The organism is Pseudoalteromonas rubra, from assembly GCF_005887115.1.
Classification (GTDB): Bacteria; Pseudomonadota; Gammaproteobacteria; order Enterobacterales; family Alteromonadaceae; genus Pseudoalteromonas; species Pseudoalteromonas rubra_F.
Genome location: NZ_PNCJ01000005.1, coordinates 346030 through 403700, shown reverse-complemented (window position 1 = coordinate 403700; position 57671 = coordinate 346030). Strand labels below are relative to the sequence as shown.

The following is a 57671-nucleotide window of genomic DNA, read 5'->3' as shown; positions in this document are numbered from 1 at the left end:
TGCGATGCTGGGGATAACGGAAATATCCGGACCCTGAGCACCATCGTTAATGCCTCCGCCTAAAAACGCAATGACAGATGAACGATGGCGGCGTTTGCCGTTAAGTAGAATTAAAGTTGAATCTGCGGGCAGACCGCGTAAGTTAGCAGGGCGCACCAGGCTTGCAGCGTCACTTATTGGGTTGGCGTGAACGTTTAGAGAGGGCACCGAACCTTTAAGCAATTCCAGCATGTCATCGCCACCAGCCTTGCTTAAATCATCGCCACCTATGATGTCGATTGGTACGGGTGAATCACCCACTGAACGCGGTGCTGCGCGGGAGCCTACGACCGCAATTTTCTCAATTTTTTTATCAGCGCCAGCATCAGCCTCTTCAGCCTGAACGCTGGTTACAGCCAATCCCATTGTTGCAGTAGACGCCAAAGCAAATTTAATCGCACGACTTAGCGCGTTTGTTTGTAGTTTCATCCTGTTTCCCCAGATATTATATGTTGTCATAATTCACAATATACATAACTTGCACCTTATTTTTTAACCAAGTGTGTACTCGTCATTAAAGATAATTGCAAATATGTTCACTGCACAATTAAAGGTAGCAGTGAATTTTACAAGGTCAAATTTTCAAGTAACTTTTTGTTTGTGGTGCAAAAAATGAGCGTTTACGTGGGTGTTATAGGTACTGAGTAAGTTGAAATAAACTCACTAAATTCGCATTATTGCGTATTTTGATGTATTTCTTGCGTGGGATACTCAAAATATACCTTGTTAAAAACTTCATCTTGTCACCTGCACTGAGTAGCGACGTTTTACATTGGTAGCAAAATAATGAGGCTCTTCTTAGTGTCTGAGCGCGCTAACGCCCCGTTTTTATTTCTGCTACTATTGGAGGTACTATGGTTCCCCAAAGTATGTGAATGCGATTAATTAAAGTAGTACACAAAGCCCCAATTCGGGTCGTAAGGATCAGTAAAAAACGTCAACAATTAAGGCTTCGGCGTGCGCTAGTAGGTTTAAAACTTGCTTTGGCCCAGGAAAAACAAGAAACACGCGAAATGCTGGATATTTACAAACGTTATCCGCAAGGTGGGGTATCTAAACAAGAGCTGTCCGCGGCAAACCAGCAGTTTGTCGATATATTAAAAGGATTGGGTCTTGGTGTATTCGCCTTGTTACCATTTGCGCCAATCACCATCCCTTTGATTGTCAAGCTTGGGCAGTGGCTGGGTGTCGATGTACTTCCCAGTTCTTTCTCATTGAATAAAAAGCCAAAAAGCAAAGAAAAGTAACCTGGTAGAAGCTTGTAATCCGCTTGCGTGTACATAATTAGCTTTTTATATCGCTTTATGCATCCAGTGAGTGAAATATTTTTCCCACCTTGGTATTCTCTTGTCAGGTTTATGTAATTCAAGAGGCACGTATGAGTCATTTACTTGTTCACTCATCACAAGGAATACCGGTACATTTTATTAAGGAAAGTCAGCTAGGCGAATGGTTAGAGGAAAACGCGCCACAAGCCAAAAACATCACGCTGGCCACCAGGCAAAAAGCGCAGAAAACACTACTGATCCCAGATGTCCAAAGCGGCGAAATCAGCGCCGTTTTGTGTGTGGTGGAGTCGCTGGATGATATGTGGCTGGCGGGTGACCTGTCCGCCCAACTGCCGCAAGGTACCTATCGTATACAAGGGGATGAGGCGTTTGTTGAACAGGCCGCGCTTGGTTACCTGCTAGGTGCATATACATTCGACGCATACAAAAAGGCCTCCGCACCCAGCGCCAAACTGGCCATCGAGTCAGAGGTCATGTTGAAAAAGTTGCAGGATCAGGCCGATGCTATTTATTTGGTCAGAGATTTGGTCAACACCCCGGCTGCTGACATGATGCCTCAGCATATGGCAGAGATCTGCATTGAGATGGCCGCGCAATTTGGCGCGCAGTTTTCTCAAATTGTGGGTGATGAATTGCTGGAAAACAACTACCCAACAATACATATGGTTGGCAGAGCCAGTGAAAACAAACCACGCCTGCTGGATTTGAGTTGGGGTAATGAAGACGCGCCTAAACTGACTTTGGTTGGTAAAGGCGTCTGTTTTGACTCCGGAGGCTTGGATCTTAAGCCGGCATCTGGCATGCGAAACATGAAAAAAGACATGGGCGGGGCAGCTCATGTACTGGGGCTTGCTCATATGGTTATGGCGGCCGGTTTACCTGTGCGTCTGCGAGTGTTGATACCTGCGGTTGAGAATGCTGTGTCGCGTAACGCATTTCGCCCCGGCGATGTCATCCAGACGCGTAAAGGTCTGACGGTTGAAATTGACAACACAGACGCAGAAGGTCGCTTGGTATTGTGTGATGCTCTGGCGGAAGCACAATCAGAACAGCCTGATCTGTTAATCGACTTCGCGACCTTGACTGGTGCATGTCGAATTGCATTGGGTACAGAATTACCAGGTTTCTACAGTACGGATCAGGACGTGGCCAATGCGATGATTGCACAGGGCAACACGCTTCAGGACCCGATATGGCAGCTGCCGTTGTTTGACCAGTATAAAGCACTGTTTAAGAGCGATGTGGCCGACATGGCGAACTGTGGTTCAACCCCGTTTGGTGGTTCTATCACCGCAGCTCTGTATCTAAAAGAGTTTGTTGAACCAGAGCAGACTCCCTGGGTACATTTTGATGTGATGGCTTGGAACTTGCGCTCGCTTCCGGGCAGACCTGTTGGCGGTGAGGGACTTGGCTTAAGAGCCACATTTGCCTACCTTGAACAGCGCTATGCATCATAAGCTGTTAAATTGATAAAAGGGCCGTGATGGCCCTTTTTTAATGTCTCTAAACGGGGAAAATCGTACAGGCTAGCTTGCTAAATTTTTAAAAAGTTTTAGAGTGTCGCAGGATAGAGCCTTATTCTGAGTACTGTTTTGTCTGTATCTACGTCCCATCAATCTGAACTGGCACCGCTTGAGCCAGAGTCTTCCGCACTTCCGCATTTGTCTAAGCAATTCTGGAGCTTACAAATTGCCGGTTGGCTTGGTTATGCGGCTGTGGTGTTTCTGGCAATCATTCAGCCTCAGTTTGATTCACCTGGTTTTAATCTCACCGGACAGGTGGTCAATCTGGGCGTCGAAAGCCTCAGCGGCTTTGCATTGTCGCTCATACAGTGGTTGTTTATCCGCAGGATCATTCATCAGCCATTGCAGCGCACGCTCTTTATCAGCTTTTTGTCTGCGGCTTTACTGGGCCTGATTTATAACATCATTAAGCTTGCCAGCTATAAAGTCATAGTACATGACCAGCACTGGAACCAGGCCTGGAATATGCTGGAATTTGGCGGCTGGTTGTTGTTTTCATTGACCACTATGTTTGTCTGGACATCGATATTTTTTATCATGTTATATAATAGCAGATTGCAAAAAGAGCACGAACGTTTGCTTAGAGCGCAAACCCAGGCAAAAGATGCTCAGCTACAAATGCTGCGTTATCAGCTCAATCCGCATTTTATGTTTAATACCATGAATGCCATTTCAACTTTGATCCTCAAAGAGGATAACGACACGGCATCAGAAATGCTCGATAAGCTCTGTGATTTCTTCCGTCATTCACTTGAGGCTACACAGCGCAGTCGGATCTCTTTGCAGGAAGAAGTTCAGCTGATCGAGTTGTATCTGGCAATAGAAAAAGTCCGTTTTGGACAACGCTTGTCAGTTCGCTATGCGATTGAGCCTGAAGTGCTGAAGGCACTGGTGCCGAACATGTTATGCCAGCCTGTGGTTGAAAATGCTATCAAGTATGCCATTGAGCCAAGTAAGCTCGGAGGGGAAGTGAGCATATCGGCTAAAAGACAGGCGGAGCAACTTGTTATCGAAATTTCAGACAGTGGCACAGGTGGCAATGCCATGACTGAAAAAGGGTTCGGGATCGGGCTTAACAACGCTAAATCGAGACTGGATGTAATGTATAGCGGTAATTTCACCGTCTCTTTAAATAAGAATGCAGCAGGAGGCAATACTGTGACCTTAGTGCTGCCGTATGAGGTTGACTGATCATGATAAAACCACTCACTGCCCTTATCGTAGACGATGAGCCCCTTGCTTTGGAAGGGCTGAGCCTCAGGTTGGCGAAGATCCCCGAAATTGAGGTGATAGGCCAGGCTGAAAACGGGGATGATGCAATCCGTTTGTGCCATGAGTTGTGTCCTGATGTGTTGTTTTTGGACTTGCAGTTGCCTGGTCTCAATGGGATCGAAGTGGTACAGGCAATACAGACGGATGTCTTACCTATGGTGGTTTTTGTCAGTGCATATAGTGATTATGCACTGGAAGCTTTTGAGCTCAACGCGATTGATTATGTGCTGAAACCAGCTAATCTGGGGCGTTTACAAAAAACGGTTAACCGGATCCTGGAACGTCGACAGCCACGTCATGCCGAGCAAGAGAAATATCGCCTGCTACAGGCCCTCACTGAAACCTCGGGGCTGGCGGTCGCCGAGTTAGAGTCCTGGCTGGAAACGGATAATCCGTTGCCTGCTGCTCAGAACAAAGACTTAGTCATTAAAAACAGTGACAATGAGCAAGTATTTGTGCCCGTGGATACGATCCGCTGGATTGACGCAGCCGGAGATTACATGTGCGTACATACGGATTCAGACACTCACGTCCTGCGTATTACCATGAAAAAGCTGCAAACTTTGCTGGATGAAACCCAGTTCGCCCGGATCCATAAATCCACCATAGTCAATTTAAACCATGTCACTGCCATTAGGCCTATGCGAAATAACGAGAGCCTGATCACACTCCAGGAGCAGGTAGAGTTAAAAGTCAGTCGCAATTATAGTAAGGCATTACAACAGTTTGTTGCTAAAAAGAAAACGTTAAGCTAGTTAACGAGTGGTGGTGTGGTGGGTGAATATTCATCACGAGCGGTGTGGTTCACCTCTCATGGTGCAACAATAGTACGCTTTGGTGCAGCCTGCTTTCACCCCTCATGGCTTAAAGTCTAATCAAAACAAACAACTAACCTTTCATCTTATTTTTGTATCGCTTTGTCGTGCACTACTGTGGCCCATGAACATGTGTCGCACCAGTTGCCCGTGATGGCGCGTTTCTATTGTAACATTCTGGTTAATTGAACAGGATAGCCTCAGGAGCAGACCGAATTTGCAATCTGATTCGCTGCTTATTCTTTGTAGTACGACCAGTGCAAAAGGCCAGCATATACCTGGCCTGTTGCAAATAACAACGACAGCGGGCCTGTGCCAGACTGTGAAAAGAACATGTTCGTACTGCACAACAATCGGTTCGATTAGTTGGAACACACATTATGATAAAAGTTGCAAAATCCCTCTCCAGTTTTGGCGTCTTGCTTGCGTTAGCGGGTGTGACCGGCTGTGGTGGCGACGCTAAAACACACACTGATCTAAGTAAAACTGACCCACAGGTACCGGCTTCTGACTGGCAGCTGGTCTGGCAAGACGAGTTTGATGACAGCCAAATCAATGCTCAGAACTGGACGCACGAAGTGGACTGCCTCGGCGGTGGAAACGAAGAACGTCAATGCTATACCGATGATAAGGCCAACTCGTATGTCAGCGATGGGACATTAAAGATTGTCGCGCGTCGTGCAGCAGATGGTGCTGAAAAACCCTATACATCCGCACGCCTTATCACAAAACACAAAGCGGATTTTAAATATGGTCGATTCGAAATGCGCGCAAAGTTACCCAGCGGGCAGGGCAGCTGGCCGGCATTTTGGATGCTGCCTACGGATGAAGTTTATGGCGGCTGGCCCAACTCTGGCGAGATTGACATAGTTGAAGCAGTTAACCTCAAAGCACAAGGAGCTGAAGGTAAACCTGAGGCCCAGATATACGGCACCTTGCACTATGGTAAGGATTGGCCAGACAACGTACATTCGGGTAAAGCACATACTTTGGCAGACGGTGCTAATCCCGCCGATGACTTTCATACCTATGCTGTGGAATGGCAAGAGGGAGAGATACGCTGGTATGTTGATGATTACCTTTATGCCACCCAGCGACAGTCAGAGCCCTTGTATGACAGTAACGGTGATGTATTCAGTTTGAAACACAGGGGGTGGTTCGCCGAGTACCATGATCAGGGCAGTGGTGAGCTGGTAACACACTGGGATAGTGCACCGTTTGACCAAAACTTCTACCTAATCTTAAACCTGGCTGTTGGTGGCAGCTGGCCGGAAGCTGTCAATGAAACGGGTGTGAATGCCGACGCGTTTGTAAATGGACAAACCTTTGAAGTGGATTATGTTCGAGTCTATCAGTGTCAGCAAAACCCGACAACGGGTAAAGGATGTGAAACGATTCGTGCTGGATGGGACTCGCCGGAGGATGCATTGGTTGAAGGCAAGGCGCCTACTCCCCCTCCACCTGCAACAGCAGGCGACAGCCTGCAAATTTTTGACGGCGAGCTTAACAAAGACTGGCCTGCCTGGGATTGCTGTGGTGGCAGTGTGCCTGCGTTGTTGGACGACGACACTGCGGGAACGGTCATCGAGTTTAGCGTGGGTAGCGAACCGACGGTGAATGGTTTTATTTCTCGCGACCCGATGGCGTCTGATGCGGGCGGCACACCGAGTCCATTCGATGCGTCCTCCCTGATAGACTCTGGCATGGTGCGTTTTGATTTGAAAGTCATCTCAGCGCCTGTGGATGCCCAAACGCCCTGGATGCTAAAAGTAGAAAGTGCGAACGGAGAAAAAGTGATTGAAATTCCTTTGTCTGACAGCACAGAGGGCCTGCAACCAGTGGCCGGGCAGTGGCAAACCTTTACTTTTCCTTTACAGATGCTCGCTGAGCGAGGCCTGGATATCAGCAGCATTGACGCAGTCCTGATATTCCCGGCATGGGGCAGTGGCGAAGGCGCTGTTTATCGTGTCGCTGACGTGGCCATTGCCGCGTCGCAAAATGCTTCAGCGCTGGTGGTGTTTGAAGACAGTGAAAACCCTGCCTGGCCTATGTGGGATTGCTGTGGCGGATCAGTACCTACGGTTGAGCTGGATGACGATGCACACGGCAATGTCGCGGAATTTAAAATCGGCGATACAGCGACGGTGATGGGCTTTATTTCTCGCCAAGAGTTTATCACAGCTGAAGGGGTCAGCGCGGCGCCGTTTGACGCTTCTTCTATTCTGTCTAATGGTGTGGTTGAGTTTGATATGAAAGTGGTGAGCGCACCACAAGATTCGACTGCGACCTGGTCTTTTAAGGCTGAATCGGTCAATGCTGAAAGTGTCGCTGAAGTCGCTTTAGATAGTAGTGTGCAGCAAGCAGCGCCTGAAGTTGGCCTGTGGCAAACCTATACATTCAAATTAACTGATCTGGTTGCTAAAGGTTTAGACATCAGCGCGATTGACGTCTTAATGGTTTTCCCTACCTGGGGCCAGGGGGCAGGTGCGGTATATCGCATCGACAACGTCAAGATTTACGACCCGAATCAGGCCGATGACTTTGTGGGTGAAATTCTGTTTGCTGACGATGTTAAAGACCAATGGTCGCTGTGGGACTGCTGCGGCGGTTCCACCCCCACGCTTGAAAATGATGATATGACTCAGGGTATGGTTGCTGAATTTAAAGTTGGTGCTGAGCCAACTGTGATGGGATTGTTTGCAGAAGATGGCCATTACCTTGATGCGTCAGCTTATATGCAGTCCGGGTCAGTTCAGTTTGATCTCAAAGTAGTGACTGCGCCGAACGATAGCGCTGCTCTGTGGAAGTTTAAGATTGAGGCGCTGGATGCCGATTCCGCCTTAGAGCTAAACCTAACGGAGAGTCTGGAGGCTACGGCCCCTCAGGTTGGCCAGTGGCAAACCTATACTTTCCCTCTTCAGGTACTGAGTGATGGTGGGGTCAATATCAGTGGTATTGACATTATCATGGTCTATCCGGCCTGGGGCCAGGGAGAAGGAGCCGTATACCGGCTCGATAATGTGATGATCACAGCCAAGTAAACCTAAACCGATGGCGTGGTATAACCACGCCCAGACAGCGAAAATTATTCAAGCAGGTCTTTATGAATACAGTAAATTATAAACTCTCACATGTCGCGATTCTGATCGGTGCGGTACTTGGCACTTCTATGGCACAGGCAGAGCAAGTCGCAGCGCAGGCTGAAGAAGAAACCCCGGAAGTGATTGAAGTGCGCGGTATTAAGGGCAGTTTGATCCGCTCCATGAACGTTAAGCGAGACATGTCGGGCGTGGTGGACGCGATTTCAGCAGAAGAAATGGGCAAGTTTCCTGATACCAATCTGGCGGAGTCTTTGCAACGAATTACCGGCGTGGCTGTGAGCCGCAGCAACGGAGAAGGGAGCCAGATCACAGTGCGAGGCTTTGGTCCCGACTTTAACCTGGTAACGCTCAATGGCAGACAAATGCCGGGAACTGGTAATAGCCGCTCCTATAACTTTGAAAATCTCTCGTCTGACGGCGTGTCCGCGCTGGAAGTGTATAAGACAGCCCGTGCTGATAATCCAACCGGTGGATTAGGCGCGACGGTGAATATTGTCACTGCACGACCGCTCGACAGCGGTGCGGAAAAAATGTCTTTTTCAGCTAAAGCGATTCATGATTCATCCAATGTGGCAGGCGACAACATCACGCCAGAGGTCTCAGCCCTTTACTCAAATGCGTTCTTTGACGAAACGGTCGGGTTTGGCTTTACCGTCAATCACCATCGTCGCGACTTTCAGCAGCAAAGCGCCAATATTCAAGGCTGGCAGGCGAATGTAGACTTGCCTGCCAATCTGGACGTTGACAGTGTCGTTGATAATCGCCCGTTGAATAAAGACGGGGTGCCAGCAGGAGACTACTTCTTCCCCCGCGACATGAACTATCAGATAAGCGACTTGCAGCGTGAACGTACCAATGGTCAGCTTGTTTTTCAGTATGCACCCAATGACGATATTGTGATGACTCTCGATTACACAGGCACTCAATCCATAACCGGTAAGAACGCGATTTCATGGGGCATGTGGAATGACTATGGTGGCAACATCAACGGTTACGAGCTGGATGAAAATGGCACGGTCGTCTATGCCGACATCAGCGGCAACGACGGCTCTTTTAGTGCTTCGCGCTCAACGACCGAAGTAAATGAGCGCTCAGTCGGTTTTAATGTCCAATGGCAGGCGAGTGATGCATTGAGCCTCACTCTGGATTATCACGATTCACACAGCGAAACCGACAATGGCGCAGACTCAGGCCTTGGCAGTGAAGGCACATTGGTACTGGGTTCAGATCAGCTAACGACCAAGCGCTATGATTTTCGTAGCGGTGAGATCCCACATGCAGAAATCCTCTGGCGAAATGGTACCAATGAGCTGGCAGCCAGCGAAATCGACTCTCACTTTAGCCAGTTTGTGCATTCCCCAGGCAAAGCGACGGTTGAGCAGTTACAGCTCGATGGCGTTTGGGAAAACCTCAGCGATCGCTGGGGATTAGTGAATGTCAAATTTGGTGTGGCGCTTACAGAGCAGGAGATGAGTGGCTCGAATGCCTGGAGTGGTTTAATTGGTGGCTTCTTATTTAATCCTGCCTGGCCGGAATTATTCCCAGATGGCATGTTCACTCAGCATGACACGAGTGACTTCTTAAATGCATTTGACGGTGGCGGTAGTGCGTTACAGCCTCACTATTACTACACCTTTGATTTCGATGAGGTAGCTGCTCGCTCTGAAGCCTTTTTGACCAATGACTTACTCGGAGGCAATGACTACTTCGCGACGACGGCATATCACGACATGGGGACTGTATCGCGTGAAAGTGTGACGGAAGAAACCAGCAGCATCTACTTGTCTGGCTTCTGGGAGTTTGAAGTTGCCAGCTATCCGGTACAGATAAACGCGGGTGTACGCTATGAGCAAACCGATGTAACCAGCAGCACTTTCCAGCCAACGCCAACGGCCGTATGGTGGAAGGGTGGCAGTGAATGGCATACCCAGTTTTTACCTGATGGAGATGCCTTCTTTACCGTTGAAGGCGAGCATGATGTGGTTCTGCCTATGGTGGACTTGCGAGTGGATGTGACGGATGAACTGGTTGCCCGTATGTCCTGGGGCAAAACCATTTCACGGGCACCGCTGGGCGATCTGGTTGGCGGGCGGAGTCTGTCAAACAGCCCTAAAATTGGCTCTCGTAATGCCAGCGAAGGCAATACCAACTTACAACCATTTGAGTCGACTAACTTTGACCTCAGTCTCGAATATTATTACGCCGAAGGCAGTTACGCAGCCATTGGTTACTTTGATAAGTCGGTGAAAAACTTCATCGGCAGCCAGGTAAACTCGACAACTGTCGAGGGCTTTCTGGATATTTATCAGGGGCCGAGATGGTTGCAAGCTGTAGCAGACATCGAAAGTCGTGGCGAGCAGGCCACCAATGACGCTATTTTTGCCCAAATGCAGGCCAATGGCGCAACGCTTAATGAGCAGGGCTACATTACCCCGAATGCAGATGACCCGTTGATCGTGTGGGATTTTACACGACCATTTAATGCACCCGATACCAAGTCAGTTGACGGCTTTGAAGTGGCAGTACAGCACCTGTTCGGCGAAACCGGTTTTGGCGTCGGGGTCAATGCGACATTTGTTAATGGCGATGTGGAGTTCGATGTGGCCAGTCTTAAACAGCAAACCCCACTCACAGGGCTTAGTGACTCAGCCAACTTTCAGGTTTTCTACGAGCTAGATGGACTATCGGTGAAGCTCACATATGCGTGGCGTGACGAGTATCTGCTGGGGGTAGGTCAGGATCAGGGGTCTTCAGACAATCCGCCACAATTTGCTAAGGCTTTTGGTCAATGGGATATGAGCGTTAACTACGACATGACGGAGCAGCTGACCGTATTCTTCGAGGGTGTGAACCTCAATGATGAAACTGAGCAAGGTTTTGGCCGATATGAGCGTCAATTCCTGTTCGCCCGCCAATACGGTCCCAGATATGCACTGGGCTTCCGATATAAGTTCAATTAATTCCGAGTACGCTCTGGCGGTTGCCTAAAGCGGTGCCAGAGCACGCCTTCTTTATTTTTTTGTTGGAAATTCATTATGGCTAGTTCATCCGCGATGCTGGAAACCAAGCATGACTCGCAATCGGAACAGGGGCACAGATTTGCGCTGTTCACGCTGACGACTCTGTTCTTTATGTGGGGGTTTATTACCTGCTTAAATGACATATTGATCCCCTATCTGAAAGGGGCATTTTCTTTAACTTATACCCAGGCCATGCTGGTGCAGTTTTGCTTCTTCGGCGCCTATTTTATTGTCTCTGTTCCTGCGGGCATGCTGGTTGGCAGAATTGGCTTCAAAAAAGGCATCATCACAGGGTTGAGTGTTGCGAGCATTGGGTGTTTATTATTCTACCCCGCAGCTGAGCTGGGGGTTTATGGGGTGTTTCTGGGGGCACTGTTTGTATTGGCTTCAGGTATTACTGTATTGCAGGTCTCTGCAAACCCTTTTGTAAGCGCCCTGGGACCTGCTAAAACGGCTTCGTCACGTCTGACGATGACCCAGGCATTTAACTCATTGGGTACAACGGTTGCGCCATTTTTTGGAGCCTGGCTTATTTTTTCTGGCAGCAGCGAGCCGGCACATGCAGACGCTTCTGCGGTGCAATTTCCTTACCTGATGATCGCTGTCACGCTTGCTGTGCTGGCTATTGTCTTTGCATTTATCAAGTTGCCGTCGCTTGGTGCTCAATCGCAAGGCGCGCCCTCTTTAAAAAAAGCACTACAATACCGACACCTCAAACTGGGCGCAGTGGCGATTTTCTTGTACGTAGGTGCAGAAGTCGCTATAGGCAGCTTCCTGGTGAACTTTTTACACGACCCCCGTATTGCCGGGCTGAACGAAGCACAAGCGGCTCAGCTAATCGCTTATTACTGGGGCGGTGCCATGATTGGGCGCTTCATCGGTGCGCTGGTGATGCAAAAAATTGCGGCGGGTAAAGTCCTGGCATTTAACGCGCTCATGGTCATTGCACTGTTGTGCGTTGCTGTCATGACCGAAGGCCGTGTGGCGATGTGGTCTGTGCTGGCGGTCGGTCTGTTCAATTCCATTATGTTTCCAACCATTTTTAGTCTCGCAATCGACAAGCTGGGCGAAAGCGCCAGTCATGGTGCCGGCGTATTATGCCTAGCGATTGTCGGCGGGGCTATTGTGCCTTTGCTGCAGGGGATGTTGGCTGATGCATCAGGTGTACAACTGTCATTCCTGTTGCCGGCACTGTGTTATGTATTTATCGGTTATTTTGGGCTCAAAGGACACCGACCTGTTTTGCTATCCACGGAGAAGTAAAGTGAAGAAAACAACCACCAAGATTTCACTCAGCGTGCTGGCTGCTGGTATTCTAACGGCGTGCGGCTCAGCTCAGCCATCGGCAGAAGTTAACAAAGGGCTTGATATCTGGCCCAAAATACACTCAGAGGTGGGCAAAGATCCCAAAATAGAGCGCCAGGTTGCGGCACTACTGAGCAAGATGACGTTAGAGCAGAAAGTGGCTCAGATGATCCAGCCTGAGATCCGTGACATCACAGTCGAAGACATGCGGCGCTACGGTTTTGGTTCTTACCTCAACGGCGGCGGCGCATTTCCCGGCAACAACAAACATGCCAGTGTCAAAGACTGGGTCGACCTCGCCGAAGCCATGTATCAGGCGTCTGTGGATGACTCGCTGGATGGCATTAATATTCCCACCATGTGGGGAACTGATGCGGTGCATGGCCACAACAATGTGATTGGCGCAACGTTATTTCCCCATAACATCGGCCTGGGGGCTGCAAATAACCCCGAGCTGATTGAAAAAATTGCTCAGGCAACAGCGAAAGAAGTGATGGCAACGGGCATTGACTGGGTGTTTGCACCCACAGTTGCAACTGTGCGTGATGACCGCTGGGGTCGCACCTATGAAGGTTATTCTGAAGACCCCGAGATAGTTAAAGCCTATGCGGCAGCCATAGTACATGGCTTGCAAGGCCATGCGGATGGAGACTTTTTGGGTGATGACCGGGTGATCAGTACCGTGAAGCACTTTCTGGGCGATGGCGGCACGGTAAAAGGAGACGATCAGGGCAATAATATCGACTCTGAACAAGCGCTGTTTGATATTCATGCTCAGGGGTACGTAGGTGGTCTGACTGCGGGCGCACAATCTGTGATGGCGTCATTCAATAGCTGGCAGGGCGAGAAAATCCATGGTCATCACTATCTGCTGACCGAGGTACTGAAGAACAAGATGGGGTTCGATGGCTTTGTAGTGGGTGACTGGAATGGTCATGGTCAGATCCCTGGCTGTCGCAATGACGATTGTCCACAGGCTGTCAATGCCGGTCTGGATGTGTATATGGTGCCGACTGATGCCTGGAAGCCTTTGCTTGAAAATACCATTGCACAAGTCAAAGCGGGCTTTATTCCACAGTCTCGTATCGATGATGCCGTTACGCGTATCTTGCGGGTAAAATTCCGCGCGGGATTGTTTGATAAACCCAGCCCGGCGAAGCGCCCGCATGCAAACAATACGCAATTGATAGGCCACGAAGCGCACCGCGAAATCGCACGCCAGGCTGTTCGAGAATCTCTGGTGTTGCTCAAAAATAATCATCAGTTGTTGCCGCTGGCACCCAATCAACGCATTCTGGTAGCCGGTGATGCGGCTGATAACATAGGTAAGCAATCGGGTGGCTGGACTATTACCTGGCAGGGCACCAATAATCAGAATAGCGATTTCCCGGGCGGCCAGTCTATTTATGATGGCATCGCTCAACAGGTTAAGCTGGCGGGTGGTGAGGTTGAACTAAGCGAAAATGGCCAGTTTAAAACTAAACCGGACGTTGCCATTGTGGTATTTGGCGAAGAGCCCTATGCCGAAGGGCACGGAGATCGGGAAACGCTGATTTATCAGCATGGCAATAAACGCGATCTGGCATTACTTAAATCGCTCAAGGCACAGGGCATTCCTGTGGTCTCTGTATTTATCAGTGGCAGAGCGATGTGGGTCAACCCGGAGCTCAATGCCAGTGATGCCTTTGTGGCGGCCTGGTTGCCTGGTTCTCAGGGCGAAGCTGTTGCAGATGTTTTGCTGAGAAACTTCAGGGGTGAGATACAACATGACTTCAGTGGTCGCCTGTCATTCTCCTGGCCTGCACACCCCAGCAAACCGGTCAATCGTCATGACAAGGACTATGCTCCTTTATTGCCTTACGGGTTCGGCCTGAGTTATGGAGAACCCTCAGTGCTGAGTAACACTTTGCCAGAACAGGTAGATACCATACTGAGTTCGTCAGGTGTGTATGAGATATTCAATGGTAAAACACAGCAGCCATGGCAGATGAGACTGTTCTCTGGTGAACAAAACCTGGCGGTTGCTGCAAGCAGTATGGCTCTGGAGGGGCTGAATTACAGAACGATAGATAAGGACATTCAGGAAGATGCGTTCAGGGTCGACTGGCAAGGCCCCAAAGCGGGTGTTCAGTTTGTCAGTGGTAATGGCTTCAGAGAAGATTTAGCCCGTTATCAGGCTGCGGGTGGCGTGCTTAGTATGACGGTCAAACGCGGTGAAGCAATTGCAGACAAAATGTTCATTGGCATGCATTGTGAAAGTGAAGGCGATGCGCCGGGAAGTTGTCGGGCTCAGGTTGATATTAGTGCTGAGTTACAGGGGCTGGCAGCCAAGCAATGGCAGGTGCTGAGTATTGATTTACAATGTTTTGCCAGTCAGGGGGTGAAATTTGATCAAATGGTAATGCCATTTGAATTATACGCAACCGGTAGCATGAGCCTGTCGTTTAGTGACATCAGTATAATGCCTTCTGGGGATAAGCGAGCCACGGTTCACTGTCAGGATTAACATCAGAGGTAATATAAATCAGGCACCTTTCGGTGCCTGATTGACTCACTAAGCGGGATTAGTCACGCTCAGGAATATTTTGCAGTAATGCCTGCATTTGTTGCCAATACAGGCCAACTGATTCAATGTGCACCTTCTCGTCAGGAGAGTGCGGGAATTTGATCGTCGGACCGAATGAGATCATATCCATATTCGGGTAAGGTTCTTTAAACAGACCACACTCCAGCCCTGCGTGGATCACCATGATATCTGGCTTGTTACCATAGATACCTTCATACATATCACGGAAAATATGCACCAAATCAGAGTTAGGGTCTGGTTTCCAGCCAGGGTAAGCACCTGAAAACTCGATGTTAGCACCAGCCAACGTTGCAAGTGAACTCAGTGTGCCTTCGACATCTGTACGGCCTGAGTCGATCAAAGAGCGGATCAGGCAAAGCACTTCAACTTTATCTGCATCAGTAGTGATCACGCCCAGGTTCAATGACGTTTCTACGACACCCTGAATATCATCGCTCATACGGACAACGCCATTCGGACAGGCATTGAGCAGAGCCAGCAAAGAGTCCCGAGAGTTCGCAGACATTGCATCAAAGGTGGTGCCTGTGTCGCTCACGGCAAAGGCCAGATTCGTCTCAATGGCACCAAGCTCGTTACTCAGCACAGTTTGGAATTCGCTCAGACGCTGCTCCAGTATGCTGCGCTGCGCTGGTGCAATGGCTATCGTTGCATAGGCTTCACGCGGGATGGCGTTACGCAGTGAACCACCTTTAAAAGCGATCAGGTTGTAGTCCACATCATTCAGATGATGCTTTAGTACTCTTGCCAGCAATTTATTTGCGTTGCCGCGACCGGTATGAATATCGACGCCTGAGTGTCCGCCTTTAAGCCCTTTTAAACTGACTTCTACAAGCTGATGTCCGGCTGCAATGGGTTGGCGCTCAATATCGACTGTCATGCTGGCATCTACACCGCCAGCACAGCCCATATAGATTTCACCTTCTTGCTCCGAATCCGTATTCAGTAGGATGTCGCCTTCCAGCCAACCTGCTTGAAGACCAAACGCGCCAGACATACCTGCTTCTTCGTCTACGGTCAGTAAAACTTCCAGAGGGCCATGCGGGATATCCGATGAGGCCAGTACTGCAAGGCAAGAGGCCATACCCATGCCATTATCAGCGCCCAGAGTTGTGCCTTCAGCCGTAACCCACTCACCATCGATATAAGGACGAATTGGATCTTTGGTAAAATCATGATCTGTGTCGTCATTCTTCTGTGGCACCATGTCGATATGTGCCTGAAGAACAACTGGTTTACGATTTTCCATGCCAGCCGTCGCAGGCTTTTTAATGAATACGTTGCCGGTATCATCACGGCGCACGGCCAGACCCTGAGATGTTGCCCAGTCGACAATGAAGGTGGCCAATGCTTCTTCATGTTTTGACGGGTGTGGAATTGAACAGATCTGGTCAAAGAATTGCCATACAACCTGAGGTGCCAAATTGGCAATTTCGGAATGAGGTTTAAACACCGGGTTCCCCTTATTTGAGCTATTGTCTTCCAGTCTGGACGTTTGTGAGTACGTATCGGACTGGTAAGCGGGTAAATTGTGGGGAGAGTTTACCACTGGCGGGTGTTTAGGGTCGAGTAGATGCGGCCAGTTGAGCGCGAACGCTTAACTGGCTCTGTAAAGGAGGCTGGCCTTTACTGTTGGCATGCCTTGACAGCATCGGCGATGAGTTCCATTCCCGAGTGCTCACAACTTGGCAGGGTTTCATCACAGTGCGCCAGTGGAGTGACACGTTCACCCCATTTAATGTAGCTGGCCGCCCAAGTAAGACCGGCACCAAAGGCTGCTGACATAATGTTTGCATGAGGCTGAATTAGGCCTTGCTCAACGGCTTCACATAATGCAATGGCAATGGTCGCTGCAGAGGTATTACCGTACTTATCGATATTCACCATGACTTTGTCGTCTGCGATATCGAGCTTTTTCTGGATTGCCTGAATGATCCGCAGGTTCGCCTGATGTGGAACCAGCACGTCGATATCATCCAGCGACAAGTTTGCTTGGGCAAGCACATCGTCACAGGCAACGCTCATACCCGTCACGGCACGTTTAAAAATTTCACGTCCTTCGAACGCCAAGTCTGATGGGCCTGGTGGTTCGTAGCGACTCAGATCAGTGCCATAGTTGGCAATGTGCAAAATACCTCTGTCCTCACTGTCACATCCGGTTTTGGTGCCAAGCAAGCCACAAGGCTCATCGCTGGCTTCGAGGATAACTGCACCAGCACCATCACCAAATAGCACAGCGCTGTCGCGTTTTGCCCAATTGACGTACCAGGTCATACGTTCGGCTGCAACGACCACTGCACGTTTGATCATGCCTGCCTGGATCTGTGCTGTGGCATTTTGTAACGCATATAAAAAGCCAGAACAGGCTGCATTGGTGTCACAGGCTGCTGCGCCGACCGCACCAATATTTTTCTGCACCAATGAGGCAGTATTGGCTACCATAGTCGAGGGCGTGCAGGTTGCAAGTAATACCAAGTCTATGTCTGAGCCTTTTAAGCCGGCGCAAGCCAGAGCCTGTTTACTGGCATAAGTGGCCAACTCTGCGGTACTAACATGACTCACACGGCGAGACTTAATACCAGTGCGGGTGCTGATCCATTCGTCATTGGTGTCGACAATGTTACTTAATTCGTCATTACTGATAGAGGCGGGTGGGATTGCTTTTCCCCATCCTGTTATTTTTGCGTACTTCATTTTATCTCTTATTCAAATCCGACCAGTAGGCTAAAGCACAGTATATCGCAAACCACATTGTGTTACACACAATTATCCCTTGTCGAAATCAATGAATTGACTAGACTGATAAGAGATGGTTGCGTTAATTGTTTGGTTTATAATGCAAAAAATTAAATTTGATACGCTGGATATGCTTATTGGTCTGGAGCGGGAGTTACTGGATCCTGCTGTACGTGAGAATCCGCAGCGGCTAGCACAATTGTTAGATGAGGATTTCTATGAAATTTCTGCCAATGGGCTGATGTTTAATAAGTCTCATGTACTGGCTAGATTACCGCGTGAGAAAGTCCCGCAATTTTATAATCAGGACTTTCAGGGACAAATGCTGGCCGAACATCTCGCACAAATCACTTATCATGCTGCCTATCGCAGAAATGCCTATTCTAATTTAAATTATTCAGTCAGAATGTCCATCTGGCGCAGCAGGGCGTCTGGCTGGCAATTGCTGTTCCATCAGGGAACGCCGTGTCCTGAGTTTAAACTTAAATATGAATAACCCCGGCCAAAGCCGGAGCATAATAGAGGTGTGTGTTGATTTACCTGGATAAACTGGTTGCAGTGTTGAATTACCCATTGTTTACTTTTGCGGAGCGCTCCTTCACGGCGGGTAAGCTGCTATTGGTTCCCGTCCTGCTGTTTATTGGCATATGGCTGACCCGGTATTTCGTCAACAAGCTTACCAATCGACTCCGCATCGCAAATACGGATCCGAACATGGTGCACTTAGTGCAGAGGCTCTGTTACGTGCTTGCAATCGCTATCACGGTTATCACAATCTTGGATGTGATTAACGTGCCCATTACCGCGTTCGCATTTTTGTCAGGCGCTATTGCCATTGGGTTTGGATTCGGAGCCCAGAATATCATCAATAATTTCATTAGTGGTTGGATCCTGATGTGGGAGAAGCCCATCCGTATTGGTGACTTTCTTGAAGTGGAAGGGACTAAAGGGATAGTGGAAAAGATCAATACGCGTTCAACTCGGCTACGCCGGGTAGATGGTGTGCATATGCTGATCCCAAACAGTAAATTACTGGAAAATACCGTTACCAACTGGACACTGGTCGACAAACTGATGAGAACGTCGGTACGAGTTGGCGTGGCCTATGGTTCATCTGCGAAACAGGTTGCTGCTTTAATTCAGCAGGCGACTGAAGAGCAGCCAGAGGTGCTTGCTGATCCCAAACCTCAGGTGACGTTCGAAGACTTTGGTGATAATGCTCTAATATTTGAGGTCAATTTCTGGCTTAACTCGAACGTTGAAGGAGGTCTCAGGCAGGCCAGAAGCAAAATACGATTTCGACTCGATGAACTGTTTGCAGAGCACGATATTGTAGTGGCGTTCCCACAGCGTGACGTGCATATCGATGGGCAAATAGCCATTGTCAGGCAGCCTAAACGAGCAAGTTGATTAGACTTTACTCTGCCGATGCATGGTGTGTGTCGGTATGTTTTTAATCCTCAATACCTGAGCTTTCATGTTTATAAATTTTTCACCTAATTCTGCGCTTGGCCAGTTGCTGTTGTTGCGCTCTATTGCCATTGTACTACAGTTGGTTCTTGTGCTGATTTCTCTGTGGTTTCTTGACAAAAGCCTGCCTGAGCAGCCGATTTTTACAATTATTGCAATGGAGTCCGTTTTTCAGCTTGCCAGTATCTACGCCTACCGAAAAGCAAGTGAGGTTTCGCCTGGGGCGATGGTGATGCAGCTGGTGGCCGATATTTTATTTCTGACAGTATTGTTGTCCTTCCTTGGTGGGGCAAGTAACGCCTTTGTTTCCTTGTTACTCTTGCCTTGTATCATTGCGGCCGTGACCGTACCGCCACGTTTTGTGGTGTTTATCTCCGCTGCCGCTTTGGTAGCGTACGGATACTTGTATACGGTTGTACCTATGCACCACCATGGCATGCATATGGGCCAGCACCTGCTTGGCATGCTGGTGAACTTTGTCTTTATGGTGATAGTGATAGTTACGGTCGTGACGTATCTTGCAAGTCGTATTCAGCAACGAGAGCTGGCGCTGGCCAAGAGCCGCGAGAAGCAACTGCAGCAGGAGCAGGTGTTGGCACTGGGCAGCGCGGCTGCGCAGGTGACTCACCAACTGGCCACACCCATTGCACATCTGAATCTATTATTCGAGGAGCTGAGTGAGGATTTTCCTCAGCATCCGGCTGTAAAGGACATGCAAGCTCCGCTTGCGCAGTGTAAAACACAGTTAGATGGTTTCAGAGCGCAGACGGAGCTGCTAAAACCCCAGTCTCAGGTTCACAGCCAAGAGTTTGAGACTATGTGGCAACAGCTCCATGAATTGTTAACTTTACAATTTCCTGAACAAACCATTTCCTGCCAGTTACCGTCTGAATCATTTTCAATTAATGGTGACCCTATGCTGATCCCGGCATTATTTAACTTGTTTGTGAATGCGGCAAAAGCTAATGAAAAGTGCTCGATATCTAACCTGGAAGTGAGTGTTACCATTTCAGAGGATACATCAAGTAATATTCGTCAGACGTGGTCTTTGTCTATCAGAGATTTTGGCCCAGGTATCGAAATGGACAAGCTGGCGCTCATTGGTAAGTCGGTGGTAGACAGCTCATCCGGGTTGGGCATGGCATTGTTGCTATCACATGCTACAATCGAACGGCTCGGAGGAACATTACATTTGTCAAACCATCAAACTCAGGGTGCCGTATCTGTGGTGACCTTACCCGTTGTATAAATTATGAAGTTACTAATTATTGAGGACGATGTCCCTTTCGCTGCCACTTTATCACGCAGAATGACCAAACTCGGATTTAACTGTCAATGTGTACATGACGAGGCAAATATTGCACAGCAGTGTCAGACTTTTATACCTGACTATGTCCTGCTGGATATGAAGCTGACAGCCAGTTCTGGCCTTCAGCACATCGCGTTGATCCGGGGGATTGTTCCTGGTGCTAAAATTGTACTTTTGACCGGTTTTGCCAGTATTGCGACCGCGGTTGAGGCGATTAAACTCGGGGCCGATGAATATCTGACTAAGCCAGCGGATACACAGTTAATAACCAAAACCTTATTGGGGACACAAGTTCGGCTGGGTGATACTGCAGATACCACCATGTCCCCTGAACGACTTGAGTGGGAACATATACAACAAACGCTTAAGGCCAATGAAGGTAATATTTCGGAAACTGCCAGACAACTGAACATGCACCGACGCACTTTGCAAAGAAAACTTCAGAAACGCCCAGTACTTAAATAATCCATGCATAGTACGGTTTGCTCTTCTAAAGGTTATTAACTAAATTGAAATTAGTGAAATAATCGAGGTAAGTGCTGTGACTGTATTTGATGTAGATGTGGTTGCCGTAGTCATTGCGGCGGTCTCCTCTTTTGCGTTGGGAGGTATATGGTACTCACCGCTGTTGTTTCATAAGTCCTGGCTGGAAGGGGCAGGGTTGACGGATCTAGATATTCAAAATGCGGACCACAAACTGATATTCAGCGGCGCGATGTTTTTATCTATTCTGGCTGCATTCCTGATGGCGGCACTTTTGGGTAAAAGCCCTGCGATTCTGGATGGTGTGCTACTGGGTTTGGCCGTGGGAGTGTGTTTTGTTGCCAGTACACTTGGCACAAGTTACTTGTTCGAACAACGTCCCCTTAAACTGTTTTTAATTAATGCGGGGTACCACACTGCTCAATTCTGCTTGATTGGTTTTGTGCTTGGTATACTAAGTTAATGGCTTTTCTTAATTGAATGCTTGGAAAAGTATCATCACTGGACATGACCCTGCGTTTAAATTCCTTTATTTGCTAATTAAAAAAACGGACATTTATCCTGTGCTCGTGATTGCATACCACCTATCATGGTAAGGTTTGTGCTGTTTCAAAGACTGAAAATCACCCTACCCATGGATCCGGGCCAGCGTGTTTGGGTGAGCCTATTTTATATGGACAAAAACATGATAGATATATTGTTTGATATCATTGGTATGACGGGCACTTTCTTGGTAGTTGGTGCGTTCTTTTTGCTGCAGTTGGACAAAGTGCGTCCCGATGGCATTAAGTACAATATGATGAACCTCAGTGGTGCCATTTTGCTGCTTATCAGTCTTTGCTATAATTTCAACTTAGCAAGTTTTGTGATTGAGTTATTCTGGATCGCGGCATCTTTAATCGGTTTGTACAAGTACTTTAAGAAACGCAGGCTGGCGGTTGCCTAAATCCAGTCAGAAGCAGTGCAGCTAAGTGTGTACTGCTTTCTCCCCTCGTAAAATAAGCTACTCTAATATTTGTTAAATATGCAATAAATATTCATATTTAGCTATCCTTCCTCGCGCTTTTTTACTAACCTGTTTCAATAACCTACTAAAAAATCACAAAAAACTTGCGAACTGTTCCTGTCTGCGTAATATTAAAATTGAGATACAAAATCAATATTTGATTTTTGTGTTACATGGCAACTGTTTATGTGTGAATGCGTCGTTGAGCGAATGAATATGAAAAAGATTCTGTTACCTTTGAGTATAGCTTTGCTCAGTTTTCCGCTTTTTGCTCGCGAGGAAGCTTTATTTGAGCTGACGTTTGAGGAGTTGATGGATGTAACTGTGGAGCTAGCCAGTAAAACTTCTGAGACAGCACAATCTGTGCCTTCCAGTGTTACGCTGTTTTCCCAGCAACAGATTTCTTTGCTAGGCATTCGCAACGTTTACGAGTTAATGAACTTCGTTCCGGGTTTCCAGTCTACTCGGGGTGACTGGGTTGGCAGTGTGCCAAAAGAGCATGCAAGGGGCGTGTTTCTGGATAACGGCAATATTCTGGTAATGTTAAACGGCCAGCGCCTGAATGATGCCTCTTTTGGTAAGGCGTCAGTTTATGCGCCTTTTATACCGGTAGAAGTCGTTGAGAAAGTCGAGTTTATTCGCGGTCCCGGCTCGGCACTTTATGGCAGTAACGCCTTTTTAGGTGTCATGAACATTGTGACGCGTAAGTCAGACCGTCAAATCCAGTTTGGCATTGGCTTACACCAGAGCAAACAAGCTTCACTGAGCTACAGTAACGGCCACGGTACTAAACAGGCATTTTATGCTAATGTAAGTGCTTATGAAACAGCAGGTGAAACCTATGATACTCAGCAGGCGCGTGACCCTCAGTCAAATGTGTTTGTAGAGCTGGGTGCAAGGTGGGGTGAGTTCAGTGCATCACTTCACCTGACCAGGACAAGGCTGGATGAGTTTATGAATCTGGCCAGTTACAGTGAGGAAAATTTTCATACCAGTCGTAATCTGGGTGCAAAGCTCTCTCATCAGACCTCGTTAACAGACGCCTTAGAGAGTGATCTCACACTAAGCTTCATTCAACATGATATTGATAGTGCTGGTCTTATTGCCACAGCAGAAGAGCTAGGCTTGCAACAGGACTTCTTTAATGGACCCAAATGGCAGTCTGAAGATTTAACGTTAAACTGGGATTTGGCCTACCAACATAGTAAAGATGTGATGGTACATTGGGGACTGGAATATTCACTGGAAGAGCAATCAGAGGCGGGTACATATACCTCACATTATGACTCAGACAGCGGACAAATTATTTTAGAAGATGACTTTTACCTGGGCGGCATTCAGCCTCTGAATGAGTTTGCGGCATTTGACAGTCTGAAGCAGGACTTTGACTCTTATGCTGCCTACCTACAATTGAGATATCAATTGAATGAGCAGCTTACTGTATTCACGGGCTTAAGATTTGATGAGTTTATAGATATAGACAACAAGCTATCACCACGTTTTGCAATGGTTTACCAGGTTAATCCACATCATGTGTTAAAAATCCAATATGGTGAGTCTTTTCGTATACCGGTTAGTAATGAGTTGAACTCAAATGACGACATTACCCGAGGGAACCCGCAACTCAAGTCGGAAAACATTAAAACCACGGAGCTGGTCTGGCATATGGAACACGCACGCTGGCAAGTAGATTTAGTGTTGTTTGAGAACCAACTGGATGATTTTATCAGCCTTGAACCCGTCGATGCGGTACAAAGCCGTTTTACTTTCAGCAACTCTTACTCTACGACAATGCAGGGGCTTGAAGCCAGTGCCTCCTTTGAACTCAGCGAATCTAGCTGGTTCAAATTTAACTATACCCAGCATTTTGATGATCCGTTTAGCGCTAGTTATAAGCGGTTTGGTTCCTGGCAACTTAATCATCAGTTTGGCCATTTTCAGGTGGGTCTCAATGGCGTCTGGCGAGCTCAGGTTAAAGTTTTCCCCGTCTTAATTCCGGATGACCCAGATTTTCAGCACTATGAGCAAAAAGCACATTGGCTGATTGGAGGAACACTTACCTGGCATATCGCATCGAATAAGCAACTCAGACTCAAAGCGCAAAACCTCTTTGATGAAAAGACCAACGCATTCGACCCCAGAGTGTTCGATGGCCGTGTCCCTCAGCAGGGAAAGCAGCTGATGTTACAATATACTCACTCATTTTAAGGTGTTGAGGCGGACCTCACTAACAGCCACTGAACTCGGGAAGGCATGTACAGTTTTTTGTCATTAGATGTCAGTCTTTGAAGGAAACTTCTACTTCTGCTGGCCTATGCAGCATCTATGATAGTTCTTATAATGAATACACCCAATTTTCTATTTTTTGTATTTAAAATGAAACCTTTTTTCTTTGTACTGTTAGTTGTTCTGACTGCTTGCTCATCTGTGCCTCAGGTCCCCGTGGTAAATAACCATTTGACTGGCGTTACCTATCAGGGCAGGGGGGCTGCCGCCGGCCCAATGTTAGTTGGGGCGATGGGACCGGTTGGTATCGCAGTTGGGTTCGCAATAGACGAGGGTATAGCAAAAGAGATTGGGTCTGCACTGAAAGATTCGCAGGCGCAAGGGAAAAAAGAAGTCGCAGCTGTCATTGCTGAGCTATACCCAGAAGCCGAATTGGTAAAACTACTTTCCCTAGATTTCAAAGCGCAGCGGGGCAATGATGATTTTGCGTTTGCAACCGTTGAGCTCCTCCTGCGTTCAAAGGAGAATGAAAGACAATTATGTTTCTTAACTAACCCAGGAAACCTGTTGGCACTTAAGGAAACGTCCCTCAGCTGGTCTCTGATCGCTGAATCAATCTCAGCCAGCCGTGTATGTAAACAAAGTACAGACTAGTGGCAGTTAACACTAAAAACCTGTTTTGTTATAATGTATCATTTGTGGTTTTTCAAATTGTAATCGAACACTGTAGAATTTAATATTACTTCATGTGTAACATAATCCTTACATATATTGCTTGAAGGGAGCCACAGAGTAGTCGAGTTTGTCATCTAACCAGATGTAAATAAAGCTAATGTTTATCGATATGGGTTTGTAAACATTAAAACAATCAAAAGTTAATAGAAGTTTATTTTTGTAGCTTTCTAACTAGTCTTCATGTTGCGCACTCGTTAATGGGTGCTTGGCGATTTGGTCGTAAAAAGACCGTTCGCTAAACAAAACAACAAGTAATCATGGAGCAAATTAAGTGAAACTATCAAAAATAGCTTTAGCAACCGTTGCCGGTCTGGTGTTGACTACTGGCACGGCAAATGCTGCTCAGAAGCGCTTCCTCAATACACACAATACCATTTCTTCAATGCTAGAATCTGCCGGTCCGGCGGTTTTGTCGGCACAGCCAGAACTGCTTGTTGGCCTGGGCGCCGACAATACGCTGGTTGAGCTGAAATCATACCCGCATGCCAGTGGCGCAGTGACTAAACGCTATCAGCAAATGTATAAAGGCCTGCCAGTGATTGGTGACACGGTCAGCTTAACTTATAACAGCGCGGGTGCACTTAAACGTGCGCATGGTGCGGCAGTGTATGAAATAGCAGCTGATCTGGACTCAGTAACACCGAAAATGTCAATGCAGGTGATGAAAAGTCAGCTAGAGAAGCAATTTGCGGTGCAACAAAGTAACAACGAAGTGGCACTGGCTAAGCATAATGAAACCAACCGCCTAGGGATCTGGCTTGATGAGCAATCAACCGCCAGACTTGTTTATGAGGTGACCTATGTAACTTATGGCAAGTCACCTTCACGTCCATACAAAATTATTGATGCCAATAGCGGTGAGCTGCTGATGGAGTTTGATAATATTCAGCATGCCAATGCGACAGGCCCAGGTGGTAACCAAAAAACGGGTCGTTATCAGTACGGCACAGATTACGGCCATCTCGATGTCTCTCAGTCAGGCAATACCTGCACAATGAACAACGCCAATGTAAAGACCATTAACCTCAATCATGGTAGCAGCGGTTCAACGGCACACAGTTTTACTTGTCCAGAGAACACAGTTAAGGAAATCAATGGTGCCTATTCACCTTTGAATGACGCCCATTACTTTGGCAACGTTGTTTTCAATATGTATAACGACTGGCTGGGCACTGCGCCATTAACCTTTCAGCTTAAAATGCGCGTTCATTATGGTAACAACTATGAAAATGCATTCTGGGATGGTAGTGCAATGACATTTGGTGATGGACTAAATCGCTTCTACCCTTTGGTAAGTCTGGATGTGTCTGCACACGAAGTCAGCCATGGTTTCACAGAGCAAAATTCAGGACTGGTTTATCGCTATAAATCAGGTGGCCTGAATGAGGCGTTTTCTGACATGGCAGGTGAAGCCGCCGAGTTTTATATGAAAGGCAGCAATGACTGGATGGTTGGTGAGGAAATCTTCAAATCGACCGGAGCGCTGCGCTATATGGACGATCCCACTAAAGACGGAAACTCAATTGGCCATCAGTCAGACTATACATCCAGTATGGACGTGCACCACAGCTCAGGTGTGTTTAATAAAGCGTTTTATACGCTGGCAAACAAAGCAGGCTGGGATACCAAGAAAGCATTCATCGTCATGGCGAAAGCAAATCAGCTTTACTGGACGGCGAATACCGACTGGGACACTGCCGGTAATGGCGTAATGGATGCAGCCTGTGATCTTGGTTACAACCACGGTGACGTTAAAGATGCATTAGCGGTCGTGGGTGTAACCTCCCAGTTAAGCCCGGGTAGCTCTTGTGGCACAACTGAACCACCACAGGATGAGCTATTGACCAATGGCGTTGCCCGTACCGGGATCAGTGGTGCGTCTAAAGCTCAAAGCTTCTTCCGTTTGGAAGTGCCGGCTGATGCCAGCAATCTTTCCTTTGTCACCACAGGTGGCTCTGGCGACGCAGATTTGTACGTTAAATTCGGTAGTCGTCCTTCATTGCAAGCATTCGATTGTAAGAGCACGTCTTCAAGCAGCAACGAAACCTGTAATATCAGCGCGGTTCAGGCTGGCACTTATTACGTGATGGTCGAAGCCTGGAATGCGATCTCTGGTGTTTCACTCACAGGCTCCTTTACCAGTGGCGGTTCTGGTACGCCACCGATTGACCGTACCGAGACGAACGTCAACATCGGCTCGGGACAGTGGACTCGGTTCACTCAGGATCTGGCGGCTGGCTACTCCAATCTTACTGTCACAATAAATGGGGGCAGTGGCGACGCGGATTTATATGTCAGATATGGCAGTGAATCGACCCTGTCTACCTATGATTGTCGACCGTACCGTAATGGCAACACTGAAAGCTGTACCTTTGACAATCCACAAGCTGGCACCTGGCACATAGATTTACGTGGCTACTCAGCAGCGAGTGATGTCACGGTGAATATTAAAGCCAATTAACCGCTAAATAGGGGAGCATGTCGCTCCCTTTTTTGATGCTCATTTATCTAAATCACATAGAGGTGTTGCGATGACAACTCAACGATCCGTTCGTATCCTGAGCCTTATGTTGGCTGTGAACTTTACACTTTTCACTCAGAGCGCGGTGTTTGCAAATACGTCGTCTGAAGCTGATAAACCCTGGATAACCATAGACACGATGGCAGGGCAGCATTATCAATTGCAAAACCTGCTGACAGGCAGGCATATCGAGGCTGAGGCCAGTTCCGTACCTGGGATCAGTATTGCCCAGCTTAATGAGATTGAGCACGGCGAGCTGAGTCATTTTATGCATGAAAACTACCATCGTTGTGGCGGGTTTGTAGCGCACGCCTCCAAATATGAAGCCCAGCAGTATCTTGCCGACCTGCAAGGTGCGCTCAACAGCCAGCCATTGCAGGCCTATACGATTGACAATCCGACGATGGTAAATGCCATGATAGCTGAGGTGAGCACGTCGAGTTTGGACAGCACAGTCACCAATCTGACTTCGTTTCACAATCGCTATTACACCCAGCAAACGGGCGTCGATGCTGCGCAATGGATAAAGCAGAACTGGCAGACAATTGCTCAATCACGCAGTGACATTAATGTTGAGTATTATACGCATAGCTGGTCACAGTCATCTGTCGTGGCAACGATTAGTGGTGCTGAAAATGCAAACGAAATTGTGATCATTGGTGGTCACCTAGACTCTATCAATCAGTCCAGCCCTTCGGCAGGTCGAGCACCGGGCGCCGACGATAATGCATCTGGTATAGCAGTGTTGACTGAGGCACTTAAAGCGCTTGTCGCTTCTGGCTATAAGCCCCAAAGGACTATCCAAATCATGGGCTTTGCAGCGGAAGAAGTAGGCTTAAGGGGCTCCAAAGCAATTGCACAGGACTATAAGTCTCAGGGAAAAAATGTGGTTGGCATGGTGCAGTTTGATATGACCGGTAATAATGGTAGCAGTCAGGACATCGTCATGATGACGGACTATACCAACAGCGGTCAGAATCAGTTTCTGGCGCAATTGCTTGACGCATATTTACCGACCTTAAGCTACGGCTACGACCAGTGTGGGTATGGATGTTCAGATCATGCGTCTTGGTTTGCGCAAGGGTTTGCAGCTTCAATGCCATTTGAGTCACGTATGTCAGAGATAAACCGCAAGATACACACTATCAATGATACGGCTTTTGACGCCACTCATGCGAGCAAGTTTGCTAAACTGGCCGTGGCCTATTTGGCTGAAATGGGTAAGAATGCCGGAGATTTACCGCCCCCGGATCCAGGTAAACTACAAAATGGTGTGCCAAAAACAGGCATCAGTGGCACCGCTAAGTCTCAGCACGACTTTTCACTTCAGGTGCCAGCTGGCAGCAGTAACCTGGTGTTTAAAACTTCAGGAGGTTCCGGCGACGCTGACCTCTACGTGAAATATGGTTCAAGGCCAACACTGCAAAGCTATGACTGCAAGAGCACAACTTCCAGCAGTAATGAAACTTGCAGCATGAGTTCAGCGGCCGAAGGCACCTATTATGTGATGGTGGAAGCCTGGAACGAAATACAGAATGTCACGCTTGTTGGAGAATATCAGCAAGGGGGCAGTACGCCGATACCTGTCAATCGGACAGAGAGTAATTTGTCAGTTGGACAAGGCCAGTGGATCAACTTTACGCAGCAATTGGGAAATGGATATCAGACTCTAACCGTGACCTTGTCCGGTGGGGTGGGAGATGGCGATCTATATGTTAAATTCGGCACACAGGTGGGTGACAATAGCTATGATTGTCGACCCTACAAAAACGGTAACTCAGAAACCTGTACGTTTAGTGCGCCAAATACAGGTACCTGGAACATCGGGATAAGGGGTTACCAAAGTGCCAGCGGCATGACGTTGTCGATATCGGCACAATAAAGCGATTTTCCATACTCTGTACTTATTTTACTGGCATAATAGACACCGAGTGTTAAATCCAGGTAAAAAATATAAAGAATGGATAATTTAAAAAAATCAAAACTCTGGACCGATCGGCTGTGTTTGCTGCTCGGTCCTGCTTTTATGTTGCTGACCTGTTTTACCGCCCCGCCCGAGGGGATGAGTGTCGAAGCATGGCGCACAGCCGGACTAGCTGTTTGGTTGGGAATATGGTGGGTGAGCGAAGTTGTGCCTATTCCAGCTACGTCTCTGGTACCACTACTCGTAGTGCCGTTGGCGGGTATTAATGACATCAAGTCTGCTTCTAGTTTGTATGCACACCCCCTTATATTCTTATTTCTTGGCGGCTTTTTGATTTCGATTGCCATGGAAAGGTGGCAGTTACATAAACGAATCGCGCTGCATACTATGTTGCGAAGTGGTAATGATCCCAAAATGCAAATCCTGGCGATGATGTTGGTGAGTGGCTTTTTATCTATGTGGATCAACAACACAGCCACCACGCTTATGATGTTGCCCATTGCACTATCTGTTATACATGTTTTAAAAGACAATCAGTCTCAGGACAATAATTATGGTATTGCTCTGTTGCTGGCCATTGCCTATAGCGCGAGCCTGGGAGGCGTAGGTACGATAATAGGCACGGCGCCTAATGCGCTCATGGTTGCTTACCTGTGGGAAAACTATCAGATTAAGATTGGCTTCGCGCAGTGGATGATTATGGCGGTACCTTTCACATTTGGAATGATTGTGCTTTGCTGGTTGTGGCTAACTCGTTTTGCATTCAAAGTCCAAAAGAGCAACAAGGATACCGACCTGACTCAGATATTTACAAAGCAATTGGGTGAACTGGGTCGTATGAGTCTGGCGGAGAAAAACGTACTCTTTGTGTTTATCTTTGCTGCGCTAAGCTGGATCACTCGACCTTATCTGACCAGTTTGACGGGCCTGGATATCACGGATACCGGTATTGCGATGGCAGCTGCGTTACTGTTATTTGTGCTGCCAGCAAAAGGCGGCAGCGACACGCGTTTGATGGACTGGCAGGCGGCACAACAGGTTCCTTGGGGAATATTACTGCTATTTGGTGGTGGATTAACGCTGGCGTCCCAAATCAAAGGCTCCGGACTGGCGGAATATATTGCCAATATGTTGGCGGGTGCAAGTGCTATTCCTCTAATCCTTGGTGTGCTGGCGGTTGCTGCTCTGATCACCTTTTTAACTGAACTAACCAGCAATACGGCGACGGCGGCAGGCTTTTTACCTCTGCTTGGTCCTGTTGCTGAGCAAGTTGCTGGTACTCCACTAATTTGGGTGATTCCTGCTGCGATGGCTGCCAGCTGCGCGTTTATGATGCCAGTGGCAACACCACCCAATGCCATTGTGTTTGGCTCGGGGGAGATCAAAATTCGCGATATGATCAAGGCAGGGTTTGTTATGAACCTGTTCGCGATTGTGGTCATCACAACGCTTACTATGGTGGTGGGCAGCAGAGTATTCGGCTACTAAGTAACCTCAAAGAACAGAGGTCATAAAAAATAAGCCGCTCTATTGCGGCTTATTTTTTGGCGGGATTAGATAATGGATGTTCAATCCTCGGTGATTTGCGAACCTGCAATATAGGTTCCGGCCTGAATTTTATGATAAATACTGTCGGCGATTTCCTGAGCATCTTCGCGTTGTGAGCGTGACATGCTTTTTTCGTCAAGTCTGCGACTCGTTGCGGCCGGGCGGTAACCGTTGTATTCTGCCAGAGTGTTCCAAATATATGAGCGTTGTATGTTTTTCTCGCCGCCAAGGCCCTGATAGTAGAGAAGGGCAAGATTAAACATCGCCAGAGTATAGTTGTTCGCCGCCGCTCGTTCGTACCAGAATTTAGCCTCGTTGTAGTCCTGGGTCACCCCATCTCCATTGGCGTGCATGACGCCAAGATTAAACTGTGCCGCGGGCATATTCTTTCTGGCCGCGGCATTAAACAAATCAACCGCTTTTTGTTTATCAAGTTTAACGCCCTGGCCCTGGTCGTACATTACAGCCAGTGAAAACATGGCATCGGCACTGCCAAGTTTTACAGCTTGTTGCATAAGTTCAGCGGCTTTTCGGGGGTTTCTTGGCACCCCGTATCCGCCTTCATGCATTTTAGCTAACTCGTATATGCCAGGCGCAAACCCCATATCAGCCAGGTATCTGAACTCTTTGAGTGCAACATCAAATTGCCCGGCATTCGCCGCCGCTATGCCTTCCTCCAGCCCGGCTTTCGCAGCTGGAGCGGCAGCAAGCAAACCCGAAAGGGCCAGTGCGTAAGTAAGTTTATGCCACATGTGCGTTCTCCTTAATAACCTATGTTGTAAGTCACCAAACATAATACCAAATTAGCGCAAATAGATAGCCAGTTGAGCTAACTAAATTAGACACTATTTGCCGCTATGGACATCCCAGCATCGAACAATGCCTCACAATCGGTTCGATGGTTTTTTGCGATATGGCTATAACTGCACCATTTCATAGTAACGATTTAGCAAATCGCCTTGCAGCAGATGCTGAGTATAGCAGTCTGGAGTTGAGACTGTTTTAGCGAGTGGTTGTACAAAGGGGCTAGTATAAGCGATTGAGGCATAATAAAAAAAGCCCTTTCGGGCTTTTCTGATACATATCAACCGTCACTGATATGAGCAATGTAGCAAGTAAATGAGTACGTTTACCAATGCTTCCTGTGAAAAAGCCACTGGCAGATCAACGTCTAATGAAGCCCTGAACGGAGAATAAAGGTGTCTCGAGATTCATTGAGAATGATTATCACTAATCTTTTTTAATAAGTCAATTGCAAATGATAACTAATTGCAATAGGTGTTTTTTATAACTTTTCGCGTCAGGGTGTCATCAAAGTATCTTTTCTTTTTCGTTTTATAGTCAGTATATTGAGATGAATGAAATTTGTTCAGGGAGCATGTTATGCAACAGCAATATACAGAATTGAAACGAAACGTCAGCCTGCTTGGTGAGTTACTGGGCACAACTATCGCTCACTCCCAGGGGGCTGAGGTACTTGAAAAAGTTGAGTTGATCCGACATCTGGCCAAGTCATCTCGCAGTGGTGATGTGCAGGCAAGAGAGACGTTAATAGAGACTTTGCAATCCTTGCCAGACGAGGAACTATTACCCGTATGTCGCGCATTTAGCCATTTCCTGAATCTCGCCAACGTTGCTGAGCAGCAGCACACGATTTCAGACGCCGGTTGTCCGCAAGGGCCCTTTGATACACTGCAAACAACCTTGTCTGAGGTGACAGCGAAAGTAACCAAGGGAGATACCGATCGTCAAACCGTGACCAGCGTTATAGAGAATCTGTCCATTGAGTTGGTTTTAACAGCACACCCGACAGAAGTGACGCGCCGCACTTTGATCAGTAAGCACGTCGAACTCAGTGAGTGTTTATCAGAACTGGCTGATTGTCAGGATAGCAGCTTATGCCGCACTGAAGTGATTTCTCGAATTGAACAACTGATCTGCCAGGCCTGGCATACCAATGAAATCAGAAACAAACGCCCGACGCCACTTGAGGAAGCAAAATGGGGTTTTGCGGTCATTGAGAACAGCTTATGGGACGCGGTACCCAAGTTTACGCGGACCTTAACCCATCTGGCAGAAGGGCAACTCGGTATAAGTCTGCCGGAAGATTACGCTCCTGTGAGCTTGGCATCGTGGATGGGTGGGGACAGAGATGGCAACCCAAACGTCACCGCAAAGGTCACCCAAAGTGTCCTCGATCATGGCCGCTGGATGGCGCTGGACTTGTACTATCGCGATTTGGACGTGCTGAGTTCAGAATTATCAATGGCACCTGCAAATGAGGAGTTAAGAAAGCTTACGGGAGACCATGCAGAGCCATATCGAGCTTTATTAAAGCAGTTAAAAGCTGATGTGAACGAAACGATATTGGCGTTGGAACATAAGATTAAATCGTTGCCCTGCTCGCATCAGGACAAAATCCGTTCGACAGAGCAGCTCATGGCTCCGCTGGCTGTCTGTTATCGATCTTTGACCGAGTGCGGTATGGAAGTGGTCGCAAACGGTATGTTGCTGGACGTGATGCACAGGCTCAGATGCTTCGGAGTTCAGCTATGTAAGTTGGATATTCGTCAGGATTCGGGAAGGCATTGTGACGTATTGTCTGAGGTTACACGTTATCTGGGGTTGGGAGATTATGCACAATGGTCTGAGCAGGACAAGCAGGCTTTTTTGCTCTCAGAGCTCTCTTCCCGGCGTCCCTTGCTGCCTAAACACTGGCAACCCAGCGAAGAAGTTCAGGAGGTACTGGACACGTTTGCCGTGATTGCTAAGCAGGACAGGGCTGCGCTGGGTATCTATATTATCTCTATGGCCAGAGAAGCGTCAGATGTACTGGCCGTGGAATTGCTGCTTCAGGAAAGTGGCTGTCCGTTTAAACTGCCTGTGGCGCCACTTTTCGAGACGTTGGATGACCTGAATCACGCACAGGAAGTGATGCAGCAATTATTCGACTCGAGCTGGTACAAAGGGCACGTAGGACAGCAGCAATACGTGATGATCGGCTATTCTGACTCTGCTAAAGATGCTGGCATGATGGCAGCAGGTTGGGCACAGTATCTGGCAATGGAGCAGCTTATTGATGTGGGCGAAAAATACCAGGTTGAGATGCATTTATTTCATGGCCGGGGAGGCACAATAGGGCGTGGCGGCGCACCTGCTGCTCAGGCGTTACGCTCTCAGCCTCCGGGTTCACTGAGTCATGGTTTGAGAGTGACGGAGCAAGGTGAAATGATCCGCTTTAAGTTTGGTCTTACGCCGGTCGCAATTCAAAGTTTGTCACTCTATGCCAGTGCCATTATTGAGAACAACCTTTATCCGCCTCCGCAGCCTAAGTCGGATTGGCGCGATGCGATGGCATTGCTGAGTGAACAGTCTTGTAATCAGTATCGTGATTTTGTCCGTGGCAATGCAGACTTTGTGTCTTATTTCAGAGCCGCAACTCCCGAAATTGAGTTGGCGAAGTTGCCATTGGGCTCACGTCCTGCGAAACGCAAGCCACAGGGAGGTATCGAGAGCCTTCGCGCCATTCCGTGGATATTCGCCTGGAGCCAAAATCGCCTTATGCTACCAGCCTGGCTTGGTGCATTGGCCGGAATACAAAGTGTGGTTAAGGAACATGGAGAGTCACTACTGGGGGAGATGAGTGAGCAATGGCCGTTTTTCAGAACGCGATTAGAGATGCTGGAAATGGTATTTTGTAAAACCGACTTATGGTTAAGCGAATACTATGATGCCCGATTAGTTCCAACACCGCTGCAGCCTTTAGGTAAGTTACTACGCGATGAATTGAAAGAAGCAACGCAGTTTATAGAAAAGTATGCTCCTAAGGGCTCGTTGCTATCGGCGCAGCCGTGGATCCGAGAGTCCATAGCGCTTCGCAACCCCTACACAGATCCACTCAATGTACTGCAAGTAGAACTGCTTAAGCGTACTCGGGATAAGGCCAACCCAGATCTGGACAGTGCATTGATGATCACTATGATGGGGATTGCTGCAGGAATAAGAAATACGGGTTAATTTTTATTGCTGCAACAATGGCTAGATTGTGTAATAACAAAAACCAACCCAAAAGGGTTGGTTTTTTGATTTTATCTAGTTTTTTATGGTTGATTTGTTGACATCAATTCGTATTTAACTAGAATGCCCTGCTACCTTGTAAACGCACTTAACACGAGTTTAAGCAATAGTCAGAGGCTACAATGTCAACGCTTTCTACCAGTATCACTTATGATGAAACGACAACTCTAATCATGATGACCCTCAGAGGTAAAGCTGGGGTGGATGATGTCGTCAATGCCTATAAAGCGGCAAATAGTTATGCCTCAAAGCACCAAAGCAGTAAACTTTTGGTGGATGTCTCTGAGCTTGAGCATAGATTTGCGGCGATTGATGTCGTTAACATCATGCCCAAGGTAGCACACCATGTTAAAAACATGAAAATCGCCAGAGTCGTCGGTATTGAGGGGTTTATGCACGATTTGTTCTTACAGAAAGTGCAGCGGTTTGGCATCAATGCAGAAAATTTTGAGTGCTTCAAAAGTGCGAAGGAATGGTTGAGTAAAAGCTAATTCGAGCGTAAACTGGTCTGCCATGAAACAAGCGCAAAAAAGCGCTGCTCAGACATAAGTCTGAGCGAATAATAATGATATATGGTAGACACTGACAACAAGTTAAATCCTTCCGTACTGGAAGTGTGCAAATCCGCTAACGGGGTACTCACCCCCGACCTTCAGAACCACATTAAGTCTCTTCTCGGATGTGATAATACGCAATTAGGTCAAGTCCTGTTACCTTATGCAGCGAGCTTTGCTCAGGCACCAATTTCATCGTTTTTGGTTGGTGCTGTTGCTTATGACAAAAACACTGAATGCTATTTCTTAGGGGCTAACCTTGAGTTTTCTCACCGGGCGCTTTCATTGGTTGTTCATGCTGAACAAGCCGCAATTAACAATGCTTGGTTAAATGGGGCTCAAGAAATCACTCGTATGGACATTACTGCTGCGCCATGCGGGTATTGTCGCCAGTTTATGAATGAGCTGAAAAATGCGAAACAGCTTAAAATCACCTTACCAACCGGAGAAACGAGCTTATCTCAATTGCTTCCAGGTGATTTTGGCCCGACGGATCTTGGCAATCAGGAGGCGCTGTTTGGCAGCAAATCTATCGAGATACAGAACATAGATGGCCTGTCCGAAGAGTTAATTAAACATTTAAGTCAAGTGTATGCGCCTTATACAAAAAATGTGTCGGCGGCAGAATTGGTGACAACGAGCGGCAAGCGGTTTTATGGGCGTTACATAGAGAATGCAGCATACAGCCCAAGCCTATCGCCTATGCAGAGTGCGCTTAGTCAGTTGGCAATGAGCGGTGAGATCCTGGCAGAGGCAAAGCTTGAACGAGCTACTTTGGTAGAAACAAAAGGAAGAGAGAACCAAAGGGCTGTGACAGAAGCTGTGATAAGCAGTTTCAACGACGCGTTAGAACTGCAGTATCATGTGATAGAACTAAAGTAGGCTGGCGCCTACTTTGTTCTTTCCAGTACGATCTCGGCAGCCTTGATGACAACGGCGACTGCGTTTTTCTCTACCAATTTATGGTCGACATTCGGGATCTCCTGGCGTGTACGATTAACCAGTACACCCGCTACACAAGCTGCCTTTAATCCTAACGCTGCACACATAGTGAATAGTGTCGCTGATTCCATTTCATAGTTCATAACATTGAGCTTTTGCCACTCTTCACATGAACCCTGGAACGCTTTTGGCACGTAACCAGAAAAAGTATCATAGCGTTCCTGACCAGGATAGAAAGTATCACTAGAAGCAGTGATACCGGTATGATAGGTCACACCTAGCTGCTCACAGGCCTCCACCATGGCTGAAGTGCTGTGAAAATCAGAAACAGCAGGGTATGCAAGTGGTGCAAAATGTTGACTGGCACCATCAAGGCGTACGGAAGCTGTGCTAACCAGAATATCACCTTCATTGATATGTGGCTGAATAGCGCCAGTGGTACCTATGCGCAAAAAGGTATTGATGCCAAGTTGAGCGAGTTCTTCAACTGCAATTGACGTCGATGGTCCACCGATACCAGTAGAACATATCACAATAGATTGGCCGTTTATATCGCCAAGATATACGTGAAATTCGCGTGTTTGAGCTAAACACTTTGGGTTGTCCAGTTGCTCAGCGATCCGCTCTGAGCGCTTTGGGTCGCCGGGTACGATAGCCAGTGTTGCACCGTTTAGATCTGCTTTTGAAAGACCCAGGTGAAATACCTTTTCCATAAATAAACCTTGTGTAGTTCTAAAGCCCAATGGTCAATTTTACCTGCAGTTAAGTACAGGACGAATGTCCTTAGTCTGGCCTTTGAGCGTTACAATTGTGTCTTTTAGTGAAATACCCCCGTGAGCCCGGGTTTATGCAATTATTTTATGTTTAAGCCTCAATGAAACAAAGGGTTGTTTATCTTGCGCTGATATTAGATATCGGCATTTAAACGCCAAACTGTAAACACAGAGCTAATTGAAATTAACCGATTGCTTGCAACATTGTCGACTGTCTTCTAAACCTTAATAAGGAGAAAGCAAATGGGGAATACCTACTATGCCTGCAACACAATCGATAGACAAGCACAACGAGTTTGCCCGCTGTTTTGAAAGCAACAAGCTAAGCCCATTTGTGGCGTTTCATTGGCTCGCACTCGCCTTTAAAGACATTGCCCGAGCACCTTTGCTCAGTTTAATTTATGGACTGGTTTTTACAACAATTCCTGCTGCCATTATGTGGCTTGCGTTTGAAGTTGAAACGCACCTTGTGATTTTGCCTGCGGCTGTTGCATTTGCATTGATAGGTCCTGCATTTGCCGCCGGGCTATATGATGTAGCCTGGGAGCTAGAGAAAGGCCATAAGCCAACCCTCCGTCATAGCCTCAAAAGCATGTTTAGAAACCCGGCCGGTGAATGGGGGTTTGCGATTTTGCTTATGGTTATTATGATAGTCTGGATGCGCCTTGCGGCATTGATCCACGCTTTATATCCAAATGTACCAAACCCCAACTTTGAACAGCTTTCCGCCTTTCTGGGCCTGGGGACTCTGGTCGGTGGTATTCTTGTGGTGACGGTGTTTGCGATCTCGGCGTTTACACCTCAGATTATGATGGAACGTCGTGTTGATATCATGACTGCGGTGGTGTCTTCCATTCATGCCGTCCGATCTAACGCTGCAGCGATGATAGTGTGGGGCGCAACGATAGGTATTCTGGTCATAGTGGGCTTTTTGACTGGAACGGCCGGATTTATCGTAATTATGCCACTGCTGGCCTATGCAAGTTGGCATGGATACATTGCAACAATCAAAACCAAAAAGCCAAGAAAATACGAATAAGCAAACACTTAGCCTGCATATTCAATCGCTCTGGCTGCTATCGTCAGTGCTGGAGCGGTTGACTTATCTCTCAGCCATGTTATACCGACTTCAGTACAATTTATATTATCGTTTTAAAGTCCACTTGATATCCGTAACTAATTGAAAAATAAAGAGTGGCTTGGTTTTTTTATGAAAAGCGAATGACGCCTTTCTCTAACTGAGCACACTGACTTTGTAAATTTAACAATGATTCTTTAAGTAACGGTGTGGCATGTTTATGCAGTTGACTGAGGAGGTCTCAATGAGTGATAGCAAGGTAAAATTTCATCAGAAAATAGAAAACTGTTTATGTCCCCCAGGTGACGGCGTGTTTACTGTCAACACGGCAAAAGAAAGAAAAGCTGCGTTGCGAGAAAAACTTTACGGACAGACAGAAAACATTGAACCTCTTTGGAAAGCGTCACTGAATGCACTGGCTGATAGCGAGTACAAAGCAGCCATTTTGGGGATCAGTTCAGACTGTGGTGGTGGTATCTTAAGAGGTGCCAACTGGGGACCGCTATTTCTTCGCTCGACACTATTGACACAGCAGCCTCAAGTCAGCGCGTTTGATTTGGGTGATGTCCGGGTTATTCCTCATTTGCTGCATGATAAATACCTCAATGAGGGAACCATCAGCAACTGTCAGAAGGCTTTGTATCAGGACGAAAATAGTGAATACCACGTGTCTCCGCTTTCTATCACTGAAGATGTATGTGATGGTTTTTATGCACACTACCCTGAAAAAGGGATCTTTGGTATCGGTGGTGATCATTCGATCAGTTATCCTCTTACCAAGTCTTATCTTAAAGCCAAGCGGGATCAGGGTAAGCGCACTGCCATCATTCACTTTGATGCACATACTGATTTGCTCGTTGAGCGTTTAGGAATTGATCTGTGTTTTGGTTCTTGGTGTACACATATTCTTGAGTTTCTTCCTGCGCCGCATCACCTTATTCAGTTTGGGATACGTTCCAGTGGTAAAAGTAAAGCTCACTGGGAGTCCACATTTGGCGTCAAGCAACATTGGGCCCATGAGATTCGTGAGCAGGGTGCAAATGCCATCGTAGAGCAGGTGATTGAACAGCTTAAAGAGGATAAAGTCGATGAGCTGTATGTCAGTTTCGATATTGATGCACTGGATGAAGAATTCGCTGCCGCAACGGGTACGCCTGAATCAGGCGGCATGACACCTGATGAAGCAATGACTATCTTAACGGCACTGAATAAAGAGTTTCCGATCACGGGTGCTGATATGATGGAAATCGCGCCATTTACAGATAGCTCACTGGCGGGTTCGTCTAGCTCAGAAACGACGCTTCGAGAAGGGGCAAAATTGTCAGCTTTTCTGATTGATGCCATCAACAAAAGCTAAATAAACAGAGAAAGAAGGCTTTTGCCTTCTTTCATCTTGTAACTCCCCCGTTATGCTCCAACCATTCTAATTAAAATTTAACCGTTTGCTCTATTCACAGTATCCGAATATTTTCCTATATTAAAATTTATAAGTTAAGAAAAAACCAAAGGAGCGATGCTTGGTACACTGGCTATTCTACCCGTGGTTAATGCTAGGGAGTGTTGTTGCACACGCTTATACACTGACTCTGGTTACGGAAAACTTCGCGCATTTTCAATATGTCAATGGAGAGGGAGAGTTGGTTGGTCATGCTGCGGAAAAAGTCATTAAAGTATTAAATGAAGCAGAAGTTGATTATCAGCTGTCGGTAGACAACTGGAGTATCTCTTACAACAGCGCAAAGCGCGATTCAAACACCTGTATTTTCTCTATTGCCAAAAGTAAGCATCGGAATGCGTTATTTACATGGGTGTTCCCCATTGGCGGTTTTACAACCTCCTTTTACGCCCTTAAGACAGCAAATATTCGCATCGATAACCTGGAGCAAGCGCGTCAGTATAAAATAGCTGTTATTCGAGATAACTTTAGTCACCAATATCTCAAGAGCCACGGTTTTTCTGAAGGTCAACAGCTTTTGCTAATCCAGTCATTTGATAAAATATTTCAGTTACTTGCCACGCGCCGAGATATCGTTGATTTGGTGATTCTGAGCGACGCTCAGTTTGACCATAAGAGTAAGAGCGAGCCTATGAGCGGTGAGCTTGAGCGTGTGATGACGCTCAATAAAATGAACACTCAACTCTACTTTGCCTGCAATAAGAAAGTCCCCCAGAGTGTCATTAGTCGTATTAAAGCTGCCTACGAACGCTTGTATTAGTGTGTCTTAATCTCGGGCCAGCTAAAACCATGAAAAGTATCCATATAGAGTGCTTCTACCTTTTCTCTTGCCCATGGTGTTTTACGCAAAAACTTCAGACTCGATTTCACTGAAGGATCTTTTTTGAAGCAATTGATATTTACCGCTTCAGACATTGCTTCCCAGCCGAGTCGTTCAACCAGACGTTCGATTATGTCCTGAAGTTTGACCCCATGTAATGGGTTATTGGGTTGTGATCCGCTCATAACGCTTTACTCATTGTTCCAAAGTGCTTAGTGTACCCTGATCTTACCTTTCATTTCTACTCTGACAGGGTCACCGTTTTCATCAAGCTTGAGCCACATCAGCGGACTTTGTGGCTGATTTGCATAGCGATGACCGCAGACATAAAGTTTATCAACTTGCTTAATGATTGCGCCTTGAGTGTACCTAAGATCCTGATACCAACATACCGGCTGAAGTTGCTCGAGGTATAGATTTGTCTCGTCACTAAAGGCAAGTCCTTTGAGTGGAATCAAAAAAAATGTAAATAAAAAGCAAACTGACCGATTTTTCATGGCATAACTCCCAGTTCAAGCTAAATTTAAGTTGGTAAGCTAATGTACTATATACCTTAGCTATTGGTAATGTGCTGGCAAGCTTCTTATTGCTGTCTGGCCGAGAAAATACATGCAGAAGTTGGGCCTATTATTAGGTCTCAGGAGGGATTATGGCATTTGATGAAAAACTAATGGCTGAGCTAGAGCTACTGGTGAAGTTTCCACGCAGTAGTTTGCATCAGGGGATAAAAATACACAAAAATGCAGATCAGGGTATTTTGGCAGCAGCCGAGCGCTTGTATGCGAAAGGGGTCATCGATCAACCTGACGGAGGTTACCTGACCGATCTTGGACACGATTTATTAACTCATTTGGATCAGGTGCATAGTGCGCTTAAGTAGGATATGAAATGAAAGGAGCGCCATATTTCCGCGCTCCTTCGCTACATATTATTGAGGTGCGTCAGGTTGATTTTCTGGCGCTGCATCTATAAATGCAGAGAGTGTGTTGCAATGCTCGTAGATGCGAGTGATTTTAGGGAATTCACTCATATCAACTTTGAAACGCAGGGCATTGTAGACCTGCGGTACTAAACAAACGTCAGCCAGCGTCGGCGTATCACCAAAGCAAAATGCGTCATCACCCAGTATAACCTCCAGTTTTTTAAAGCCTTCAATTATCCAATGCTGATACCAGGTATTTTTTTGCTCGTCTGAGACTGATAGCTCATTACTCAAATACTTTAGCACTCTCAGATTATCAATAGGGTGAATATCACAAGCGATAGCATAGCTAAAGTTGCGTATCTGAGCTTTTTGCCAGGCGTCATCTGGTAATAATGGCGTTGCATCAAAGGTTTCTTCAAGCCACTCTAGTATAGCCAGCGACTGTGCCAGCATACCTTGTTCAGTTTCAAGTGCAGGTAGCAGACCTTGTGCATTTTTACTCAGATAATCAGTGCCTTGCTGCTCTGATTTCAGCAAGTTTACTGGAACAAGCTCATGATCCAGTTGTTTCAGGTTTAATGCAATACGAACACGATATGCAGCAGAAGAACGAAAATAAGTATACAGTTTCATGTTTGATCCTTTATTTCACGACGTTCACCTGATCCCAATAAGAAGACCAGAAGAGTATTTGGCTCAAATAAGAAACGCTGAGCAGGAGTTTATCCGGCTCAGCGTATTCAATTGTATTCACAAAGCTCGATTAGGCACCTTGATAATACTTCTTGATACCTTTCCAGCAATCAAGGTAATTCGGCTGACGCTCTTTACCTTCTAATGCATATTTAGTAGGTGAAATTACATAGCGTGACTCAAACATGAAGGCCAGCGTATTTTCATAACGCTGTGGCTCAAGCTCTGCGTTAGATGCTTTTTCAAAGACATCAGCTTCAGGACCATGCGGAGACATGCAGTTGTGCAAGCTCATACCACCGGGTACAAAGCCGTGCTCTTTGGCATCGTATACGCCTTCAATCAGACCCATAAACTCACTCATGATGTTGCGGTGGTAGTATGGAGGACGGAAGGTATTCTCTGCCACCATCCAGCGTGGAGGGAAGATCACAAAGTCGACGTTTGCAACACCAGGTGTGCCCGAAGGTGACGTCAGAACAGTGAAAATTGACGGATCAGGGTGGTCAAAACTCACCGTATTCATGACATTGAAGCGGGCAAGGTCGTACTTATACGGGGCACTGTTACCTGTCCAGGCGACGACATCAAGTGGCGAATGTCCGATATCACAACGGAACAGGTTACCATTGAATTTAGCAACGAGTTCAAAATTACCTTCCAGATCTTCGAATGCAGCTACCGGGTAAAGGAAATCGCGCTCATTGGTATAGCCATTTGCACCAACAGGGCCACGTTCCGGCAAGATGTAAGGATTACCATAGTTTTCGCAGATATAACCACGAACCTGTTCACTTAGTAGCTCTACGCGGAACTTAATACCACGTGGGATCACCGCAATTTCACCAGGCTTAATTGCCAGCTTACCACACTCAGTGTGTAGTACCAGTTCACCCAGCTGAGGAACAAAGAGCAATTCGCCGTCGGCGTTGTAGAAATAACGGCCTTCCATAGAAGCGTTGGCAACGTATACATGGATACCGATACCTGCCTGACCGTTAGCGCTGCCATTCGCAGCCATAGTGATTAAGCCGTCGACAAAGTCAGTTTTCTCAGCAGGGACTTCGACTGGGTTCCAGCGCAACATGGTTGGTGGCGTGGGTACTTCCGTGATTGGGGCTGTACGCAGCAGACCATTGTCCATAACCTGGTAATCGCCCTGAACAACCGACGGTCGAATACGGTAGAACCAGTTTCTGCGGTTCTCAGCACGCGGCGCAGTGAAAGCCGTTGTGTTGTATTGCTCGGCGTAAAGGTCGTATTTTACTTTTTGTGGTGAAAATTGACCGACAGGCAAGGCGCCGGGTAGGGCTTCGGTTTCAAATTCATTACCAAAACCGCTCATATACTCGAATTCTGCACTCATTTTGCATAGACTCCGTTGATGTTTTTTGTAAAGATACTCTCATGTGAGAGTATTTTCAATGTTTGGCAATTTTTAATGTGTAAACTTATTTATACGAAAATTCGCCTGATGTACCTGGAGCTTGATAATGGCGTTTGATATCAATGAATTTCTGCCGTACCGCATGGTTAGACTGGCCAATGCAATGAGTGAAGCATTTTCTGAGGTGTATGAACAAGCCGGGCTGACCATACCCCAGTGGCGGGTGTTGGTGCATCTGGCTCAGCACCCCGGTGCAACCGCAAAGCAGTTGTGCGACCTGGCAAGTATGGATAAGTCAACGGTGTCGCGAGCCATTAAGCAATTGCAACAACAGGGAATGCTGGTTGCCCAGCAAAGCGAGACGGATAAACGCGCCACTGAAATGACGTTAACAGAGCTGGGCACTGTGTTGTATGAAACACTGACTCCTGAAGCGCTGGTTTGGGAAAGTAAACTCTTAAGTGAGTTAAACCCGGATGAAAAACAAGCTCTACTCGCGACTATGAAAAAATTGGAGGGGCATTTTCTCACATGATGTACCAACTCGCCAAAGCTCAGTTTAATGAGTACCGACAACGAAAAAAGGTCAACCGAAGTTGACCTTTAGAGATTATCTAATTACGTGTTTTAGATATTAGAAATCGTATTTAACACCAATACGGATTTCCCAAAGCGAAGGACGGATTTCAAAATCAGTACCGCTTGGGTCATTAAATTTAATGAACTCATAGCGACCAGCTTCGGTAATACGTGCGGTAACAGCATTTTGCATGTCACTGCCCGTTTCCATCACGCCCCAGTCGTCGTTCAGTAAGTTACCCAGGTTCTTGATAGTGAAGAACGCTGAGCCTTTATGACCGTCTGAGAAGCCAGCAAACTCTTGCTCAACTTTCAGGTCAAACGTCACCCACCATTCACCGTCTTGAGAGTTACGGTCAAGGACTTTACCACGAGCAAGGCCTTCACGCTCTACCCAGGCATCAAACGCTTCTTTGTCGAAGTCGGCACCGTATTGAACAGCATTGTCTTCAATGTTTGGTACGTACAATAGGTCACGCTCTGTATCAACAAAGCCAAACATACTTGTTTTATCAAACGTGTAAGAGTAAGGGTTAGTTACACTTGCCTGACCGAACAGGTTGAATTTGGTTTCGTAACCATCAATAAATTCATGCTTGTACGACAGTGACAGAGTTGCACGGTGTGGCACTTCATAGTTTGAAGTCGACAGGTTTGGTGCCTCAGGGTTTGTCGTTGCCAAGTTGTGGTAGTTCGAGAACGCCACAGAACTTGTCATTGGGTGAACGTCTTTAGAGACAGTGTATGCATATGACAGCGCTAAATCGATACCGTTGTCGAATGACTTATTCATACCGAACGACAGAATATGAGAATACGCGTCTTGTCCTTTTACGTTAGTAAGCAACAAATCTGAATTTCTTGGGTGTTTATCGTCTGAATAGATCGGACGACCATCTGGTGCAGTGCCAGCGCGAACCAGAGCTAAGTTGCTAACGATAGCAGAGTTCTGTTTATGCGTGTATAGGTAATCCATAGTGAAAACGTAGTCTTCTTCTGTGACGTACGTCGCACCCAAAGAGTATTTCCACTCAGAAGGAATTTCAAAATCTGCATCTGTTGCATTGGTGCTTGCGTCAGCGGTGCCACTGCCTACAGCATCATATAGATCTTGAGGGATTGCATAGCCTGCTTTGCCGTTATCAACGAATGTTACTGCATCCTGACCAATTAGCTGCACATCCCTTTGGTTGACCTGGATGTTACGGATACCATCGTTAGAATAACTGTTTGAGATCCAAACGTTCGGGTTACCACCTGAGTACAAGCCAATACCACCACGTAATTCAAGCTGGTCGTTGTAAATCCAGTTGAATCCTAAGCGTGGTTGTAGCAGTGACACGCCGTCTAAGTTTTGTTGGTTAGAGTGGCGATCCTGGAAACGACCAGCAGGCTCATCACCACCTGGTACGTAATCTGGGTTGTAGAAGTTCTTATTCAGAGTAGGGACATCGTTACTGGTGTACCAGTCATAGCGAAGACCCGCTGTGATTGAGATTTCGTAATCTTCCAGATCGAATTTGTCTTGTACATAAAGGGTGTTAAGCGCGTATTTGAACTCACCTGCAGCATCAACTGGGTTATGGCTGCTTGCGTTTCCGTAGTAAACTCTTGCAAGACCTTGACGGAAGTAGTCTACACCACTAACCGTTCCCTCTCTGTTGTTGTAGAAACGGTGCTCACCTTCGTTATGCTGTACGAACATATTGAAGACATCCAGCTCTTCCATTTCGTAGCCGAAGCTAATTTCATGAGCATCCAGATAATATGTACCAGCGAGCTTCAGAGACAGGTTATCGTATTTCAGCTTGTTAGCCTGACGTGAATCATCTGGGCCCAGGTAAACAGTTACACCACCTGAAGTTTGCACCTGCATTTCACCAAAACCAGACGCTGCATCCAGTGAGTTTTGACGGTTATCAAGCTCTGAGTAACCAACACGTACTTCAGTAGAGAAATCGTCAGTCCAGTCAGAATATACAGTTGCAACGTAGGAGTTTAGCTCAGCGCCACGCTCGTAGAAGTGGTTAGATAACGACAAACGACTTGAGCCTGAGTCAGACTGGCTAATAGAGAAACCATCGTTGTAGTTGTATACGAATGAAGCACGGTGCATTTCGTTGATGTTCCAATCCAGCTTAATCAGGATTTTCTCATCTTCTACAGGCATGCTAGGGACCATTGAGCCTGGATCATAGTCATATAGAGTCTTTGACAGGTCGATGATTTCGTTAACTTCGTCCAGAGTAATTTTCTTATTGGCCAGTGGTGTGTATTCAAAAACCTGCGAGCCTTCCAGTTTTTCGTAGCTGGTGAATAGGAAAAGCGTGTCTTCAATCAGAGGCATACCAACGTTGAAGCCATAACGCTTCTCATCATAGTCACCCAGGTCTTGTTTAGCCCCTTCGATTTTATCACCAGAGAGTGAATCACTGGTGTAGTCCAGGAAAACGCCACCATGAATTTCGTTGGTACCAGACTTGGTTACAGCGTTGATGTTACACGAAGTAAAGCCACCGTACTGTACGTCAAAAGGTGCCAACTCAACTGCTACTTGAGCAATAGTGTCAAAAGAGAAAGGCATACGCTCGGTAGGGTAACCATTGCTGTTCAGACCAAAGTTGTCGTTCATACGAACACCATCTACGGTCAGGCTGTTAAATCGCGGGTTACCACCAGCACACTGAATTGCACCTGAGCTAGACTCGTCAACAAAGATACGCGGGTCTGTACGTACGATGTCTTTCAAGTCACGGTTGATAGCTGGCTTCTCTTGAAGATCTGCCAAAGAGAAGTTAGTTGCCGGGCCTGTGCCACCAGAATTCATGGTGATTGGACGACCAGTTACAACGATTTGTTCCATTTGGCTTTTAGACTGAAGCTGAACTGTAACTGGGTAAGTTTTACCCAGGCTCAGGTACACGTCTTCTACCATAGTGTCTTCAAAACTATCAGAGTCAACGATAATCTGGTAAGGACCACCAACGCGCAGGCCTTTCGCTGAGAATGAACCGTTTTCACCAACCGTCGTTGTTTTCACAGAGCCTGAAGGCGTATGAATGATGGTGATTTTGGTGCCAACCGCCGGGTTTCCATTTGGACCGGTGATTTGACCTTTTACCGCAGAGGCAGTGTCATTCGCATAAGCAGCGCCACTTGCACCGACACATGCAGCGATTGCAAGTGAGAGAGCCGTTTTGCGTAGTTGCGTTTTCATTATGTTGTTTCCCGTGTTATAGGTTTATTAAATAATAATCGTCAAGGTTCACTTGGCTGCTTTTAACGCAGTTTCAAGTGGTCTTGAATTTTTGTCAAAAATTTGATTTAGCAATCCTGCCAGTCTAATCCCGCCTTGAAGAAGTCGAGACTTTACAACCGGAGTGTACCTATGAATATACGCCCAGCTGATGTCAGTTTCATTGCCATTATAAATCTTTTCAGCTATTTGGTTAGATTCTACTAACCAATCTGCAGGGCGACTATTGAGCATTTGCGCTATCTTCTTTTTATCGCGCGTAACAATAAAGTCGCTCAGCTCTCGATAAGAAAGCCCTTGATGTTCAATCAGTTTAGTATCAAATACAGAATGTAAATTTGTTTCTTCTTTAAAAAAAGTCACTTTAATGAGGTTGCCGCCACGATCTTCACTACGGCCGGCATGGAATGGCTGATGTGCGTCCCCAACTAAATGAACTAGGAACTTTAGTGCGAATTGCTTGTCTTCCTTAGAGGATTTTGTGTTTTCAAGCACAGAAACAGAGTAGTTGATACCATCGAGTATGTGTTTCACGTCATGCCTATGCACCACAGATTTATCGTCATAACGTGCCATACTGCCTGGATCTTTGATATTGATGTAATGCCATTTGCCTGATTGCTTTTTCCAAAACGTTTCTGTACTCGAGCGCATTTCGTCTGCCCAAGTTGAAACTTCGGCCAACGAATCTTCAGCTAGCAGGGCTTTTACTGATTTTTCAGTCGTTGAGGTAAGGTGCTGTTGGGCTAATTCACCAACAACTCTATGACCATTCATTCCCCAAGATAAAGCGTAGGTGCTGAAAATCAAAGTAGATAACACCAAACACTTAATAGAAGCTCGTAACATCAAAAATTCTCGTTACCCAAATTGGGTATTGTTTACACCTTTGGAATGCGGCCAATTGTCCGGATTTTTTCGCAAAATAAAAGGACTCAATGGGATTCATAATTTCTTGTTAATAAAGCAGCTAAAACAATAGTTTGTGTCTTTTTAGTAAGTTTACCTATTGCAATAAGTAATAAAAATTGATCTAATATAGGGGCGCGCAACTTAAGAAATACGAAGTTTTGAAAAATAATCACTCTCTAAGCAATAAAACAACTATTGTTACAGTTTTGTTTCTCTCTGTCTGGTGCTGTTGGTTACTTGCGAGTAACTTGACTGGTAAACCGGTTGGTGAGCTACCAAAATTGGTCGAAAGTAGTGTCTCCTGTGAGACGCGTTCAACGAGTAACAGGGATATTTTTAGAGTACATGTCCCAGTAGAGCAATTGGCTCGAAAACTGGCGCCTGCTTTGTGTCAGGACGAAGTAGTAGCCAAGCAATTTGGTAGGGTAAAGGTGCGCTACAGCGGAGAACTGGCCGAGCAAATTGACTACATTGCGAAGGGGCTTGCAGATCTGACTTTGTCAAAAGACAATGTGATGGCGGCTTTAAAGGCGCAATCTACATATAATTATATGCCGGTCGTTGGTTATCCTACTTATACCGCGTTTTTTATTTCAAACCGCGAAAAGCCAAGATTAGAGAAAGCGTATTTTCTGGATAAGAAAATTGGCTTACTCGATTACCCAACCAGCCGCTCTGGTCATATCATCCCAAAGCAAATGTTTAAACGGCTCGATTTAGATATGCGCGTACTGGATATCCAGTATGTAAGCTCTCATCAAGTGTTAAGAGAAAAGCTTTCATCGGGCGAACTAGACATTATTGCAACTTATTGGCAAGAAAGTGATGAGGAACGATTCTCGGCAAACTACATAACGCCAATTGGTGAGAACATTAGTGGGAGCCGCTGGTATGTAAAAATGGATGTTGATAACACTGATCTGGCGTGTTCATTACAGCGTCAGTTGCAGGAAGTCGCCAAGAACAATGGCTCAAGCTATTTTGATCGGCTGGATCTATATTGGCAGTGTGAAAACCTACCTGTTTATTTCCTTGGAGAAAAAGATGAGTCGTAAAACAGGTTGGCTGGCATTTTCAGTATACAGTGCCATTTTTTCCCTGGTTTTTGTTTTTGCTCATGAGCGTGCAATCAGATACACAATTGAACAAGACTTAGGAAGCATCAAACTTCGGATTGCTCTGGACATAAATCGACTTCCAATTGCAGATCCACAACTTAATTATGCCGGTGATGCAACACGTGTTGAGCGATACATTGACACGCTTAACAGAAGGCTGCAAAAGGAAATGAGCCGGGTTCGTATCCTAAGTATCTCAGCACAAGGTACCCAAACAGCCGACGAGCAGCTTCTGTTATCGGGTGCAGATGGCGGTACCGCTATCAGCTACCAGGCCAATACGCGTCACAACCATTGGCTATATATAATACCTTTGGTGATTGCATTGCTAAACCTGGCTTTTTATCGATCCGTTTCTCAAAAAAGAGAGCAGGCAAAACGGCAATCGGCTACCACTATGGCAGCCAAGCCTAAACCACAGCATCTGGTTGTTGACCTTTACTCAAAGACGCTGTGTCTGAGTGGCGATAAAGCTCATCAGGTTCAACTAGCCAATAAGCCACTGTGTTTTTACCTGGCACTGCTGGAGTTCTGTTCGCATCACCCTGATGTATCACTTAATCAGAATAAAGAGGTGCCTGACGAGTTACTTGATATCGCAGATAAGTACTTCCACCGTCTGGTTGCATTGGGTCATACGATCAGAAAACGGCCCAATTTCTCTAATAGTCTTGAGAAAACACTTAGTGAGATCCGTGCTGCACTGGATGAGCTGTTAACACACCAACCAGAGCTAAAAGCAAAGTTATATCCACCTAAAGCGCATGGCGAAGGGTCACGCTCAAAATTACACAGCTATGGATTAAAAGCACAGAAGGCGGAGGATGTAGAGGTGATTGGAAAGTAAAAAATGACGGGCGCATCCGGATGACGCCCGCATATACTCTAACGTCAGTTTGATAATGTTGAACGCTTAATGGGAGAGTGACGTTCAATAAAATCTCTCAAAACCTGTGCATCGGTACTATCCGTGGCTGTATATCCAGGAAAGTCAGTCAATACAGGGTAACCGTCTCCACCGGCAGCGTTATAGCTGTTAATGCTCATACGGTAAGTTTTGGTTGGATCAACGGGCTTACCTTGTATCTTAACATTTGTCAGCTTGCCACCCTGTATATCAAACTCGATACCATGATATTGCAAATAGGCGCCTGAGTCTGGCGGAAATGCGCTCACAATTGACATATAGTCAATTAATTCTTGACCACTCCAGTCTATGTAGGTGATCCGATTTCGAAACGGATGTACTGTCAAAATATCTTTGTAGCTGACTTCTCCGGCTTTGATACTGGCTCTTATTCCACCACCGCTGATGAGTCCAAAATCTGCGCCTACCGCTGCCATTTGTGCCTTAATGATCAAATCACCAAGGGGACTTTGCCTGAAACGAACAGTGTTTCTGCGTCCATCTAAAAATGCATCCACCTCACCAACAGCGCCCGCAATTTTACTTTCCCCCGCCTTTTGATAGGGAGCTAAAAAGGCTTTTAATTCAGAGTCATGTTCTATGTAATCATGTGCCCATTGACCCTCCTCATTTTTTAGATTTACGGGGATCAATTCATAGCTCTCAAGCGTTTTTTCACTTTCAGATATTCTAAAAACTGCTTTGCCTACATACTTGCCCCATTCATGGGCCTGCATAATCCAGATGCCGTTTTGCTGATCCGGTTTACAAGCTTTGCCTGGAGCAAAGTTAGCATCTTCTTCGCCATTTTCATCTATACAGATAGGTTCCTGAGAATGACCACCTATGATCATGTCCAGCGTACCAGCAGGTAGATTACGAGCCAGTGTTACATCTCCTGGTGCATTGATGCCATAAGCTGCGTCATGATAGTGACCCATATGGGTAACTGCAATTGTTACGTCTGGTTTATATTGTTGTCTGATACGTTGTGAGAGCTGCGCTGTAATAGGCGCAGGCTCAACAAAGTCGAGTCCGCCAACGAACTCAGGGTTGGCGATTTTTACTGTATCTATCGTGGTTAAACCAATGATCGCGATTTTCAGGCCCTGCTTTTCTATTATTGTATAGGGTTGATAAGCATGTTCACCGTTATGTTTGTGCAATATGTTGGCTGATAAAAACGGAAAGTTAGACCAGGCAATTTGTTTGTCCAGGACATCAAGTGGGTTATCAAATTCATGATTGCCGATGGCCATCGCGTCATAACCTAGCAAGCTCATTCCCTTGAAATCGGGCTCAGCATGCTGAAGGTCTGATTCAGGCACTCCCGTGTTGATGTCTCCACCAGACAGCAACACTAGACTATGACCTTGTGCTTTAGCCTGTGCTCTTAATTGGTCGATCAGAGTTTTTCGTGCTGCCATGCCATATTCGCCGTCTTCATTGTGCCAAAAACGGCCATGGTGATCATTTGTATGAAGCACTGTGAGATAATGAACGGCGTCAATTTTTGGATCAGAACTGGTTTGTTGTGTTGTATTACAAGCTGTTAGGGATAGTGCCAACAGCGAAGGAATGATAAAGCGCATAAGCCTACTTCTGTGGGGTCTTTCTATGCGCCTTAGTTTAAACTAAAAGCTCTAAGCAAATATAGCCGATTATTGAATTTTTGATTTCATTCTTGAATCACACACGGCATTGTGTCTGCGAATCAGCTCATCTTTAGCCAGAGCTTGCTTGGCATGTCCGGTTGCAACCATCCAATTAAGAAAGCTAGCTGGCAATTTGCTGTAAGGCTCGCCATTATGAAGCCCAAAGTCGCAGATAGATTGATTTATTTCCATTTTATGTGTCCCTGATGGTCCAACGATAACATTATTGTTGGACCATAATGTTATCAAATAGAAAAAACTGTGTGATAAAAAATTCTTTCAGGTTTTCTGGTTGTTATTACTATTCGCTATAAGCAGAAAAATACAATTGTGCTCGCTCAGCCTCATTTTAATACTCAATAACCATTGAATTTCACAGAGATAAGATGGTAGCGTTTGGATACTAGGGTCTCCTTTAGGGCAGGCCTAAAGACCAGAATTATTATATTGAGATGGATAGTTAATGAAAAAAACTATGGCAGTCGCCGGCATTGCGCTGGCCTTATTATCAGGGTGTGTTTCTACTTATCACGGAGCCGGGGAAACAGCAGTCGCACCGATGGCAAAATCACTCGTTGTTAGCCCGAATGATCAGAGACAATATAAGACACTTACCTTGTCAAATGGTATTGAGGTAATCCTGGTATCAGACCCTGAAGTGGAAAAATCGGCTGCTGCATTGAGCGTAGGGGTTGGGTTACTTCATGATCCCATGTCACAACAAGGTATGGCACATTATCTCGAACACATGTTGTTTTTGGGAACAGAGCGTTACCCTGATACACAAGGGTATAAAGATTTTATGAGTCGCAACGGCGGCACTCACAACGCTTATACCTGGTTAGATATTACTAATTATATGTTTAAGGTAAATAATCAGGCTTATGATGAAGCGCTTGATCGTTTTTCAGATTTCTTCAAATCGCCAAAGCTCTACCCCGAGTATACCGACAAAGAAAAAAATGCGGTGAATGCCGAGTGGTCTATGCGTCGGGAAATGGACTTCTTCGGTCAGTATAAATTGTCGCGAAGCATGATGGGTACACACCCTGCTAACCGGTTTTTGATTGGTAACAACGAAACCTTGGGTGATAAGCCAGGTAGCAATCTGCATGAAGAAACCGTCGCATTTTACAATAAATATTATTCATCGAATATAATGAAGTTGGCGATGATCTCCAATTTATCTTTGCCCGAGATGGCAGAAAAAGCACGTAGACATTTCGCAACGATTAAGAACAAAAAAATTGAAGCTCCACGTGTAGATGCACAGCTAGATTTTACAGAAATTGGGAAAAAACGAATTCATTATATTCCTAATGAAGACGTGAAAGCATTGAAGCTGGATTTTACAATTGCCAATAACAGGGATGAGTTTGCGTTCAAGCCTAACTATTTTGTGACCTATTTATTGAGTAACGAAATGCAGGGTAGCCCGGCACAGGTGCTAAAAAGTAAAGGCTGGATTTCAGAGCTAACAGCCAGTGCTGCACCTGACCTATATGGCAACTATGGTTCTTTGTCTGTTGATATCCAACTCACGGAGCTGGGTATGAGCCATCGGGAGCAGGCCGTTGCGATAGTCATGCAGTATATCCAGCTCATCAAAGAGCAAGGCGTAGACCGTAAGTATTTTAAAGAAATAAAAACGTCTCTGGCTAACCAGTTTAGGTTTTTAGAGCGAGGGGACGAATATGATTACGTTTCTGGTCTTGCAGACAGCATGCAAAAATATCCTCTAAACCATGCCGTTAATGCTCCTTACTTTTTTGCGGATTTTAATGAACAGGCTGTTACAGATGTACTGGAACAGTTAAATGCGCAGCGGCTTCGTGTTTGGTACATCAGTAAAAGCGAACCACAAGATCAGCAATTGCACTTTTATGATGGTCGCTTTAAGGTCGTTGATATTCCAGAACAAGAGTTAGCCTCGTGGCAGGTAAATACAAATCCGGGCCTCTCGTTACCAAGCATAAATCGATTACTTCCAGAGCGATTTGATATTGTGACGCAATCAGAACAAGAAGACAGCGTTAATAAGGTTTATCAGGACAGTACCGTTACGGTTTGGCAGAAAACCAGTGAAAAATATAGCGCACAGCCAAAAGGGCGCTTACAGATTCATATTAATTCTCCAAAGACGTTAGACAGTGCACAGGTTCAGGTAGCTGCCGCTTTGTGGGCAGATTTATATTCGATTGAAAAAGCAAAGTTACTGACCGAGGCATCCGTTGCTGGCATGGGGCTCAGGCTTGGTGTAAATAGCGGATTAATACTGACTATATCTGGGTTTACCGATAAACAAGGGGTTTTGCTATCGCAGGCACTGGATGGTTTGAAGGTGCAGCCTAGCCAAAAACAGCTCGAACAGGCTGTTGACAGATTTATCAGGAATATTGAAAATCAAAGTAAACAATTTCCTTATTATCAGGCATTTGGTCGTTACCAAGCTTTGGTTCGCTCTGGAAACTTCGACGACGATGTGCTGATTGATATTGCAGAAAGAATGACTCGGGACATTTTCGCCAAAGCGCAAAATACACTGCTGAATCATCACACTGTGCGGATATTTGGTTATGGCAACTACAACAAGGCATTTTTGGCAAATGTCGTCCAGGAAGTTAAGAGCACCCTCAATAAGCCTTTAGAGCACAATGATTATGTGAGAGCTAAATTCCTGCAGCCGCACGCCGGTAAAGCTCTGGTTTGGCAGCAGGATGCAGACACAGCAGATGTTGCCATTGTAGATATGTTCGTGCATCCCACGCCAGGTTATGCGCAAAAAGCCGCAGCACTGATACTAAAGTCACACCTGAATAGCCACCTTTTCAATTCGCTACGAACGGAAGAACAGTTGGCTTATGCCGTCGGGGCGATTGCACAGGGAATTGATGAATACTCCGCGCTAGGATTTTATATTCAAACACCTGTGCTAGATGTGCAAGCCATGCAGGCTCGATTTGATCGTTACAGGCAGGAATATGCACACGCATTGAGTGAGCTTGACGAAGGCACCTTTAACCAACTCAAAGGTGCAGCGTTACTTTCTTTGTCAGAAGTGCCTAAGAATCTTGCCGAAGAATCTCAGCCAATCCTTATAGATTGGTATCGTAACAATCTGAGCTTTGATTCGAGAGCCAAGCTAATCGCAGCGACCCAACAGGTCACGCTGGCAGATCTTAAATCTTATTTCGCACAGAGTATGCTCAATGGCGATGCTGCAAGATTGAACATTCAGATCCGAGGTAAGAAGTTTGCCGATAAACCTTTTGCAACTTTGCCTAATGAAGTGAAAGTGAACTCAATGGATGAGCTTTATAAAAAAGTACGATTCGAATAAGTCACTATTAATCTGGCGGGGCGTTAGCCCCGCTTAGCATATTGAAGGGTATTGTGTATGGCAGAAGTCTTAACTAAAACTGAGCGCTTGATCCTGCGTCGGGCCAGTCTTTGCGATACTGAGTTGATCTATGAGCTGCTCAACCAACAGAGCTTTATCGATAATGTTGCGGATAAACAAATAAGAACGCTGAAAGATGCGCAAAAATATATAGAAAGTGCTTTTCTTACACCATACGATTTGGCGGCGCCTAGCCCTTATATTGTTACCTTGCTCGATGGAACTGCAATTGGAATTTGCGGGCTATACCAGCGACCTTACCTTGAGTTTCCTGACCTGGGTTACGCATTTTTGGATAGATACTGTGGAAAAGGGTTTGCTTGTGAAGCCGCTGAGGCTCTGCTAACGTTTGTGCGGGGTTGTGGTAAATACAGAGCATTAGGAGCGATTACGGCACCGGAGAATGTCGCAAGCAATAAATTACTGAAAAAGTTGGGCTTTATACTGGTTGGTACATTTCAACTGGTACCAGACATGGACAGTACCAACTTATATGTAAACCAGTTTCACTGATATTAACTTCACCGCGTGATGGAATCCATTTCAGACAGTAAATGTTGCATCAGTTGTTGCCAGTTGTTTTGGTGGGCAGTAATCAGTGCATTAAACCCGTCCTCAACAAGGGGCGTTGTATAGTTAAACTGATGTACGCTCACTAAATCAGCCCCGTTTGCTGACATGTGGTAGATATGCAAGCTGCCTCGCAATAGTGCGCCATGCTGGAAATGTCCGGCCAAGTCTGACACTTCAATCAAGACTCTATATTTACCTTGTTTGAATTCACCGGCATTGACTGATAAAACCGGATCTAGACCGAAACCATTCAAATAGCGTAGCGTTTCTTTGGTAAGCAATAATTTAGGATGCTCAGCCCAGTAATGGTAATTGGCGATATGAACCGTGTGCTCACCAGTGTATTGAACAAGCGCCTGTTGGTCAGCAACGCCGATTATATTAATCTGATCTAAATAGACTCTGGGTTTTTCACTCTTATGAGTCTTTACTTCGACTTGAGAGGTGTGAAACCGGTAATAGTCATACTGAGCAGGAGCCGAACCGGTGCAGCCCATCATCAGTACCACAAATAGCGCGATGACGCCTCTCATCACTGCTGCTTCCGCGGTTCAGGATCCGACAAGTTATCCTTGTCGAATAGCAGCATGTTGGGCTGTTCGTTGAGTCCTTTTGACACTGGTTTGAGCGAGTTACTTAAGCTTTCTAGTTCTTGCAGGGTATCTGTCAATTGTTCTACCATACCTGAACCTTTTTGGTAATTGTTCAGCGTTTTTTCAAATTGTTTCAGGCTGGCCGTAAGCTGTGCCAGTGTTCCCTGTAGCTGTGTTAAGTTCTTTTCCACTTTTTCTGATACTTTCGTTGTGTTGAAACCGTTTACAAGTGTCTGCGTTTCATCAGCTAATGCTGTAAACGCCTGCATTGTTTTTTGTGCCTCGATGAGCGAGTTGTCCAAAGGTAACTTGTTGAGCTTGTTCAACAAGGCCATCACTTGCTCTGACAAAGCAGTAAATCCACTGGGTACGCTCGGTAATACCGGGTACGCGTAATTCATTCCTAAGCTGGTCGGACGGGTTGAATTGTAAAAATCTAGTTCTATATATACCGCACCTGTTAAAATATTACCACTTTTTAGTGAGGCTCTTAAGCCATTTTTAACCCATTGTTCTATATTTTCTTGCCAATATTGTTTGGCTTTCGCATCCACTTCATAGATGCGTCCGTATTCAATTTTTATTAAAACGGGTATGGATGTGTTGCCTTGCTGGAAGTAAAGTGGCAGTCCATCTCGTTCCAGCCTCGCAGGTACCTGTTCCACTGTACCGACTCGCATGCCGCGATACTCGACAGGTGCACCAGGTTTTAAACCACGGATCGACTGTTCAAATTCAACCAGATAATGGTCAAATAAGTCGAAACGTCGTTCCAGTGCAACCGCAAAATTTTGGTGTAATTTAAACTCCCGGCCCTCAGTGGCGATTTCTCCGCCTCCTTGCTCAGGTGGATAGTCGATGGATATACCGCCCTTAATCATTTTTGCCAAAGAGCCAGTGTTCAGATTTATTCCTTCACTTGTCAATGAGATTTCAACCCCAGAGTTGATCCAAAAAATGGCATTGTGGGTAATGAGTTTGTCATAGGGAGAATCGATAAAAATACCGTATTCCATTTGTAGTGAATCAGTATTAAATACGGCCCTTTCAATCTGCCCGATATGATA

46 protein-coding genes (2 of these 46 only partly in view) are annotated in these 57671 nt (G+C 46.3%); 31 read left to right on the top strand and 15 right to left on the bottom strand.

Annotated elements, in window-relative coordinates; all coding sequences use genetic code 11:
* Positions 1–468 carry the beginning of a TonB-dependent receptor plug domain-containing protein gene (locus tag CWB98_RS02625; protein ID WP_138543415.1) on the bottom strand. The gene continues 2190 nt to the left of window position 1, outside the view, so only the first 468 of its 2658 coding nucleotides appear in the window; it begins with the start codon at positions 466–468; its stop codon lies off the left edge, out of view.
* 446 nt (positions 469–914) lie between these two features.
* Here CWB98_RS02625 and CWB98_RS02620 point away from each other — a divergent pair, with 446 nt between their 5' ends.
* The 8 genes from CWB98_RS02620 to CWB98_RS02585 all read left to right on the top strand — a co-directional run bounded on the left by CWB98_RS02620 (position 915) and on the right by CWB98_RS02585 (position 14870).
* Positions 915–1286, top strand: coding sequence for a hypothetical protein (locus tag CWB98_RS02620; protein ID WP_054016736.1), 372 nt, complete (start codon positions 915–917; stop codon positions 1284–1286).
* Between the two features lie 131 nt (positions 1287–1417).
* The gene (locus CWB98_RS02615; protein WP_138543414.1) at positions 1418–2785 is read left to right on the top strand and encodes a leucyl aminopeptidase family protein; all 1368 of its coding nucleotides are present in this window, start codon (positions 1418–1420) and stop codon (positions 2783–2785) included.
* A 135-nt stretch (positions 2786–2920) separates the two neighbouring features.
* Positions 2921–4042 carry a sensor histidine kinase gene (locus tag CWB98_RS02610; RefSeq protein ID WP_138543413.1) on the top strand — a complete coding sequence of 374 codons (1122 nt, stop codon included), beginning with the start codon at positions 2921–2923 and terminating at the stop codon, positions 4040–4042.
* A gap of 2 nt (positions 4043–4044) precedes the next feature.
* A complete protein-coding gene (locus tag CWB98_RS02605) occupies positions 4045–4878 on the top strand; it encodes a LytR/AlgR family response regulator transcription factor (RefSeq protein ID WP_249364580.1) in 834 nt (277 codons plus the stop codon).
* A gap of 440 nt (positions 4879–5318) precedes the next feature.
* Entirely contained in the window at positions 5319–7979 is a 2661-nt protein-coding gene (locus CWB98_RS02600) for a glycoside hydrolase family 16 protein (RefSeq protein WP_138543411.1), read from the top strand.
* A 62-nt stretch (positions 7980–8041) separates the two neighbouring features.
* Positions 8042–10999, top strand: a complete 2958-nt coding sequence (locus CWB98_RS02595; RefSeq protein ID WP_138543410.1) for a TonB-dependent receptor — start codon at positions 8042–8044, stop codon at positions 10997–10999.
* 75 nt (positions 11000–11074) lie between these two features.
* Positions 11075–12322, top strand: a complete 1248-nt coding sequence (locus CWB98_RS02590; RefSeq protein ID WP_138543409.1) for a sugar MFS transporter — start codon at positions 11075–11077, stop codon at positions 12320–12322.
* 1 nt (position 12323) lies between these two features.
* On the top strand, positions 12324–14870 hold the full coding sequence (locus CWB98_RS02585; protein ID WP_432765873.1) for a glycoside hydrolase family 3 protein: 2547 nt from the start codon (positions 12324–12326) through the stop codon (positions 14868–14870).
* A gap of 58 nt (positions 14871–14928) precedes the next feature.
* Here the strand turns inward: CWB98_RS02585 and CWB98_RS02580 are convergent, their stop codons facing one another.
* Positions 14929–16401 carry an aminoacyl-histidine dipeptidase gene (locus CWB98_RS02580; protein WP_138543407.1) on the bottom strand — a complete coding sequence of 491 codons (1473 nt, stop codon included), beginning with the start codon at positions 16399–16401 and terminating at the stop codon, positions 14929–14931.
* A 173-nt stretch (positions 16402–16574) separates the two neighbouring features.
* On the bottom strand, positions 16575–17642 hold the full coding sequence (locus tag CWB98_RS02575; RefSeq protein ID WP_138543406.1) for a ketoacyl-ACP synthase III: 1068 nt from the start codon (positions 17640–17642) through the stop codon (positions 16575–16577).
* A gap of 142 nt (positions 17643–17784) precedes the next feature.
* On the opposite strand from CWB98_RS02575, the gene CWB98_RS02570 reads away from it, so the two are divergent.
* The 11 genes from CWB98_RS02570 to CWB98_RS02520 all read left to right on the top strand — a co-directional run bounded on the left by CWB98_RS02570 (position 17785) and on the right by CWB98_RS02520 (position 30846).
* The gene (locus tag CWB98_RS02570; RefSeq protein WP_138543405.1) at positions 17785–18180 is read left to right on the top strand and encodes a DUF4440 domain-containing protein; all 396 of its coding nucleotides are present in this window, start codon (positions 17785–17787) and stop codon (positions 18178–18180) included.
* Between the two features lie 35 nt (positions 18181–18215).
* On the top strand, positions 18216–19094 hold the full coding sequence (locus CWB98_RS02565) for a mechanosensitive ion channel family protein (protein ID WP_138543627.1): 879 nt from the start codon (positions 18216–18218) through the stop codon (positions 19092–19094).
* A gap of 67 nt (positions 19095–19161) precedes the next feature.
* Positions 19162–20403: a sensor histidine kinase gene (locus CWB98_RS02560; protein WP_138543404.1), complete on the top strand. Its 1242-nt coding sequence runs from the start codon at positions 19162–19164 to the stop codon at positions 20401–20403.
* Positions 20404–20406: 3 nt separating this feature from the next.
* Positions 20407–20928, top strand: a complete 522-nt coding sequence (locus tag CWB98_RS02555; protein ID WP_138543403.1) for a response regulator transcription factor — start codon at positions 20407–20409, stop codon at positions 20926–20928.
* 76 nt (positions 20929–21004) lie between these two features.
* A complete protein-coding gene (locus tag CWB98_RS02550; RefSeq protein ID WP_138543402.1) occupies positions 21005–21409 on the top strand; it encodes a DUF1761 domain-containing protein in 405 nt (134 codons plus the stop codon).
* Between the two features lie 222 nt (positions 21410–21631).
* The gene (locus CWB98_RS02545; protein ID WP_054016744.1) at positions 21632–21892 is read left to right on the top strand and encodes a CBU_0592 family membrane protein; all 261 of its coding nucleotides are present in this window, start codon (positions 21632–21634) and stop codon (positions 21890–21892) included.
* A 276-nt stretch (positions 21893–22168) separates the two neighbouring features.
* Positions 22169–24160 (top strand): TonB-dependent receptor plug domain-containing protein, encoded by a 1992-nt coding sequence (locus CWB98_RS02540; RefSeq protein ID WP_138543401.1) that lies wholly within the window; start codon positions 22169–22171, stop codon positions 24158–24160.
* 168 nt (positions 24161–24328) lie between these two features.
* Positions 24329–24832, top strand: a complete 504-nt coding sequence (locus CWB98_RS02535) for a hypothetical protein (protein WP_138543400.1) — start codon at positions 24329–24331, stop codon at positions 24830–24832.
* Positions 24833–25184: 352 nt separating this feature from the next.
* Positions 25185–27374: a M4 family metallopeptidase gene (locus CWB98_RS02530; protein ID WP_138543399.1), complete on the top strand. Its 2190-nt coding sequence runs from the start codon at positions 25185–25187 to the stop codon at positions 27372–27374.
* A gap of 70 nt (positions 27375–27444) precedes the next feature.
* A complete protein-coding gene (locus tag CWB98_RS02525; RefSeq protein WP_138543398.1) occupies positions 27445–29316 on the top strand; it encodes a M28 family metallopeptidase in 1872 nt (623 codons plus the stop codon).
* A gap of 78 nt (positions 29317–29394) precedes the next feature.
* Entirely contained in the window at positions 29395–30846 is a 1452-nt protein-coding gene (locus CWB98_RS02520) for an SLC13 family permease (RefSeq protein WP_138543397.1), read from the top strand.
* An 80-nt stretch (positions 30847–30926) separates the two neighbouring features.
* On the opposite strand, the gene CWB98_RS02515 is transcribed toward CWB98_RS02520, so the two are convergent.
* Positions 30927–31658, bottom strand: coding sequence for a tetratricopeptide repeat protein (locus CWB98_RS02515; protein ID WP_138543396.1), 732 nt, complete (start codon positions 31656–31658; stop codon positions 30927–30929).
* 631 nt (positions 31659–32289) lie between these two features.
* Here CWB98_RS02515 and ppc point away from each other — a divergent pair.
* The 3 genes from ppc (at position 32290) to cdd (ending at position 36419) form a co-directional block, all read left to right on the top strand.
* Positions 32290–34923 (top strand): phosphoenolpyruvate carboxylase, encoded by a 2634-nt coding sequence (gene ppc, locus CWB98_RS02510; protein WP_138543395.1) that lies wholly within the window; start codon positions 32290–32292, stop codon positions 34921–34923.
* Between the two features lie 182 nt (positions 34924–35105).
* Positions 35106–35474: a hypothetical protein gene (locus tag CWB98_RS02505; protein WP_138543394.1), complete on the top strand. Its 369-nt coding sequence runs from the start codon at positions 35106–35108 to the stop codon at positions 35472–35474.
* 81 nt (positions 35475–35555) lie between these two features.
* Positions 35556–36419 (top strand): cytidine deaminase, encoded by an 864-nt coding sequence (gene cdd, locus CWB98_RS02500; protein WP_138543393.1) that lies wholly within the window; start codon positions 35556–35558, stop codon positions 36417–36419.
* A gap of 8 nt (positions 36420–36427) precedes the next feature.
* Here cdd and udp read toward each other — a convergent pair whose 3' ends face one another.
* Positions 36428–37192 (bottom strand): uridine phosphorylase, encoded by a 765-nt coding sequence (udp, locus tag CWB98_RS02495; RefSeq protein WP_054016716.1) that lies wholly within the window; start codon positions 37190–37192, stop codon positions 36428–36430.
* A gap of 319 nt (positions 37193–37511) precedes the next feature.
* Between udp and CWB98_RS02490 the strand changes: the two genes are divergently transcribed.
* From CWB98_RS02490 to CWB98_RS02480, 3 genes are all read left to right on the top strand, one after another.
* Positions 37512–38291: a DUF2189 domain-containing protein gene (locus CWB98_RS02490; RefSeq protein WP_138543392.1), complete on the top strand. Its 780-nt coding sequence runs from the start codon at positions 37512–37514 to the stop codon at positions 38289–38291.
* 283 nt (positions 38292–38574) lie between these two features.
* The gene (locus CWB98_RS02485; RefSeq protein WP_138543391.1) at positions 38575–39687 is read left to right on the top strand and encodes an arginase family protein; all 1113 of its coding nucleotides are present in this window, start codon (positions 38575–38577) and stop codon (positions 39685–39687) included.
* Between the two features lie 160 nt (positions 39688–39847).
* Complete coding sequence (locus CWB98_RS02480; RefSeq protein ID WP_138543390.1) at positions 39848–40546, top strand: substrate-binding periplasmic protein; 699 nt, start codon at positions 39848–39850, stop codon at positions 40544–40546.
* On the opposite strand, the gene CWB98_RS02475 is transcribed toward CWB98_RS02480, so the two are convergent.
* Together CWB98_RS02475 and CWB98_RS02470 are read right to left on the bottom strand one after the other, a co-directional pair.
* Complete coding sequence (locus CWB98_RS02475; RefSeq protein ID WP_138543389.1) at positions 40543–40791, bottom strand: VF530 family DNA-binding protein; 249 nt, start codon at positions 40789–40791, stop codon at positions 40543–40545. The two genes, CWB98_RS02480 and CWB98_RS02475, sit on opposite strands and share 4 nt — an antisense overlap.
* Positions 40792–40818: 27 nt before the next feature.
* Positions 40819–41103, bottom strand: a complete 285-nt coding sequence (locus CWB98_RS02470) for a DUF1496 domain-containing protein (RefSeq protein ID WP_138543388.1) — start codon at positions 41101–41103, stop codon at positions 40819–40821.
* A gap of 152 nt (positions 41104–41255) precedes the next feature.
* Between CWB98_RS02470 and CWB98_RS02465 the strand changes: the two genes are divergently transcribed.
* Positions 41256–41486, top strand: a complete 231-nt coding sequence (locus CWB98_RS02465; protein ID WP_054016710.1) for a TIGR02647 family protein — start codon at positions 41256–41258, stop codon at positions 41484–41486.
* 48 nt (positions 41487–41534) lie between these two features.
* On the opposite strand, the gene maiA is transcribed toward CWB98_RS02465, so the two are convergent.
* Positions 41535–42164, bottom strand: a complete 630-nt coding sequence (gene maiA / locus CWB98_RS02460; protein WP_138543387.1) for a maleylacetoacetate isomerase — start codon at positions 42162–42164, stop codon at positions 41535–41537.
* Between the two features lie 130 nt (positions 42165–42294).
* Complete coding sequence (gene hmgA, locus CWB98_RS02455) at positions 42295–43590, bottom strand: homogentisate 1,2-dioxygenase (protein WP_138543386.1); 1296 nt, start codon at positions 43588–43590, stop codon at positions 42295–42297.
* A 127-nt stretch (positions 43591–43717) separates the two neighbouring features.
* Here hmgA and CWB98_RS02450 point away from each other — a divergent pair, with 127 nt between their 5' ends.
* Positions 43718–44146, top strand: a complete 429-nt coding sequence (locus CWB98_RS02450; protein WP_138543385.1) for a MarR family winged helix-turn-helix transcriptional regulator — start codon at positions 43718–43720, stop codon at positions 44144–44146.
* A 99-nt stretch (positions 44147–44245) separates the two neighbouring features.
* On the opposite strand, the gene CWB98_RS02445 is transcribed toward CWB98_RS02450, so the two are convergent.
* Both CWB98_RS02445 and CWB98_RS02440 read right to left on the bottom strand, forming a co-directional pair.
* On the bottom strand, positions 44246–47407 hold the full coding sequence (locus tag CWB98_RS02445; RefSeq protein WP_138543384.1) for a TonB-dependent receptor: 3162 nt from the start codon (positions 47405–47407) through the stop codon (positions 44246–44248).
* A gap of 48 nt (positions 47408–47455) precedes the next feature.
* Positions 47456–48295 (bottom strand): S1/P1 nuclease, encoded by an 840-nt coding sequence (locus CWB98_RS02440; RefSeq protein ID WP_138543383.1) that lies wholly within the window; start codon positions 48293–48295, stop codon positions 47456–47458.
* Positions 48296–48720: 425 nt separating this feature from the next.
* On the opposite strand from CWB98_RS02440, the gene CWB98_RS02435 reads away from it, so the two are divergent.
* Complete coding sequence (locus CWB98_RS02435; protein WP_249364579.1) at positions 48721–49413, top strand: phosphate/phosphite/phosphonate ABC transporter substrate-binding protein; 693 nt, start codon at positions 48721–48723, stop codon at positions 49411–49413.
* Positions 49403–50323, top strand: coding sequence for a hypothetical protein (locus tag CWB98_RS02430; protein WP_138543382.1), 921 nt, complete (start codon positions 49403–49405; stop codon positions 50321–50323). The genes CWB98_RS02435 and CWB98_RS02430 overlap by 11 nt, the downstream gene beginning before the upstream one ends.
* Before the next feature lie 44 nt (positions 50324–50367).
* Here the strand turns inward: CWB98_RS02430 and ushA are convergent, their stop codons facing one another.
* Together ushA and CWB98_RS02420 are read right to left on the bottom strand one after the other, a co-directional pair.
* Complete coding sequence (gene ushA / locus CWB98_RS02425) at positions 50368–51975, bottom strand: bifunctional UDP-sugar hydrolase/5'-nucleotidase UshA (protein WP_138543381.1); 1608 nt, start codon at positions 51973–51975, stop codon at positions 50368–50370.
* A 69-nt stretch (positions 51976–52044) separates the two neighbouring features.
* On the bottom strand, positions 52045–52230 hold the full coding sequence (locus CWB98_RS02420) for a hypothetical protein (RefSeq protein WP_138543380.1): 186 nt from the start codon (positions 52228–52230) through the stop codon (positions 52045–52047).
* Between the two features lie 271 nt (positions 52231–52501).
* On the opposite strand from CWB98_RS02420, the gene CWB98_RS02415 reads away from it, so the two are divergent.
* Both CWB98_RS02415 and CWB98_RS02410 read left to right on the top strand, forming a co-directional pair.
* On the top strand, positions 52502–55378 hold the full coding sequence (locus CWB98_RS02415; RefSeq protein WP_138543379.1) for an insulinase family protein: 2877 nt from the start codon (positions 52502–52504) through the stop codon (positions 55376–55378).
* A gap of 57 nt (positions 55379–55435) precedes the next feature.
* Entirely contained in the window at positions 55436–55951 is a 516-nt protein-coding gene (locus CWB98_RS02410) for a GNAT family N-acetyltransferase (protein ID WP_138543378.1), read from the top strand.
* Between the two features lie 8 nt (positions 55952–55959).
* Here CWB98_RS02410 and CWB98_RS02405 read toward each other — a convergent pair whose 3' ends face one another.
* Both CWB98_RS02405 and pqiB read right to left on the bottom strand, forming a co-directional pair.
* Positions 55960–56544 (bottom strand): PqiC family protein, encoded by a 585-nt coding sequence (locus tag CWB98_RS02405; protein WP_138543377.1) that lies wholly within the window; start codon positions 56542–56544, stop codon positions 55960–55962.
* On the bottom strand, positions 56544–57671 hold the 3' portion of the coding sequence (pqiB, locus tag CWB98_RS02400) for an intermembrane transport protein PqiB (RefSeq protein WP_138543376.1). The gene runs 531 nt beyond the window's last position; 1128 of the gene's 1659 nt are visible here — the last part of the coding sequence; its start codon lies off the right edge, out of view; it ends in the stop codon at positions 56544–56546. The genes CWB98_RS02405 and pqiB overlap by 1 nt, the downstream gene beginning before the upstream one ends.

Excerpts from the sequence above, each read along its gene's own strand:
- CWB98_RS02620 (WP_054016736.1), top strand. The coding sequence starts at position 915 with ATGCGATTAATTAAAGTAGTACACAAAGCCCCAATTCGGGTCGTAAGG.
- CWB98_RS02615 (WP_138543414.1), top strand. The coding sequence starts at position 1,418 with ATGAGTCATTTACTTGTTCACTCATCACAAGGAATACCGGTACATTTT.
- CWB98_RS02605 (WP_249364580.1), top strand. The coding sequence starts at position 4,045 with ATGATAAAACCACTCACTGCCCTTATCGTAGACGATGAGCCCCTTGCT.
- CWB98_RS02600 (WP_138543411.1), top strand. The coding sequence starts at position 5,319 with ATGATAAAAGTTGCAAAATCCCTCTCCAGTTTTGGCGTCTTGCTTGCG.
- CWB98_RS02595 (WP_138543410.1), top strand. The coding sequence starts at position 8,042 with ATGAATACAGTAAATTATAAACTCTCACATGTCGCGATTCTGATCGGT.
- CWB98_RS02590 (WP_138543409.1), top strand. The coding sequence starts at position 11,075 with ATGGCTAGTTCATCCGCGATGCTGGAAACCAAGCATGACTCGCAATCG.
- CWB98_RS02575 (WP_138543406.1), bottom strand. The coding sequence starts at position 17,642 with ATGAAGTACGCAAAAATAACAGGATGGGGAAAAGCAATCCCACCCGCC.
- CWB98_RS02570 (WP_138543405.1), top strand. The coding sequence starts at position 17,785 with ATGCAAAAAATTAAATTTGATACGCTGGATATGCTTATTGGTCTGGAG.
- CWB98_RS02560 (WP_138543404.1), top strand. The coding sequence starts at position 19,162 with ATGTTTATAAATTTTTCACCTAATTCTGCGCTTGGCCAGTTGCTGTTG.
- CWB98_RS02555 (WP_138543403.1), top strand. The coding sequence starts at position 20,407 with ATGAAGTTACTAATTATTGAGGACGATGTCCCTTTCGCTGCCACTTTA.
- CWB98_RS02545 (WP_054016744.1), top strand. The coding sequence starts at position 21,632 with ATGATAGATATATTGTTTGATATCATTGGTATGACGGGCACTTTCTTG.
- CWB98_RS02540 (WP_138543401.1), top strand. The coding sequence starts at position 22,169 with ATGAAAAAGATTCTGTTACCTTTGAGTATAGCTTTGCTCAGTTTTCCG.
- CWB98_RS02535 (WP_138543400.1), top strand. The coding sequence starts at position 24,329 with ATGAAACCTTTTTTCTTTGTACTGTTAGTTGTTCTGACTGCTTGCTCA.
- CWB98_RS02525 (WP_138543398.1), top strand. The coding sequence starts at position 27,445 with ATGACAACTCAACGATCCGTTCGTATCCTGAGCCTTATGTTGGCTGTG.
- CWB98_RS02520 (WP_138543397.1), top strand. The coding sequence starts at position 29,395 with ATGGATAATTTAAAAAAATCAAAACTCTGGACCGATCGGCTGTGTTTG.
- CWB98_RS02515 (WP_138543396.1), bottom strand. The coding sequence starts at position 31,658 with ATGTGGCATAAACTTACTTACGCACTGGCCCTTTCGGGTTTGCTTGCT.
- ppc (WP_138543395.1), top strand. The coding sequence starts at position 32,290 with ATGCAACAGCAATATACAGAATTGAAACGAAACGTCAGCCTGCTTGGT.
- CWB98_RS02505 (WP_138543394.1), top strand. The coding sequence starts at position 35,106 with ATGTCAACGCTTTCTACCAGTATCACTTATGATGAAACGACAACTCTA.
- cdd (WP_138543393.1), top strand. The coding sequence starts at position 35,556 with ATGGTAGACACTGACAACAAGTTAAATCCTTCCGTACTGGAAGTGTGC.
- udp (WP_054016716.1), bottom strand. The coding sequence starts at position 37,192 with ATGGAAAAGGTATTTCACCTGGGTCTTTCAAAAGCAGATCTAAACGGT.
- CWB98_RS02490 (WP_138543392.1), top strand. The coding sequence starts at position 37,512 with ATGCCTGCAACACAATCGATAGACAAGCACAACGAGTTTGCCCGCTGT.
- CWB98_RS02485 (WP_138543391.1), top strand. The coding sequence starts at position 38,575 with ATGAGTGATAGCAAGGTAAAATTTCATCAGAAAATAGAAAACTGTTTA.
- CWB98_RS02475 (WP_138543389.1), bottom strand. The coding sequence starts at position 40,791 with ATGAGCGGATCACAACCCAATAACCCATTACATGGGGTCAAACTTCAG.
- CWB98_RS02470 (WP_138543388.1), bottom strand. The coding sequence starts at position 41,103 with ATGAAAAATCGGTCAGTTTGCTTTTTATTTACATTTTTTTTGATTCCA.
- CWB98_RS02465 (WP_054016710.1), top strand. The coding sequence starts at position 41,256 with ATGGCATTTGATGAAAAACTAATGGCTGAGCTAGAGCTACTGGTGAAG.
- maiA (WP_138543387.1), bottom strand. The coding sequence starts at position 42,164 with ATGAAACTGTATACTTATTTTCGTTCTTCTGCTGCATATCGTGTTCGT.
- hmgA (WP_138543386.1), bottom strand. The coding sequence starts at position 43,590 with ATGAGTGCAGAATTCGAGTATATGAGCGGTTTTGGTAATGAATTTGAA.
- CWB98_RS02450 (WP_138543385.1), top strand. The coding sequence starts at position 43,718 with ATGGCGTTTGATATCAATGAATTTCTGCCGTACCGCATGGTTAGACTG.
- CWB98_RS02445 (WP_138543384.1), bottom strand. The coding sequence starts at position 47,407 with ATGAAAACGCAACTACGCAAAACGGCTCTCTCACTTGCAATCGCTGCA.
- CWB98_RS02440 (WP_138543383.1), bottom strand. The coding sequence starts at position 48,295 with ATGTTACGAGCTTCTATTAAGTGTTTGGTGTTATCTACTTTGATTTTC.
- CWB98_RS02430 (WP_138543382.1), top strand. The coding sequence starts at position 49,403 with ATGAGTCGTAAAACAGGTTGGCTGGCATTTTCAGTATACAGTGCCATT.
- ushA (WP_138543381.1), bottom strand. The coding sequence starts at position 51,975 with ATGCGCTTTATCATTCCTTCGCTGTTGGCACTATCCCTAACAGCTTGT.
- CWB98_RS02420 (WP_138543380.1), bottom strand. The coding sequence starts at position 52,230 with ATGGAAATAAATCAATCTATCTGCGACTTTGGGCTTCATAATGGCGAG.
- CWB98_RS02415 (WP_138543379.1), top strand. The coding sequence starts at position 52,502 with ATGAAAAAAACTATGGCAGTCGCCGGCATTGCGCTGGCCTTATTATCA.
- CWB98_RS02410 (WP_138543378.1), top strand. The coding sequence starts at position 55,436 with ATGGCAGAAGTCTTAACTAAAACTGAGCGCTTGATCCTGCGTCGGGCC.
- CWB98_RS02405 (WP_138543377.1), bottom strand. The coding sequence starts at position 56,544 with ATGAGAGGCGTCATCGCGCTATTTGTGGTACTGATGATGGGCTGCACC.